This window comes from Paraburkholderia tropica, from assembly GCF_914484835.1.
GTDB classification, from domain to species: Bacteria; Pseudomonadota; Gammaproteobacteria; order Burkholderiales; family Burkholderiaceae; genus Paraburkholderia; species Paraburkholderia tropica_A.
Genome location: NZ_CAJZAR010000030.1, coordinates 57,672 through 115,342, shown reverse-complemented (window position 1 = coordinate 115,342; position 57,671 = coordinate 57,672). Strand labels below are relative to the sequence as shown.

Annotated in this window: 49 protein-coding genes (2 of these 49 cut by a window edge); 39 read left to right on the top strand and 10 right to left on the bottom strand. The window is 64.3% G+C overall.

Annotation, left to right across the window (positions count from 1 at the left end):
- A protein-coding gene (locus tag LDO54_RS04055) for a GTP-binding protein (protein ID WP_224006732.1) crosses the window boundary here: on the top strand, window positions 1–914 show its 3' portion. The gene continues 457 nt to the left of window position 1, outside the view; the window shows 914 of its 1,371 coding nt (coding positions 458–1,371); its start codon lies beyond the left edge, outside the window; the stop codon is at window positions 912–914.
- 162 nt (window positions 915–1,076) lie between these two features.
- Here LDO54_RS04055 and LDO54_RS04050 read toward each other — a convergent pair whose 3' ends face one another.
- Window positions 1,077–1,355 (bottom strand): HU family DNA-binding protein, encoded by a 279-nt coding sequence (locus tag LDO54_RS04050; RefSeq protein ID WP_027815965.1) that lies wholly within the window; start codon window positions 1,353–1,355, stop codon window positions 1,077–1,079.
- A gap of 468 nt (window positions 1,356–1,823) precedes the next feature.
- On the opposite strand from LDO54_RS04050, the gene mnmC reads away from it, so the two are divergent.
- The 7 genes from mnmC (at window position 1,824) to LDO54_RS04015 (ending at window position 11,828) form a co-directional block, all read left to right on the top strand.
- Entirely contained in the window at window positions 1,824–3,827 is a 2,004-nt protein-coding gene (gene mnmC, locus LDO54_RS04045; protein ID WP_224006729.1) for a bifunctional tRNA (5-methylaminomethyl-2-thiouridine)(34)-methyltransferase MnmD/FAD-dependent 5-carboxymethylaminomethyl-2-thiouridine(34) oxidoreductase MnmC, read from the top strand.
- A gap of 977 nt (window positions 3,828–4,804) precedes the next feature.
- Entirely contained in the window at window positions 4,805–6,010 is a 1,206-nt protein-coding gene (locus LDO54_RS04040; protein ID WP_224006780.1) for a cation:proton antiporter, read from the top strand.
- A gap of 160 nt (window positions 6,011–6,170) precedes the next feature.
- Complete coding sequence (locus LDO54_RS04035) at window positions 6,171–7,286, top strand: YbdK family carboxylate-amine ligase (RefSeq protein WP_224006726.1); 1,116 nt, start codon at window positions 6,171–6,173, stop codon at window positions 7,284–7,286.
- Between the two features lie 801 nt (window positions 7,287–8,087).
- Entirely contained in the window at window positions 8,088–8,726 is a 639-nt protein-coding gene (locus LDO54_RS04030; protein ID WP_224006723.1) for a MarR family winged helix-turn-helix transcriptional regulator, read from the top strand.
- A 285-nt stretch (window positions 8,727–9,011) separates the two neighbouring features.
- On the top strand, window positions 9,012–9,740 hold the full coding sequence (locus tag LDO54_RS04025) for a glutamine amidotransferase (RefSeq protein ID WP_224006720.1): 729 nt from the start codon (window positions 9,012–9,014) through the stop codon (window positions 9,738–9,740).
- 195 nt (window positions 9,741–9,935) lie between these two features.
- Window positions 9,936–11,048, top strand: coding sequence for an NADH:flavin oxidoreductase/NADH oxidase (locus LDO54_RS04020; RefSeq protein ID WP_224006718.1), 1,113 nt, complete (start codon window positions 9,936–9,938; stop codon window positions 11,046–11,048).
- 288 nt (window positions 11,049–11,336) lie between these two features.
- Complete coding sequence (locus LDO54_RS04015; RefSeq protein ID WP_224006715.1) at window positions 11,337–11,828, top strand: SET domain-containing protein; 492 nt, start codon at window positions 11,337–11,339, stop codon at window positions 11,826–11,828.
- Between the two features lie 116 nt (window positions 11,829–11,944).
- On the opposite strand, the gene LDO54_RS04010 is transcribed toward LDO54_RS04015, so the two are convergent.
- Window positions 11,945–13,546: a sensor histidine kinase gene (locus tag LDO54_RS04010; RefSeq protein WP_224006712.1), complete on the bottom strand. Its 1,602-nt coding sequence runs from the start codon at window positions 13,544–13,546 to the stop codon at window positions 11,945–11,947.
- Window positions 13,547–13,806: 260 nt separating this feature from the next.
- A complete protein-coding gene (locus LDO54_RS04005; protein WP_027815974.1) occupies window positions 13,807–14,493 on the bottom strand; it encodes a response regulator transcription factor in 687 nt (228 codons plus the stop codon).
- A gap of 119 nt (window positions 14,494–14,612) precedes the next feature.
- Between LDO54_RS04005 and LDO54_RS04000 the strand changes: the two genes are divergently transcribed.
- A complete protein-coding gene (locus LDO54_RS04000; RefSeq protein WP_224006709.1) occupies window positions 14,613–14,843 on the top strand; it encodes a DUF3717 domain-containing protein in 231 nt (76 codons plus the stop codon).
- A 209-nt stretch (window positions 14,844–15,052) separates the two neighbouring features.
- Here the strand turns inward: LDO54_RS04000 and LDO54_RS03995 are convergent, their stop codons facing one another.
- Entirely contained in the window at window positions 15,053–15,403 is a 351-nt protein-coding gene (locus tag LDO54_RS03995) for a 4a-hydroxytetrahydrobiopterin dehydratase (RefSeq protein ID WP_321787683.1), read from the bottom strand.
- A gap of 116 nt (window positions 15,404–15,519) precedes the next feature.
- Window positions 15,520–16,416, bottom strand: a complete 897-nt coding sequence (phhA, locus tag LDO54_RS03990; RefSeq protein WP_224006703.1) for a phenylalanine 4-monooxygenase — start codon at window positions 16,414–16,416, stop codon at window positions 15,520–15,522.
- 139 nt (window positions 16,417–16,555) lie between these two features.
- On the opposite strand from phhA, the gene LDO54_RS03985 reads away from it, so the two are divergent.
- Complete coding sequence (locus tag LDO54_RS03985; RefSeq protein WP_065062258.1) at window positions 16,556–17,047, top strand: Lrp/AsnC family transcriptional regulator; 492 nt, start codon at window positions 16,556–16,558, stop codon at window positions 17,045–17,047.
- Between the two features lie 78 nt (window positions 17,048–17,125).
- On the opposite strand, the gene LDO54_RS03980 is transcribed toward LDO54_RS03985, so the two are convergent.
- Both LDO54_RS03980 and LDO54_RS03975 read right to left on the bottom strand, forming a co-directional pair.
- Window positions 17,126–17,653, bottom strand: a complete 528-nt coding sequence (locus LDO54_RS03980) for a class IV adenylate cyclase (RefSeq protein WP_065061770.1) — start codon at window positions 17,651–17,653, stop codon at window positions 17,126–17,128.
- 236 nt (window positions 17,654–17,889) lie between these two features.
- The gene (locus LDO54_RS03975; protein ID WP_224006700.1) at window positions 17,890–18,801 is read right to left on the bottom strand and encodes a LysR family transcriptional regulator; all 912 of its coding nucleotides are present in this window, start codon (window positions 18,799–18,801) and stop codon (window positions 17,890–17,892) included.
- Window positions 18,802–18,954: 153 nt separating this feature from the next.
- Here LDO54_RS03975 and LDO54_RS03970 point away from each other — a divergent pair, with 153 nt between their 5' ends.
- The 26 genes from LDO54_RS03970 to LDO54_RS03845 all read left to right on the top strand — a co-directional run bounded on the left by LDO54_RS03970 (window position 18,955) and on the right by LDO54_RS03845 (window position 48,578).
- Window positions 18,955–20,487: a CoA-acylating methylmalonate-semialdehyde dehydrogenase gene (locus LDO54_RS03970; protein WP_224006697.1), complete on the top strand. Its 1,533-nt coding sequence runs from the start codon at window positions 18,955–18,957 to the stop codon at window positions 20,485–20,487.
- A 7-nt stretch (window positions 20,488–20,494) separates the two neighbouring features.
- Entirely contained in the window at window positions 20,495–22,210 is a 1,716-nt protein-coding gene (locus LDO54_RS03965) for a GMC family oxidoreductase (protein WP_224006693.1), read from the top strand.
- Between the two features lie 436 nt (window positions 22,211–22,646).
- Window positions 22,647–23,426, top strand: a complete 780-nt coding sequence (locus LDO54_RS03960) for an ABC transporter ATP-binding protein (protein ID WP_065061766.1) — start codon at window positions 22,647–22,649, stop codon at window positions 23,424–23,426.
- Entirely contained in the window at window positions 23,423–24,202 is a 780-nt protein-coding gene (locus tag LDO54_RS03955; RefSeq protein WP_224006690.1) for an ABC transporter ATP-binding protein, read from the top strand. The genes LDO54_RS03960 and LDO54_RS03955 overlap by 4 nt, the downstream gene beginning before the upstream one ends.
- Window positions 24,203–24,307: 105 nt before the next feature.
- Window positions 24,308–25,525, top strand: coding sequence for an ABC transporter substrate-binding protein (locus LDO54_RS03950; RefSeq protein ID WP_224006687.1), 1,218 nt, complete (start codon window positions 24,308–24,310; stop codon window positions 25,523–25,525).
- 108 nt (window positions 25,526–25,633) lie between these two features.
- Complete coding sequence (locus LDO54_RS03945) at window positions 25,634–26,518, top strand: branched-chain amino acid ABC transporter permease (protein WP_224006685.1); 885 nt, start codon at window positions 25,634–25,636, stop codon at window positions 26,516–26,518.
- A complete protein-coding gene (locus tag LDO54_RS03940) occupies window positions 26,518–27,489 on the top strand; it encodes a branched-chain amino acid ABC transporter permease (protein ID WP_224006777.1) in 972 nt (323 codons plus the stop codon). The genes LDO54_RS03945 and LDO54_RS03940 overlap by 1 nt, the downstream gene beginning before the upstream one ends.
- Before the next feature lie 798 nt (window positions 27,490–28,287).
- Window positions 28,288–29,454, top strand: coding sequence for an ABC transporter substrate-binding protein (locus LDO54_RS03935; protein ID WP_224006682.1), 1,167 nt, complete (start codon window positions 28,288–28,290; stop codon window positions 29,452–29,454).
- A 307-nt stretch (window positions 29,455–29,761) separates the two neighbouring features.
- Entirely contained in the window at window positions 29,762–30,925 is a 1,164-nt protein-coding gene (locus LDO54_RS03930) for an ABC transporter substrate-binding protein (RefSeq protein ID WP_405045055.1), read from the top strand.
- Window positions 30,926–31,187: 262 nt separating this feature from the next.
- Complete coding sequence (locus LDO54_RS03925; RefSeq protein WP_224006679.1) at window positions 31,188–32,243, top strand: branched-chain amino acid ABC transporter permease; 1,056 nt, start codon at window positions 31,188–31,190, stop codon at window positions 32,241–32,243.
- Window positions 32,244–32,247: 4 nt separating this feature from the next.
- Complete coding sequence (locus LDO54_RS03920) at window positions 32,248–34,035, top strand: branched-chain amino acid ABC transporter ATP-binding protein/permease (protein WP_224006664.1); 1,788 nt, start codon at window positions 32,248–32,250, stop codon at window positions 34,033–34,035.
- On the top strand, window positions 34,032–34,781 hold the full coding sequence (locus LDO54_RS03915; RefSeq protein WP_224006661.1) for an ABC transporter ATP-binding protein: 750 nt from the start codon (window positions 34,032–34,034) through the stop codon (window positions 34,779–34,781). The genes LDO54_RS03920 and LDO54_RS03915 overlap by 4 nt, the downstream gene beginning before the upstream one ends.
- Window positions 34,782–34,964: 183 nt before the next feature.
- Window positions 34,965–36,923, top strand: a complete 1,959-nt coding sequence (gene mnmG / locus LDO54_RS03910) for a tRNA uridine-5-carboxymethylaminomethyl(34) synthesis enzyme MnmG (RefSeq protein ID WP_224006658.1) — start codon at window positions 34,965–34,967, stop codon at window positions 36,921–36,923.
- On the top strand, window positions 36,920–37,618 hold the full coding sequence (rsmG, locus tag LDO54_RS03905) for a 16S rRNA (guanine(527)-N(7))-methyltransferase RsmG (RefSeq protein WP_224006655.1): 699 nt from the start codon (window positions 36,920–36,922) through the stop codon (window positions 37,616–37,618). Before mnmG ends, rsmG begins: the two co-directional genes overlap by 4 nt.
- Before the next feature lie 118 nt (window positions 37,619–37,736).
- A complete protein-coding gene (locus LDO54_RS03900) occupies window positions 37,737–38,507 on the top strand; it encodes a ParA family protein (RefSeq protein ID WP_205992020.1) in 771 nt (256 codons plus the stop codon).
- A 19-nt stretch (window positions 38,508–38,526) separates the two neighbouring features.
- Window positions 38,527–39,414 (top strand): ParB/RepB/Spo0J family partition protein, encoded by an 888-nt coding sequence (locus LDO54_RS03895; protein WP_224006652.1) that lies wholly within the window; start codon window positions 38,527–38,529, stop codon window positions 39,412–39,414.
- Between the two features lie 51 nt (window positions 39,415–39,465).
- Window positions 39,466–40,581 carry an SLC13 family permease gene (locus tag LDO54_RS03890; RefSeq protein WP_224006771.1) on the top strand — a complete coding sequence of 372 codons (1,116 nt, stop codon included), beginning with the start codon at window positions 39,466–39,468 and terminating at the stop codon, window positions 40,579–40,581.
- Window positions 40,582–40,877: 296 nt separating this feature from the next.
- On the top strand, window positions 40,878–41,486 hold the full coding sequence (locus LDO54_RS03885) for an ATP synthase subunit I (RefSeq protein WP_224006649.1): 609 nt from the start codon (window positions 40,878–40,880) through the stop codon (window positions 41,484–41,486).
- Window positions 41,487–41,652: 166 nt separating this feature from the next.
- A complete protein-coding gene (gene atpB / locus LDO54_RS03880) occupies window positions 41,653–42,504 on the top strand; it encodes a F0F1 ATP synthase subunit A (protein ID WP_224006768.1) in 852 nt (283 codons plus the stop codon).
- 72 nt (window positions 42,505–42,576) lie between these two features.
- Window positions 42,577–42,846 carry a F0F1 ATP synthase subunit C gene (atpE, locus tag LDO54_RS03875; protein WP_028203308.1) on the top strand — a complete coding sequence of 90 codons (270 nt, stop codon included), beginning with the start codon at window positions 42,577–42,579 and terminating at the stop codon, window positions 42,844–42,846.
- Window positions 42,847–42,985: 139 nt separating this feature from the next.
- The gene (locus LDO54_RS03870; RefSeq protein WP_224006632.1) at window positions 42,986–43,456 is read left to right on the top strand and encodes a F0F1 ATP synthase subunit B; all 471 of its coding nucleotides are present in this window, start codon (window positions 42,986–42,988) and stop codon (window positions 43,454–43,456) included.
- Window positions 43,457–43,458: 2 nt separating this feature from the next.
- On the top strand, window positions 43,459–43,998 hold the full coding sequence (locus LDO54_RS03865; RefSeq protein WP_224006629.1) for a F0F1 ATP synthase subunit delta: 540 nt from the start codon (window positions 43,459–43,461) through the stop codon (window positions 43,996–43,998).
- 66 nt (window positions 43,999–44,064) lie between these two features.
- Window positions 44,065–45,606, top strand: coding sequence for a F0F1 ATP synthase subunit alpha (atpA, locus tag LDO54_RS03860; RefSeq protein WP_224006625.1), 1,542 nt, complete (start codon window positions 44,065–44,067; stop codon window positions 45,604–45,606).
- 87 nt (window positions 45,607–45,693) lie between these two features.
- Complete coding sequence (atpG, locus tag LDO54_RS03855; protein ID WP_224006623.1) at window positions 45,694–46,575, top strand: F0F1 ATP synthase subunit gamma; 882 nt, start codon at window positions 45,694–45,696, stop codon at window positions 46,573–46,575.
- An 80-nt stretch (window positions 46,576–46,655) separates the two neighbouring features.
- Window positions 46,656–48,050 (top strand): F0F1 ATP synthase subunit beta, encoded by a 1,395-nt coding sequence (gene atpD / locus LDO54_RS03850; RefSeq protein WP_224006620.1) that lies wholly within the window; start codon window positions 46,656–46,658, stop codon window positions 48,048–48,050.
- A gap of 102 nt (window positions 48,051–48,152) precedes the next feature.
- A complete protein-coding gene (locus tag LDO54_RS03845) occupies window positions 48,153–48,578 on the top strand; it encodes a F0F1 ATP synthase subunit epsilon (protein ID WP_224006617.1) in 426 nt (141 codons plus the stop codon).
- 100 nt (window positions 48,579–48,678) lie between these two features.
- Here the strand turns inward: LDO54_RS03845 and LDO54_RS03840 are convergent, their stop codons facing one another.
- Complete coding sequence (locus LDO54_RS03840) at window positions 48,679–51,516, bottom strand: hypothetical protein (RefSeq protein ID WP_224006614.1); 2,838 nt, start codon at window positions 51,514–51,516, stop codon at window positions 48,679–48,681.
- Between the two features lie 501 nt (window positions 51,517–52,017).
- Here LDO54_RS03840 and LDO54_RS03835 point away from each other — a divergent pair.
- Window positions 52,018–53,769 carry an AMP-binding protein gene (locus tag LDO54_RS03835; RefSeq protein WP_224006612.1) on the top strand — a complete coding sequence of 584 codons (1,752 nt, stop codon included), beginning with the start codon at window positions 52,018–52,020 and terminating at the stop codon, window positions 53,767–53,769.
- A 438-nt stretch (window positions 53,770–54,207) separates the two neighbouring features.
- Here LDO54_RS03835 and LDO54_RS03830 read toward each other — a convergent pair whose 3' ends face one another.
- Both LDO54_RS03830 and LDO54_RS03825 read right to left on the bottom strand, forming a co-directional pair.
- The gene (locus tag LDO54_RS03830; protein WP_224006609.1) at window positions 54,208–54,468 is read right to left on the bottom strand and encodes a hypothetical protein; all 261 of its coding nucleotides are present in this window, start codon (window positions 54,466–54,468) and stop codon (window positions 54,208–54,210) included.
- A gap of 128 nt (window positions 54,469–54,596) precedes the next feature.
- Window positions 54,597–55,433 (bottom strand): transporter substrate-binding domain-containing protein, encoded by an 837-nt coding sequence (locus LDO54_RS03825; RefSeq protein WP_224006606.1) that lies wholly within the window; start codon window positions 55,431–55,433, stop codon window positions 54,597–54,599.
- 314 nt (window positions 55,434–55,747) lie between these two features.
- On the opposite strand from LDO54_RS03825, the gene hemE reads away from it, so the two are divergent.
- Both hemE and LDO54_RS03815 read left to right on the top strand, forming a co-directional pair.
- Window positions 55,748–56,839 (top strand): uroporphyrinogen decarboxylase, encoded by a 1,092-nt coding sequence (hemE, locus tag LDO54_RS03820; protein WP_224006603.1) that lies wholly within the window; start codon window positions 55,748–55,750, stop codon window positions 56,837–56,839.
- A 438-nt stretch (window positions 56,840–57,277) separates the two neighbouring features.
- Window positions 57,278–57,671, top strand: partial view of a primosomal protein N' gene (locus tag LDO54_RS03815; RefSeq protein WP_224006600.1) — the 5' portion only. It continues 1,940 nt past the right edge of the window; the window shows 394 of its 2,334 coding nt (coding positions 1–394); it begins with the start codon at window positions 57,278–57,280; its stop codon lies beyond the right edge, outside the window.

Below are 57,671 nucleotides of genomic sequence, written 5' to 3'. Positions count from 1 at the left end.
CCGACCCGCTGGCCGAACGCGGCGTGACGGTGGGCGAGGGCGACGACCGCACGATCGTCGAATTGCTGATCGAGCAGGTGGAATTCTGTGACGTATTGGTGCTGAACAAGGCCGATCTCGTGAGCGCCGAGGACCTGGCGCGCCTTCAGCAGATTCTCAAGCAGATCAATCCGCGCGCCGTGCAGGTGGTGAGCCGCTTCGGCGACGTGCCGCTCGATCTCGTGCTGAACACGGGCCGCTTCGATTTCGACGACGCGGCGAGCGCGCCGGGCTGGCAGGCGTCGCTGCGCGAACATCGGCACGAGCATAGTCACGATCATGATCACGGCCACGCGCATGACCACGCTCACGATCACGACCACAGCGCGTGCGGCGATCCCGCTTGCGGCCACGCGCACCACGATCAGACCGACGCCTACGGCATCGGCAGCTTCGTTTATCGTGCGCGCCGGCCGTTCCATCCCGCGCGTCTGTGGGCGCTGCTGAACCAGGAATGGCCGGGCGTGCTGCGCTCGAAGGGCTTCTTCTGGCTCGCCACGCGCAACGACATCACCGGCTCGCTGTCGCAGGCGGGCGGCGTGTGCCGTCACGGCCCGGCGGGCACCTGGTGGGCCGCGCTGCCGCGCGAGGAATGGCCGCAGGACGCCGGTATCGAAGCGGAAATCGCCGCCGACTGGCACGGCGATGCCAACGACACGAGCATCGGCGACCGTCGTCAGGAACTGGTGCTGATCGGCGTGGATCTCGACCGCGCCGCGTGGCAGGCGAAGCTCGACGCGTGCCTGCTGACCGACGCCGAATACGCCGCCGGGCCCGACGCCTGGCAAGGCTACGACGACCCGTTCCCCGACTGGGATTTCGACGACGACGAACACGATCACGACCACGAAGACGAGATCGTTCACCGCCATTGAGCACGTCGGAAAGCGCTTGAATGCGCTCAATCAGCGCTACGTCGACAATGAAAAACGGCGCCGCGTCGAACTCGATTCGACGCGGCGCCGTTGTCTTTTCAGCCGAAATTCAGGCGAAAAAAAACCCGCCAGGGGCGGGTGTCAACTTAAAGCGGTAATGCCTTAACGCTTGTTGACGGCGTCCTTGAACGCCTTGCCAGCCGTGAACTTGACGGTCTTGGCAGCCGGAATCTTGATGGTTTCGCCCGTCTTCGGGTTGCGGCCGGTGCGCGCAGCGCGCTTGCCCGAGCCGAAGCTGCCGAAGCCGATCAGCTGAACCGCGTCGCCTTTCGACACAGCCTTCTTGACCACTTCGAGGAGCGTGTCCAGCGTTTCGCCGGTTTGTGCCTTGCTAGCGCCCGTCTGTGCGGCGACGGCGTCGATCAGTTCCTGTTTATTCATTGAGATGTTCCTTTCTGTGTTTAGGTTGACACGAACAGCGCGAACGCGCCGATTATACGGTCGCGTGCCGCGCCGTCGAGCAGCGACGGACCCGGAGCACCCCGGGGATTTGCGTGCGGTGGCAAGCGTATGGCTCGACCCGCGACGTCCGTGCTGCCGCTTCCCTGGGCGGCGCTTGCTATGATAGCGCAGCGCAAACCCAATAACGACAAGGGTTTCGTAGATTTCGAGGGGTAAGCGCGGGTTTTTTCGCATCGCCGTGCGCTTTTGATGCGCGCAGCACGGCGAACACCCTGCACAGACGTGTTTTTGCTGCATGCCGCGTTGCGCCGAGCCAACGTTTTGCGCCCGCAAACCCAGAGCGGGCGGGCGTTTGCGGCCTCACCTCGCGCATTTTCCCGCATCGTCGCCGCGCCCGGCACCTCCCGATCTTCACGATTGCCCTCGCTGCCAGCCTTCGCGTAAGTCATGACCGCCACTCTGATTCCCGCCACGCTCGCTTTCCGCGACGACGGCACCCCGTTCTCGCCGCGTTACGGCGACGTCTATCACAGCCCGTCCGGCGCGCTCGAACAATCCGAATACGTGTTCCTGCGCGGCAATCATTTGCCCGGACGCTGGCAAAACCAGCGCGTCTTCACCGTGCTGGAAACGGGCTTCGGCATGGGCGTGAACTTCCTCGCGACGTGGGCCGCGTGGCGCGCCGATCCCGCGCGTTGCGAGCGGCTGCATTTCGTTTCGACGGAAATGCACCCGTTTTCGCGCGACGATCTGCGCGTCGCGCTGGCAGCGGTGGTCGAACGCACCGCGCGCGCGGATCTCGCAGATCTCGCGCATGCACTCGCCGACGCCTGGCCCATGCTCGTGCCCGGCACGCACCGGCTCGAATTCGAGGGCGGCCGCGTGACGCTCACGCTCGCGTTCGGCGACGCGCTGGAGATGCTGCCCAAACTCTGGTTACGCGCCGACGCGATCTATCTCGACGGTTTCGCGCCCGCGAAAAATCCCGAACTGTGGTCGCCGCCGATCTTCAAGGCGCTCGCGCGCGTCGCGGGCGAGGACTGCACGTTCGCGACCTGGAGCAGCGCGGGCGACGTCAAACGCGCGCTTCAGCAAAGCGGCTTCGAATACCACAAGGAAACCGGCTTCGGCGACAAATGGACGATGCTGACGGGACGCTTCGCGCCGCGCTGGCGCGTGCGCCGTCACGAGCCGCCATTGCCGGTCGCGCTCGACGAACGTCATGCGGTGGTGATCGGCGCGGGCCTCGCGGGCAGCGCGCTGGTCGAACGGCTCGCGGCGCGCGGCTGGCGCGTCACGCTGATCGAGCGTCATGCCGAGCCCGCGCGCGAGGCCTCGGGCAATCCCGCCGGCGTGTTCCATCCGCTGATTTCGCGCGACGACAGCAGCGCCTCGCGCATCACGCGCGCAGGCTTTTTCTACGCGCTGCAGCGCTGGGCCGCGCTCGATGCGGCCGGTCACGCGCCGTCGCGTTCGCACGCGGGCCTGTTGCATCTGGCCACCGACGACGAAGCGCAGGCCGTGGCCGCAGCGCTCGAATCGTTTGGTTATCCCGATGATTTCGTGCGCGGCGTGTCGCGTGAAGAAGCCGAAGCGATCGCGGGCACATCGCTCGCGCAGGGCGGCTGGTTCTATCCGCTCGGCGGCGCGATCGATCCGGCTTCGCTGTGCCGCGCGCAGATCGCCGCGGCGCGCGCGCTGCCCGGCGCGCAAATCGACGTGCGCTACGGCGTGGCCGTCGCTCGCATCGAACGCGACGAAGCCGGCGCGGAAAAAGCAGGAAGCTGGCGCGTCTATGACGATGCGGGCGCACTCGTCGCGCAGGCGGGCGTCGTGATCTTCGCCAACGCGCACGACGCCTCGCGCGCCGCCGCGCTCGACTTCGCGCCCACGCGCAACGTGCGCGGCCAGCTCACGCTGCTCGACGCGAGCCCGCTGGCGTCCTTGCGCGTGCCCGTGATCGGCGACGGCTACGCGGTGCCGCTACCCGGCGACGTCACGCTCGTGGGCGCCACCTACGAAGTCGACGATACCGATACGACGCTGCGCGCGGGCGGTCACACGGAAAACATCGAGCGCGTCGCGCAGATGCTGCCCGCGCTCGACGCCTTGCGCGACGCATCGTCGGACGATCAGGAACGGCGCGGTCGCGTGGCGCTGCGCTGCGTGACCAGCGACCGCCTGCCGATGATCGGCCAGCTCGGCGACGAACAGGCCGCCCGCCAGGACGCGCAACGTCTCTCGGGCGCCTGGCCGCTCGATCTGCCGCGCACGCCGGGACTGTACGGCGCGTTTGCATTCGGTTCGCGCGGACTCGTCTGGGCCGCGTTGGGCGCGGAGCTGATCGCGTCGCAACTCGAAGGCGAACCGTGGCCGATCGAGCGCGAGCTGGTCGAACATCTCGATCCGGCACGCTTTCTCCAGCGCGCCCTGCGTCTGCGCGCGGTCTGATCGCCGCCAACACAGCGGGCTGCCTACTGTTGAGGCGACCAATACAGTTATCCACGCCGGGCTGTGGATAAGCACGTGGATTGTGGGTAAGTTCGGCAGGGACACGATGTGGACGTAAACGGGGTAACTCGGCGGCTTTTTCGAGACCCAAAAAAGTTGTTCTTCGCTGCCCCATACCCCCGCACAAGCTTTGCATGCGGTTGTGCGAACGCCAAGCCGATGATTCACATAGGTATACAGGGGTTATCCACAGGAAATCGCCGCCTTTGTTAACTGTTACTACGTATACATACGGTAAACCGTAAACCCGAGGCTAACGCCATCGCTATCGGAGGAGCCCAACACCTGCGGCGCTCGCGCGCCGTCTGCACCCGTTCCGGCCGCGACGGTCATTTTTTCCTTATCATCGTGAAAGCTCGGCGATTACGGACGCAATTACCGGCTTCGTGGTCGTTTGCCGCCGGGCGGGGACAATTGCAAAAAAGCTATGGCACAATCGCCGTTCTTTTCCGCGTTGCACGCCGCGCAAGACGGCCGACGCTTTCCACGGAACGGATGTCGCCCGGCCTGAATCTGAGTTCAGACGTACTGGCAGCGTCCGGTCCATCCAACAGCGGGCGCTGACTTCCACACGAATGCGCCCGTACCGGCTGTTCGCCGCGCAAGCGGCACCGGTGCTGAGTTTCCCGTCGTCGTTCGTCGTCCCTGGCCGCTGCCTTGTCTGGCTGCGCGCCTGCGCGCCCCGTGCAGGAGTCGGTGCCGCCGGGCATGATGACGTGGGCGCGAAACTCGCCCGGGATGCGTCGCGCATGGCTGTCGCCGGGTCATGCGAGGGCGGCACGCGGCTTGCCTGTCTGCCTGGCCGCCCGTGCCACACGCTGGACCTGCGCGACGGGCGCAGGCAGCACCAGCGGATGCGTTGTGCATCTCGACGTCGGATAGCCGGTTTGTCTTCTGCCAAAGGAGAAACCACCACGATGAAGTCGGCGTTTTCGTTCTTTCCCGACTGGCCCTTGCAGCCAGACGGCATTTTCTGGGCAGGTCTCGCGCTGCTGGCCGCTGGTTTGTGCGGCGAACTCTGCTACCGCGCCTGGCGGCTGCCGCGCATTTCGGGCTATGCGGTCATTGGCCTGATCGCGGGCGCGGCGGGTTTCGGCGTGATCGACGTCGATACCGCCATGGCCGCGCGGCCGCTGCTCGACGTCGCGCTCGGCCTGCTGCTGTTCGAACTCGGCAGCCGCCTCGACCTGCGCTGGATCCGCCGTAATCCCTGGATCATTCTGTCGAGTCTCGCCGAAGCGTCGCTCACGTTCGTGCTCGTGCTCGTCGTGCTGCTGTTCCTTTCGGTGCCCGCGATGGTCGCGATCGTGGTGGCGTCGATCGCCATGGCGACGTCGCCCGCGATGGTGATCCAGCTGAAAACCGAACTGCGCGCCGAAGGCCAGGTCACGCAGCGCCTGCTCACGCTCACGGCGCTCAACAGCATGTACGCCGTGGTGATCGAGAAGCTCGCGTCGAGCTGGCTGCATCAGGAAATCTACGGCAACGTGTTCGCCACGATCATCCAGCCGCTCTATCTGCTGATCGGCTCGATCGTGGTCGCGTACGTGCTCGCGCGCGCCTGCACCTTGTTCTACCGGCGCCTGAGCCCGCAGGACGAGCATTCGTTCGTCGCGCTGTTCGGCCTCGTGCTGCTCGCGATCGCGGTCGCGCACCTGCTCAAGCTGTCGACGATCCTGAGCCTGCTGGCCGCCGGCATCATCGTGAAGAATCTCGAACTGCGCCCGCAACTGTGGCCGCAGCATTTCGGCACGGCCGGCTGGCTGCTCACCGTGATCCTGTTCGTGCTGACGATGACCACCTTCGAATGGCACGACGTTCTCGTGGGCGGCGCGGCCGCGGCGGGTCTGATCGTCGCGCGTTTCGTCGGCAAAATGATCGGTGTGCTGATCTTTGCGCGGCCGAGCGGGCTCGAATGGAAGCAGGGCGTGGCGCTCGGCGTGGCGCTCACGCCCATGTCGGCGCTCGCGCTGCTGCTTGTCGAGGACACCTACGATCTGTATCCGTCGTTCGATCCGCGCCTGCGCGCGATCATGATGTGCGCGATCGTCGCGTTGCAGCTGGTCGGGCCGTGGCTCGTCTACCGCGCGCTCGCGCTCGTCGGCGAACGCGGCGAACAATGACCCCGGCGCCGCCGCCGCCTCGCCCGAGGCGCGGACCGGCCGCCGCACCGTAACACTGCCCGCCGCCGCGCGCGCCTCGCCGGACGATTCGTTCAACGATTCGCTAATGATTCGTCGAACGAGAGGCGAGACGCGTGGCGTGGCTGAAAGAGAGGACGTCATGTCACTGGAAACTTTTGTCGATTCGAAGCCGTTCACCTTCGGCGTCGAGCTCGAAATGCAGATCGTCAACACGCATGATTACGATCTGACCAAAGCGGGCAGCGACCTCATGCGCCTCATCAAGGATCAGGAGATTCCGGGCAATATCACGCCCGAAATCACCGAAAGCATGATCGAGCTGTCGACCGGCATCTGCACGACGCACGAGCAGGCGGTCGCCGACCTGCGCCGCATCCGCGACGTGCTGGTCACGGCCGCCGACCGGCTGAACGTCGGCCTGTGCGGCGGTGGCACGCACGCGTTCCAGCAATGGAGCGACCGCCGCATCGTCGATACGCCGCGCTTTCAATACCTTTCGGAGCTCTACGGATATCTCGCGAAGCAGTTCACGGTGTTCGGCCAGCACGTGCACATCGGCTGCCCCGACGCGGACAGCGCGCTATTCCTGCTGCATTCGCTGTCGCGCTATATCCCGCATTTCATCGCGTTGTCGGCCTCGTCGCCGTATGTGCAGGGCGTCGATACCGGATTTCACTCGGCACGCCTGAATTCCGTGTTCGCGTTTCCGCTGTCGGGCCGCGCGCCGTTCGTGCTGAGCTGGGAGGAGTTCAAGGAGTACTTCTCGAAGATGGTCCACACGGGCGTCGTCAACAGCATGAAAGACTTCTACTGGGACATTCGCCCGAAGCCCGGTTTCGGCACGATCGAGGTCCGCGTGATGGATACGCCGCTGTCGGTCGAGCGCGCGGCGGCGATTGCCTGCTACATCCAGACGCTCGCGCGCCATCTGCTGACCGACCGGCCGATCCAGCCGCTCGAGGACGATTACCTCGTCTACACGTTCAACCGCTTCCAGGCGTGCCGGTTCGGGCTGGGCGGCACCTGCGTCGATCCGCAGACGGGCGAGCGCCGCACCATCTCCGAGGACATCCTCGCGACGCTGGAGACCATCGCGCCGCACGGCGAGGCGCTCGGCTCGATGCGCGCGCTGACCGAGATCGGCACCATCGCGCGGGCGCAGAGCAACGACGCGACCTGGCTGCGCAGCGTGGTCGCCGACGAAAAGTCCTTGCACGAGGCCGTGCGGCAGCAGTGTCTGCGCTGGCGCGCTTGATGCCGGGGCGCTGACGCCAGCGCCACCAGTCGCGTAATCGCGTAAAAAAGAGGGCAGCCCACGGGCTGCCCTCGTGCTTTCCGGCCGGACGTGGCGCGATTCGGGTATTCGCATGCCCTCGGAGGGCGCTTCGCATACCGCGTCACATGCCGCTTCACATGCGGCTTTACATGCCTTTTCGCATACCGATCGGCATTGCGTTAGACGTCGTAAAAAATTTTTTTGGCCGTTGCAAGATACCAGGGGGTTCTTACTTTTTTTTGATCTTTGCCGCTGAATGGCCGATAGTAGTTGACGTGCGCGGGCGAAGCCTGTGGGTAACGTGGAAAATGCCTGAAAACTCAACGGCCTGCACGATGGAAAACTCGGGGAAAAGTCAGGGAAAACCGGGGGTGGTCAGGCGAATGACGGTTCCTTACCGCCTCGAAATTCTGGCTAACGAAGCCTTCATTTCAGAGGTATTGCGCGTTATCAAGAATCCACTCACATAGTATTGGCGCAGTTACCAACGGGTTATCCACAATTCGCGTTGGATAAGTTAGCTGTGCGATTCGCCACTCTCGCATAGAATGTCGGTTTGCCGCGCAGGACCGGGGATACGAAGGATGCCTGGGAGAGCGATCGGTAAGAAAGAATGACTGTGTGCGATGTGGCGCGGTGTGATTCCGGCGCATGCGAAGCAGGAAATTTTTGAGATGGTGCGCTCGATTCCTCGGGATCGAACGCAAAGTTCCCACAAGGCCGTCGGCACGATCGACGGCTGACGATGCAGCGCAAGCTGCCTATAACCAGCGAAAGACTATGAGCGAAGGCGTATACGGAGAGCAGGCAGCCGGGCGGGTGGCCCATAGCCTGCTGCGACTTAGCACGGCAATGCGGAGCCAGGCGTGGGACTGGGCCGAAGGCGCAGGACTCACGCCGACCCAGGGCGAAATTCTCGTGCTGCTGATGCAGCGTAAGGGGCCGATGCGCCTCGGCGAGATCGCACGCGAGACGGCACTGACCGCCGCGACCACCAGCGATGCGGTGAGCACGCTCGAAACCAAGGGTCTCGTCGAAAAGCGCCGCGCGCTCGACGACGGCCGAGCACTCGCGGTGCGCTTGACCTCGCGTGGCCGCACGGCCGCGAAGAAGGCCGCGCAATGGCCGGACTTCCTCTCGAAGGCGGTCGGCGGCCTGAAGGCCGAAGAGCAGTCGGCGCTCTACCGCACGCTGCTGAAGACGGTCTACGTGCTCGAAGCCCAGGACACGATGCCGCAGCACCGCATGTGCCTCTCCTGCTCGCACTTCGAGCCGAGCAAGAACCCGAAGAAGACGCCGCATCACTGCACGGCACTGAACATCGACATGGCGGACACCGATCTGCGTCTCGATTGCTCGGTGTACGAACAGGCCGACGCGACGACCCAGAAGAAAAACTGGAAGATCTTCGCGGCTTGATGCCGGATGGCCGCCCGAGCGAGGGCGGCCCGTGGCGGGCGCGGATTCGACCGTGCCGGCCGCCTCGATCGCGCGGCGGCCGCCTGGCGCGTCCGCGATCGGCGCCTGGCTTCGGCCTTGCGCGTTTTCTGCCTGTCCCCGTTGACCTTGTTACGCCGCGTTTGTGCACTTGCGCGCTGCTGCGCTCATGCGCCAGGGCGTGGCGTCTGTGTGTCCCCGGCAGTCGCGCCACGGCAACGTGGTGCGCCGCGCGCCGGATTGTGTAGCTGACCCAGGGATTTGTCGATGAATCGCGAGGTTTTGGCCGTACGTCACGTCTATTTCGAAGACCTCGGCAGCTTCGAGCGCGTATTCGGCGACCGCGGGCGTCCCGTGCGCTACGTCGATGTCGGCTTCGCGCGCGTGGCCGCGCTCAATCCCGTTTCGCCGTCGCTGATGGTGATACTCGGCGGTCCGATCAATGCGTGCGACGACGCACGCTATCCCACGCTTACTCCCCTTGCCGCGCTGATCGAAAAGCGCATCGCCGCCGGTTTGCCGACGCTCGGCATCTGCCTCGGCGCGCAGCTGATCGCGCGCGTGCTCGGCGCGCGCGTCTACGCTTCGGGTCAGCAGGAAATCGGCTGGACGCCGCTCACGCTCACCGACGCCGGCCGCGCTTCGCCGCTGCGTCATCTCGATGGTGGCGCAACCTCGATGCTGCACTGGCACGGCGACACTTTCGACCTGCCGCAAGGCGCGACGCGTCTCGCGTCCACGCCGCTGTGCGAGAACCAGGCGTTCGCGTGGGGCGAGCATGTGCTCGGCCTGCAATGCCATCCCGAAGTGCGCGCCGACCGGTTCGAGCCCTGGCTGATCGGCCATGCCGCCGAAATCGCATCGGCGGGCGTCGACGTCAATGCGCTGCGCGCGCAGACGGCGCAGCACGCGCCGCGACTCGAAGCGCAAGCGAGCCGCATGCTGCACGAGTGGCTCGACGCCGTCGACAAGCTCGCCGCCGCGAAGCAGCCTTAAACCCGCGCGCAATCCTGCGCGCATTCCCTCGCGCATTCCCTCGATTCCTGCATCGAACCCCGCGCGTATTCGCGCAAGCCGCCGCGCGCGGGATGGCTTAAGCGCGCGTTCCGCCGTCGCCAGCACCGAAAAAAGCCGCGTGCTATTCTCGGACGCTTCTCATCTTCATCCGCGCGATCCCCCCGCGCCATCCCCATGAGCAAGCTCTTTACACCGTTCGCGCTGCGTGGCGTGACGCTCGCGAACCGCATCGTCGTGTCGCCGATGTGTCAGTACTCCGCCGAACGCGGCGAGGCAACCGACTGGCACATGATCCACCTCGGCCATCTCGCGCTCTCGGGCGCGGGCATGTTGTGCATCGAAGCCACCGCCGTCGAGCCGATCGGCCGCATCACGCCCGCCGATCTCGGTCTCTGGGACGACGCCACCGAAGCCGCGCTCGAACCGGTGATCGCCGCGATCCGCCGTCATTCGCCGATCCGCATCGCCATGCAGATCTCGCACGCGGGCCGCAAGGCATCGAGCCACGTGCCCTGGGACGGCGGCCAGCTGATCTCGGTCGCCGATGGTGGATGGCTGCCGCATGCGCCGTCGGCGCTGCCGCACAAGGCCGACGAAACGCCGCCGCTCGCGCTTGACGTCGCGGGCCTGATGCGCGTGAAGGAAGCGTTCGTGGCGACCGCGCGCCGCGCCGCGCGTCTGGGTATCGACGCGCTCGAAGTGCATGCGGCCCACGGCTATCTGCTGCATCAGTTCCTCTCGCCGATCGCGAATCAGCGCACCGACGAATACGGCGGCTCGCTCGAAAACCGCATGCGTTTTCCGCTCGAAGTTTTCGACGCGGTGCGCGCCGTGTTTCCCGACGATCGGCCGGTTGGCGTGCGCGTGTCGGCGACCGATTGGGTCGAAGGCGGCTGGACGCCGGAAGAGACCGTCGTGTTCGCGCAGGCGCTCAAGGCGCGCGGCTGCGACTGGATCGACGTGTCGACGGGCGGTGTTTCGCCGCTGCAGAAGATTCCACTCGAACCCGGTTATCAGGTGCCGTTCGCGCGCAAGGTGAAGCAGGAGACCGGCATCAACACGATGGCCGTGGGTCTCATCACCGACCCGTTGCAGGCGAACCAGATCGTCGAAGATGGCGAAGCCGACATGATCGCGATGGCGCGCGCGATGCTCTACGATCCGCGCTGGCCGTGGCACGCGGCGGCGCAACTCGGCGCGACGGTGAGCGCGCCGCCGCAGTACTGGCGCTCGCAGCCGCGCGACCAGAAACATCTGTTCGGCGAGACGACGCTCGGTCAACGTTGAGTCTCTATGCGGCGTACGGGTTGAACGAAGGCGCCGCGAACGTGTACGATTCCAGATGTGACGCGCTTCGCGCTTCGACTCGTGGTTCGAGACCGATGCCTGCGCGTTCACGAGCGCGGCGCCGACAAGGCGCCGCATTCACGTGGAAGCACGCAATGCATCGCCGGGGCAAGGCAACGTAACGCAGCGCCTCGCATTGCACGCGCGCTTTCACGCAGGACGCACGCACCGGGCAGCGAATGCCGCGAGCGGGAAACGTCTCCCCAGTACTTCACAAGGATTCATTCAATGAGTGTACGCAGGATCGTCGTGCGCCAGTCGGGCGTACACGGCAAGGGCGTATTTGCGGTTGGTCCGATCGCGGCTGGCGAACGTCTGATCGAATACAAGGGCGAGCGCATTTCGTGGAAAGAGGCGCTGCGCCGTCATCCGCACAATCCCGACGAACCGAATCACACCTTCTATTTCGCACTCGATGACGGCGACGTGATCGACGGCAAGGTGAAGGGCAACAGCGCGCGCTGGATCAATCATTCGTGCGCGCCGAACTGTGAAGCCGAAGAAATCGACGGCCACGTCTACATTCACGCGCTGCGTGAAATCGACGGCGGCGAAGAACTGTTCTACGACTACGGTCTCGTGATCGACGCGAAGCAGACGAAGAAGCTCAAGCGCGAATACGAATGCCGCTGCGGCGCGCGCAAGTGCCGCGGCACGATGCTCGCGCCGCCCGAGGAAGAGAAGGGCGGCAAGAAGTCGAAGGGCAAGAAAAAGAAGTGATCGCGAAGTCGCGACGCGTCGGACATGTCTTCCTGCGCGTTCGCTTCACGACTGACGACTGAAATGAACAAGGGCCGCGTTTGCGGCCCTTGTTGTTTGCGATGCGCGTGGACGGCTTAGAGATCGATCGGCGCGTCGTGCGCGGGTTTGTTCGTGGACGCCGGAGTGTCCGCGCTCGCGGCGGGGGCGCTCGTTGGCAGCGCAGTTTGCTCCGGCGTTTGCAGTGTCGTTTGCTCCGGCGTTTGCGCGGCGGCCGGACGCTGCGTGTGATCGCCGCTCGCGATCGCGATGCGACGGTTCACGAGCGGCACGCGCACGATGAAACGCGCGCCGCCTTCGGGTGCATCTTCGTAATGCACGCTGCCGCGATGCAGCGCCATGATGTCGTGGACGATCGCGAGACCGAGGCCCGCGCCGCTATCGACGCCGCTCTCGCTCTGACCGTCGCCGCGGAAGAAGCGCTTGAACAGATCGGCTTGCTGCGCGAGCGGCACGCCGCGGCCATTGTCCTCGACGATGATTTCGGCCATCGGCAAACCTTCGGCGAGCGTCTGCGACACGGTGACCGTGATGCGGCCGCCATCGGCGCGCGCGGGCGGCAGATACTTGAGCGCGTTGTCGAGCAGATTGGCGATCACTTCGTGCAGCAGCACGGGATTGCCGCGCACCATCAGCGGCGTGCCGTTCTCGGGATCGTCGAGACGCTGGAAGCCCAGATCGACGTGGCTCGCGAGCGCGCGCGGCACCCACTCGGCGCCCGTTTCGAACGCGAGCGCGGCCATGTCGATATCGACGAAACGCGCGGCCTGTTCACCCGGCTCCGCGCGTGCGAGCGAAAGCAGCTGATTCGAGAGGCGCACCGCGCGGTCGGCGGCGGCACGCAGTTCGCGCACGGCGTCGTTGACCTTTTGCGGCTCGCGCGCATTGACGGCCTGTTCGGCGTGCAGCTTCACGGCGGTGAGCGGCGTGCGCAACTGATGCGCGGCGTCGGCGATGAATTTGCGCTGGCCTTCGAGCGCGGTCTTCAGTCGGCCGAGCAGCGCGTTCAGCGCGCCCGTGAGCGGACGGATCTCGACGGGCACGAAGGTCTCGTCGACCGGTTCGAGCGAAGTGTGGGTCTGGCGGTTCAGCGAATCGGCGAGATCGGTCAGCGGGTTGAGCTGCTGATTCACCACGCGCCACACGATGACCCAGCCCGCGAGCAGCAGCAGCAACAGCGGCATCATGATCGCGACGAGAAACTCGGCGGCGATGCGGAAGCGATGATGCACGGGCTGGCCGACTTCGACCACGATCGGATTGCCGGTGGGCTGCTCGACACGCACCTGCGCCACGCGCACGCTCACGCCGTGATACAGGGTCTCGAACACGTAGGCGTAGTGCATGCGACGCACGTTCGTGCCTTGCAGCGGCAGATCGTGGTCGCCGGCGATTTCGGTTTCGCCGTTGCTGATGCGGTAGACGAGATGCTCGACCGGATCGGAGAACATCGCCTGCGCGAGCGGCGGCACCGTCACGGGCGCTTCGGGGCCGGCGATCTGGATCTGTTTGGAGATGGCCGTGGCGAGGTCGGCGAGCGAGCGGTCGACCACGTGCTGCGTGTACTGCCACGCCAGCCAATAGGCGATCAGGCCGCTCATCAACGCGAGCAGCGAAAGTGGGGCGGCGAGGCGCCGCAGCAGCGTACGCCGCAGGCTCGTTGCGGCCGGAAGGGACATGATCGATTCGGGCGAAAAGGGAGGGCTCACAGGCGCGGCGCGTGGGCGCGCCGGGCGGTCCCGGACCATTTTACGCGGGTGCGCAGACAAGCGGCAGAGTTGGACCGGTGCGCCCATTTTCTGGGCATGAGCCGGGCCATGCCGGGCGCGCGAACGAGGCGCGACGCACTGGCCGAAACAATCAGGAGACCTGCCGATTTTGCGGCGAAAAAAAACGCGGCGCATGCAGAGTGCGGCGCCGCGTTTTTCGTGGATCGGCCTCAGGCGGCCTGGCGGATTTCCTGCAGCAGATAGCCGAAACCGCGCACCGTGACGATCTCGACACGGCAGTTTTCGAGCTTCTTGCGCACGCGGTGCACGTAGACTTCGATCGCGGTGTCGCCGAGATCGCCGCCGAAATGCGTGAGGTGATCCTGCAGTTGCGCCTTGCTCACGACGCGGCCGTGACGCAGCAGCAGCATTTCGAGCACGGCGAATTCGCGCGGCGAGAGTTCGAGCGGCTTGTCGTCGTTGAAGATGCGGCGGTCGACGCCCGACAGGCGCACGCCGCCGAGCGACACTTCAGGACGCGGCACGTCGCCGTGCGGGCCGCTGCGGCGCATCACGGCGCGAATACGCGCTTCGAGTTCGGCAGGCTCGAACGGCTTGAGCATGTAGTCGTCGGCGCCCGAATTGAGGCCTTGCACGCGGTCGTTCAGCTCGTCGCGCGCGGTGAGGACGATCACCGGCGTGTGACGGTTGCTTTGACGGAAACGCGACAGCAGCGTCATGCCGTCGATGCCGGGCAAGCCCAGATCGAGGATCACGAGCTCATGGCGATTCTGCGTGAGTGCCTGTTCGGCGAAGATGCCGTCGTGGACCATGTCGACCGTGAAGCCGGCTTGTTCGAGGCTGGACTGGATACCGCGTGCGATGGGGCGGTCGTCTTCGATCAGAAGGAGTCGCATGGATTTCGCTCAAGTACAATGGGTTTAGCGTTCAGGCACGCAGTTCGCAAAGCGCCGCTTGGTTCGAAAGCACAGCGATTGAGCGGCACTGCGTGCGACGGTTGCACGGTCACGACCCCATGTCCGATATTTCGATCACCGAACTCGAAGCCGCGATTAACTTCTGGCGCAACCGTTCGCCATCGAGCGGCGACGAACTCGCGTTGTGCAAGGAGGCAAGCGCGCTCTCCAGGCCGTATGCGCTGCTGATTGTACAGCGTCAGAACGTCTTCTCACCGGAACGTTTAGACCCCGTTGCACGTGCTGCCTGGGAGTCTTACGTGTCCCTCAAGAATGGCCTTCAAAGCTGAAGGTTTGGACGCCTGATTCCCTGCATTATGCTTTCATTGCAGCGGTTTTGCCTGTTGCGCGCCATGCTCACCTCTACCTAACGCGCGATACACGCAATGCGTTTACCTGCGATTCGCGCATTCGTATCGAACGCGCTGCGCCACGCGCGGCGATCGCGTGCTTCAAGGCGTGCTTCAAGGCGTATTTCGCGCCGTAATTAAAGGCGCGTTTAAACAGCGAGCGGTCCCGGCGAAATCGAATCGATGAAACGAGCGAGCGCGACATCGCGTTCGGTGAGTCCGTCGGCTTCGTGCGTCGAGAGCGTGATTTCGACGCGGTTATAGACGTTGAACCATTCGGGATGGTGATTCATTTCCTGCGCCTTGATCGCCACGCGCGTCATGAAGCCGAAGGCCTCGTTGAAATCGGCGAAGCGGAATTGACGCTGGATCGCATCGCGGCCCGCGACGGCATGCCAGCCGTGCAGTTCGGCGAGTTGCGTGGCGCGCTCGTCGGATGTAAGTCGGTTGATCATCGTGGCACCTGTTGAGCTGGGTTGTGCGACTGGGTTGTGCGAGATTGCGCCGGTCCATTTTTTCACGGATGCGCGGCGCGTGCCTGCGAGCCCGGCAGCGCGCGGCGGGGCAGGCGGCGTTCGATGGCAGGGCGCGCCGCGCGTCATGCGGCGCTGCACACTCAGACGTCGCCGTCGGCGAGCCAGCCTTCGCGCGTGCCGCGCGTGTAGATCGTGTCGCTGTGCAGCACGTCGCCGGCCGCGTGCGGGTCGGTGGCGATCAGCGCGGCGGGATCGCCCAGACGTGCCGCAATGCCCGCGCCCAACGCGTCGAATAGCTGCGCGAACGAGTCGATCACGAAATACGTCTTCTGGAACGTGTCGATGCGATAGCGCGTGCGCAGCACGCGGTCGAGATCGAAGCCGAGCCGGTTGGGCGCGGCGCTTTCCACACTGTAGAGCGATTCGCCCTTGCTGGAGACGATGCCCGCGCCGTAGATCTTCACGCCGTGCGGCGCGCTCGCGTCGCGCATCAGGCCGAATTCGACCGTGTACCAGTAGAGGCGCGCGAGCAGCGGCAGCGCGCGGTCTTCGACGGTCAGCGCGACGCGTCCGTAGGCGTGGATCGCATCGGCGAAAACGGGGTCGGTCAGTAGCGGCACGTGGCCGAACAGATCGTGGAAGCAGTCGGGTTCCTGCAGATAATCGAGCTGATCGGGGCGGCGCATCCACCATGTGACGGGAAAGCGGCGATTCGCGAGATGCTCGAAGAAGGTGCGGTCGGGCACGAGGCCCGGCACGGCGACGATGCGCCAGCCCGTGGCGGCCATCAGGCGCTCGCTGACGGCCTCGAACGAGGGCACGTGCGCGACGTTCAGGCCGATGCGCCGCGCGCCTTCGATAAAGGCCTCGGAAGCGCGGCCCTCAAGGAGCGCCATTTGCCGCCGATAAAGCTGGTCCCACACCGCGTGATCGACCGCGCCGTAACGTTCGAGCGGCTGGTCGATGGTGAAATTGGGGCGGGTTTCCAGGCCCGCGTCGAACTGCTCCTGCAGTTTCGCGGTAGCGGCGGCGGCCATGCGTGATGCTCCTTTCAATGGGCTTGCTGAAGCACCAGTGTAGAGCGGAGCCCGCGCGGCGTGCGCGCAATATCGGTGTTGTTTCGTCTTGGTATGCAATAATCCTGCATCAATCAGTCAATTAATGCAGGATTCATTCATGCTGGAACTCGATCACTTCGATCTCGCGCTTCTCGACGTTTTGCAGCGCTTCGGCCGCGCCACGCATCAGCAACTGGGCGAGCAGGTGCCGCTGTCGCCGTCGCAGATCGGCCGGCGTTTGCAGCGGCTGGAGGCGTCGGGCGTGATCGACGGCTATCGCGTCGTGCTGCGGCCCGAGAAGCTCGGGCTCGGCGTGACGGCGTTCACGAGCCTGAAGCTCAAGCATCACGGGGATTCGATCATCGAGCAGTTCCAGCAGCAGATCGACGTGCTGCCGGAGGTGCTCGAATGCCACGCGGTGGTGGGCGACGCCGATTATCTGCTGCGGATCGTGGCGCCGGATCTGAACGCGCTGTCGTCGTTCGTGATGAAGAAGCTGATGCGCGTGCCAGGCGTGGACAGCGTGCGCTCGAACATCGTGCTCACCACGTTCAAGCGCAACGGGCCGCTGCCGCTCGGGCACCTGGAGCCGGGCGCGGCGGCGCCCTGAAGGGTGCCTTGAAGTGCGTCTTCAAGGGCGCGCGAGGCGCCGCTTTCAGGCGCGCTTGTGGGCGCGTTTGCAGGCGCTTCAGGCCGCCTGCGCGGGCGTATTGAGCAGATCGACGTAGGCCACGGCCACGAGGTCGCTCTCGTCCACGCCAAGCTGTTTGAACACGGCGTGCGCTTCGGCTTCGCCGCCTTGCTCGTCGTCGTCGGGGGCGAGCACCACTTCCAGCTCGACGAAATCGCCGAGACCGTCCACGCGGTCCAGATGAATGCGCGTGCGGCCCGCGAGATACACGTGGCGCTCCTTCGAGACGATGCCGCGCGTGGTCAGCGCCGTCGCCAGCAGCGAGTGCATGGCTTCGGCGTTCGTGACGGGGCTGCGCGTGTAATACGAGGCCTTGGGGCCGTCGCGGTCGTCGCGCTGGTAGAAGATCAGCTCGGGCGGCGTGCCGTCGTCGAACTGGCGCAGCTTCAGGCGGCCGCGCGGCACGTCGTAGAAGAAGTCCTGCTGGCGAAAGATCAGCGGCGCATCGGTGGCGAGCTGGGCGGCGCGCTCGCGCAGTGCGTCGAACTGACGGGCGCGGGCTTTGATTTCGATGTTGCGGGCCATGCAAGCTCCTGTGGAACGAGGGAACAATGGGCGAGGCTCGGAGCGCGCCGCGTCGCGTGCAAAAACGCGGAGCGAATGTCGAATCTAGCAAAACTTGCGTGACCGCGCTGTTACATCCGCTCAAGTCGGCGCGCGTCGATGCGTGTTCGATGCGCCTTCGATCGATTTATCCGATTCGTCTGACCAACGGGCGGCCGCAAAGCGCGTGCTCGTCATGAGCGCGGCTCATATCGCGCCTACAAACCCCACTGCGTTTCGATCGACTTGAGCGCGGCCGCGATCACCGGTTCGTCGCGCCGCGTGGCGAGTGTGATGAAGGTGAGTTCGGTCGGCACCGTCACGCCTTCGACGATGGTCAGCCCGTGCGCATGCGCTTCGGCGATGGCGGTCGCGTCGCGCGCGAGCGTGAGGCCCACGCCCGATTTCACGAGATCGAGCATCGACGGTTCCTGATCCACTTCCGCGACCTTGACCGGTTTCGCCTGCGCGGCTTCGAACAGGCCCGAGAGCAGCCGGTTATGCGCCGACGCGGGCGGCGTCCAGATCCAGGGCAACGCGGCGAGCGCACGCCAGTCGCGCGCGTCCTTCACGCGCTCCTTCCAGCCCGCGGGCGCGAGCACGCGGTACTGAAAGTGCGTGAGCGTGAGCGTGTGGAAGGTGTCGGTATCGGCAGCGGATTGCGAAGCGGGTTGTGAAGCGGGTTGGCCGATGTAATAGCCCACATCGAGTTCGCGCGCGCGCACCTGATCGAGCACCCAGCCCGACATGCCATGGCGCAGCGCCGTTTCGATCTGCGGCCAGGTTTCCACGAGTTGCCGCAGAAAGCCGCCGAGGCGCAGAAACGCGGGATCGAGAATGGTGCCGATACGCAGCCGCCCGCGCACCTCATGCCGCAATGCAGCAGCGGCGCGCTGCACGTCGCTGGCCGCGTTGAGCGCGCGTTCGGCATGCGGCAGCAGCGCCTGACCGTCGCGCGTCAAGGCGAGGCCGTGCGACGTGCGCGTGAACAGCGTTACGCCCAGCGTCTCCTGCAGATGCTTGATCTGCAGGCTCACCGCGGGCTGCGTGAGATGCAGATGCGTCGCCGCGCGCGTGAGGTTGCCCTCGCGCGCGACCGTCACGAATGCCCGCAACAAGGTCAGGTCCATCCACTGATATTAACTCGCCTTATATCGCTGTTGAGGATTAATCATTGGATCGGCGCGGCCTTGCACGATTACGCTGAATGTCTGAATCCAAAGCGGCCGTGGGCGGAGCGTATTCACGGTGCGCATACAACAACCTCCACCGAAGAGGCACACATGGGCGAGACACATCGAAGCGAGGCCGGCGTCAGCACGCCCGCCACCTTGACGCACTACGTGAATGGCAAGCCGCTCGACGCCACGAGCGGGCGTTACGCCGACGTCTTCAATCCGGCCACCGGCGCGGTCGCCGCGCGCGTGCCGCTCGCGAGCGTCGCCGAAGTCGACGCGGCCGTGGCCGCCGCGCACGCCGCGTTTCCTGCGTGGAGCGAAATGGCGCCCATCAAACGCGCGCGCATTCTCTTCAAGTTCAAGGATCTGCTCGACCAGCATCACGACGAACTGGCCGAACTCGTCACGCGCGAACACGGCAAGGTGTTCTCCGACGCGAAGGGCGAGGTGATGCGCGGCATCGAGATCGTCGAGTTCGCGTGCGGCATTCCCAATCTGCTGAAGACCGATTTCACCGACCAGATCGGCGGCGGCATCGACAACTGGAATCTGCGTCAGCCGCTCGGCGTGGTCGCGGGCGTCACGCCGTTCAACTTTCCGATGATGGTGCCGTGCTGGATGTTCCCGATCGCGCTCGCGTGCGGCAACACCTTCGTGCTCAAGCCCTCGGAACGCGATCCGTCGGCGTCGCTGCGGCTCGCCGAACTGCTGCACGAAGCGGGCTTGCCCGATGGCGTGTTCAACGTCGTGCACGGCGACAAGGTGGCCGTCGACGCGCTGCTCGCGCATCCCGACATCGCCGCGCTGTCGTTCGTCGGCTCCACGCCGATCGCGGAATACATCTACACGGAAGGCACGAAACACGGCAAGCGCGTGCAGGCGCTCGGCGGCGCGAAGAATCATCTCGTCGTGATGCCCGACGCCGATCTCGATCAGGCCGTCGATGCGCTGATTGGCGCGGCGTACGGTTCAGCGGGCGAGCGCTGCATGGCGATCTCGGTGGCGGTGGCCGTGGGCCATATCGCCGACGAACTGATCGAGCGTCTTACGCCGCGCGTGAAGTCGCTCAACATCGGCGACGGCATGAACGAAGCCACGGAAATGGGGCCGCTCGTCACCGCCGCGCATCGCGCGAAAGTGCAGGGCTATATCGATGCGGGCGTGGCTGCGGGCGCGAAGCTCGTGGTGGACGGACGCGGTCACGAAGTGCCCGGACGCGAGAGCGGTTTCTTCCTCGGCGGCACGCTGTTCGACGACGTGAAAACCGATATGTCGATCTATCGCGAGGAGATTTTCGGGCCGGTGTTGAGCGTGGTGCGCGTGCCCGATTTCGCGAGCGCGGTCGAGCTGATCAATGGGCATGAGTTCGCGAACGGCGTGTCGTGTTTCACGTCGGACGGCGGCGTGGCGCGCGCGTTCTCGCGGCAGATCAAGGTGGGCATGGTGGGCATCAACGTGCCGATTCCGGTGCCGATGGCCTGGCATTCGTTCGGCGGCTGGAAGCGTTCGCTGTTCGGCGATCATCACGCTTACGGCGAAGAGGGCGTGCGCTTCTACACGCGCTACAAGAGCATCATGCAGCGCTGGCCGGACAGCATCGCGAAGGGCGCGGAATTCACCATGCCCGTGGCGAAGTGAGGCGGTCATGGTGGCATTGAGCGAAACGCCAAGCGCAACGTCGACGGCGCGCCGGCAAGAAGGCGAGTTCGATTACGTGATCGTCGGCGCGGGCACGGCGGGCTGCGTGCTCGCCAACCGGCTCTCGCAGGACGCGGATGTTTCCGTGCTGCTGATCGAGGCGGGCGGCAAGGACGACTATCACTGGATTCACATTCCGGTCGGCTATCTGCACTGCATCGGCAATCCGCGCACGGACTGGCTCTATAAAACCGTCGAGGAAAAAGGGCTCAACGGGCGCGCGCTGTCGTATCCGCGCGGGCGTGTGCTCGGCGGCTCGTCGTCGATCAACGGCATGATCTATATGCGCGGCCAGCGCGAGGATTACGACGGCTGGGCGCGCGAGACCGGCGACTCGGGCTGGTCGTGGGACGCCGTGCTGCCCGTGTTCAAACGCAGCGAGGATTACCACGGCGGCGCGGGCGAATTTCACGGCGCGGGTGGCGAATGGCGCGTCGAAAAGCAGCGCCTCAAATGGAAGATTCTCGAAACCTTTTCGCAGGCCGCGCAGGAGCAGGGCATTCCGGCGACGAGCGATTTCAATCGCGGCAACAACGAAGGCGTCGGTTACTTCGACGTGAACCAGAAGCGCGGCGTGCGCTGGAATGCGTCGAAGGCTTTCCTGCGTGCGGCGATGAAGCGGCCCAATCTCACGGTGGTCACGGGCGCGCTCACCGAACGCGTGATCTTCGAGGGCAAGCGTTGCGTGGGCGTGGAATATCGCGGTGATATGCCGTACTTCGCGCGGGCGCGCTGCGAAGTGATTCTGTGCTCGGGCGCGGTGAATTCGCCGCAACTGCTCGAACGCTCGGGCGTCGGCCAGGCGGCGCGGCTCGCGCAACTGGGCGTGGGCGTCGTGCAGGATCTGCGCGGCGTCGGTGAGAATCTCCAGGACCATCTGCAACTGCGCATGGCGTATCGCGTGAACGGCGTGCGTACACTCAACACGGCGTCGGCGCATTGGTGGGGCAAGCTGATGATCGGCATGGAGTACGCGCTGATGCAAAGCGGGCCGATGTCGATGGCGCCCTCGCAACTCGGCGTGTTCGCGAAGTCGGACGTCAGCGATCCGGGACTCACGCGCCCCGATTTGCAGTATCACGTGCAGCCTTTGTCGCTCGATCGCTTCGGCGAGCCGCTGCATCGCTTCAATGCGTTCACGGCTTCGGTGTGCAATCTGCGGCCCACGTCGCGCGGCAGCATACACGCGGCGTCGGCGGACCCGTCGATTGCGCCCGTGATCGCGCCGAACTATCTCTCGACGGAACACGACTTGCGCGTGGCCGCGAACGCGTTGCGGCTCACGCGGCGCATCGCGGCGTCGTCGGCGCTCGCGCACTATCAGCCGCACGAGATTCTGCCGGGGCTCGCGTTTCAGAGCGAGGCCGAATTGCGCGAGGCGGCGGGCAACATCGGCACGACGATTTTTCATCCGGTGGGCACCTGCCGCATGGGCCGCGCCGACGATGACGACGCCGTGGTCGACGCGCGTTTGCGCGTGCGCGGCGTAGAGGGTTTGCGTGTGGCCGATGCGTCGGTGATGCCTTTCATCACGTCGGGCAACACGAATTCGCCGACGCTGATGATCGCCGAGCGCGCCGCGGACATGGTGCGCGAAGACCGTCGCGCGGGCGCGAGTTCAACGGTGCGAACCGATGCGCGCGCGCCGGTTGCGGCTGGGTGAAAAAGGCGTTGTAACGGGGTTTAAAGCAGGGCTCGAAGCAAGGTTCGAAACACCGACTTCAGCGTGTGCTTAACTGCCGCGCGCGAGGTCGGAAAAAACGTTTCGGATCACTATCCAGGACGTGCGCCGCTCACGCGGCGTGCGTGTTTTTGCACGTCCGGCGTCAAAGCGTGATGCGTCTAACGTGCGCGCATCACGCTGCCAACGCGCGCCTATTTGACGCGAAATCGCGTGCGTTCGATTGGTGTGCATCGCCATTCTCCAGTAAGTGCAAATCCCAATGATTGCGGTGCATCATTGGCGAGACAATGGCGCTCACAGACAACAGTGGATAACGACAGCGGGCAGCGCGCGCCGCAACATGGCGCGCGAAACACGAGCCGTACACAGGCCCCGCAATCTGAAGTGTTACGCCTTACTTCACGTGGAAGGGGACATGATTCTCGGCGACACGATTCTGGAAACGCGCGGCCTCACGAAACAGTTCAAGGGCTTCACGGCCGTGAACGGCGTGAACCTGCGCGTGTGCCGCGGCTCCATCCATGCGCTGATCGGACCGAACGGCGCGGGCAAGACCACCTGCTTCAATCTGCTCACCAAATTTCTCGTGCCGAGCGCGGGGCGCATCGTCTTCAACGGCATCGACATCACGCATGAGCGGCCCGCGCAGATCGCGCGGCGCGGCATCATCCGCTCGTTCCAGATTTCGGCGGTGTTTCCGCATTTGACGGCTTTGCAGAACGTGCGCATCGGCTTGCAGCGTTCGCTCGGCAGCGCGTATCACTTCTGGAAAAGCGAGCGCACGCTCGCCGAACTCAACGACCGCGCGATGGATCTGCTCACGCAAGTGGGCCTCACCGATTTCGCCGATGTGCCCACGGTCGAACTCGCCTACGGCCGCAAACGCGCGCTCGAAATCGCGACCACGCTCGCGATGGAACCCGAGTTGATGCTGCTCGACGAACCCACGCAAGGCATGGGTCACGAAGATGTGGACCGCGTGACCGCGCTCATCAAGAAGGTCTCGGCCGGTCGCACGATCCTGATGGTCGAGCACAACATGAACGTGATCGCGGGCATCTCCGACACCATCACCGTGCTTCAGCGCGGCGAGGTGCTGGCCGAGGGCAGCTACGCGGAAGTGTCGAAGAATCCGCTCGTCGCCGAAGCCTATATGGGCAGCGCCGACGCCGCGCTCGCGGGGGCGCACGCATGAGCACCGTAACCGAACAACGCGGCCAGGACGAGAGCCTCGCCGCGCCGCCGGGCGAGAGCGCGCTCGACATCACGGGCTTGCAGACGTGGTACGGCGAATCGCACATCCTGCATGGCGTCGATCTGAACGTCGCACGCGGCGAGGTCGTCACGCTGCTCGGCCGCAACGGCGCGGGGCGCACGACCACGCTGCGCGCCATCATGGGCCTCACGGGGCGGCGCACGGGCTCGATCCGCATCGGCGGGCGCGAGACCATCAGCATGCCGACCTATCGCATCGCGCACTGCGGCGTCGGCTATTGCCCCGAGGAGCGTGGCATCTTCGCGAGCCTGTCGTGCGAGGAGAACCTGCTGCTGCCGCCCGCCATCGGCGTGAAAAACGGTACGAACAGCGGCGCGCAGGGCATGTCGCTCGACGAGATCTACTCGATGTTCCCCAATCTCGCGGAGCGCCGTCACAGCCAGGGCACGCGGCTCTCGGGCGGCGAGCAGCAGATGCTCGCGGTCGCGCGCATCCTGCGCACGGGCGCGAACCTGCTGTTGCTCGACGAGATTTCCGAAGGCCTCGCGCCGGTGATCGTGCAGACGCTCGCGCGCATGATCGTCACGCTGAAATCGCGCGGCTACACCATCGTGATGGTGGAGCAGAACTTCCGTTTCGCGGCGCCGCTCGCGGACCGCTTCTATGTGATGGAGCACGGGCGCATCGTCGAGCGTTTCGGCGTCGCCGAACTCGAGGGCAAGATGCCCGTGCTGCACGACCTGTTGGGAGTCTGACCGTTTCGATCCGCCTCGCGCGCGCTCGTCGAACGCGCCGCGCGATGCGTTTGTCTTGTCTGATCCGCAGCGCTGAATAACACGTAACCAACGAAGGAGACTGCAATGAAGAAGACCCCGTTCGCGCGGCTCGCGGCGCTCTTTACCGCCACGGTGGCCGCAGCGGCGCTCGGCGCAGGCAGCGCGCACGCTGCCGACGACGCGGTGAAGATCGGCTTCATCACCGACATGTCGGGCCTCTATGCAGACGACGACGGCCAGGGCGGCCTCACGGCGATCAAGATGGCGATCGCCGACTTCGGCGGCAAGGTGAACGGCAAGCCGATCCAGATCATGTACGCGGATCACCAGAACAAGGCCGATATCGCGGCGTCGAAGGCGCGCGAATGGATGGACCGCGACGGGCTCGACATGCTGCTCGGCGGCACGAACTCGGCCACCGCGCTCGCGATGAATCAGGTCGCGCAGGAGAAGAAGCGCGTCTACTTCAACACGGGCGCGGGCACCGATGCACTGACCAACGAGCAGTGCACGCCGTACACGGTCCACTACGGCTACGACACGGTCGCGCTCGCGAAGGGCACGGGCCTCGCGGTGCTCAAGCAGGGCGGCAAGACGTGGTTCTTCCTGACCGCCGACTACGCGTTCGGCAAGTCGCTGGAGAAGAACACCGCCGACGTCGTGAAGGCGAACGGCGGCCAGGTGCTCGGCGAAGTGCGGCATCCGCTCTCGGCCTCGGACTTCTCGTCGTTCCTGTTGCAGGCGCAGTCGTCGAAGGCGCAGATCCTCGGTCTCGCGAACGCGGGCGGCGATACGGTCAATGCGATCAAGGCGTCGAAGGAATTCGGCATCACCAAGACGATGAAAATCGCGGCGCTGCTGATGTTCCTGCCCGACGTGCACAGCCTCGGACTCGAAACCACGCAGGGCCTCGTGCTGACGACCGGCTGGTACTGGGATCAGAACGACGCGACGCGCAAATGGGCGCAGCGTTATTTCGACCAGACGAAGAAGATGCCGTCCGAGCTTCAGGCCGCCGATTACTCGGCCGTGACGAACTACCTGAAGGCGGTGCAGGCCGTCGGCTCGACCGACGCCGACAAGGTCATGGCGCAGCTGAAGAAGACCAAGATCGACGACTTCTATACGAAGGGCGGCTATATCCGCCAGGACGGCGTGCTGATCCACGACATGTATCTGGTCGAAGTGAAGAAACCGTCCGAATCGAAGAAGCCGTGGGACTACTACAAGATCGTGCAGACGATTCCAGGCGAGCAGGCCTACACGACGAAGCAGGAAAGCCGCTGCGCGCTCTGGAAGTAAGTGCGGCGACGCTGGAGCTTGAGCGGTACGCGGCGCGGCGGTCCCGATGGATGAGGACCGGCGCGCCGCGCGCCGCATGAATGCGATCTTGAGGAGATGGCGGCTTTCATGACGATCTTTGGCATTCCGCTGCCGGCCATGCTGAGCCAGTTGCTGCTCGGGCTCGTGAACGGATCGTTCTACGCGATCCTGAGCCTGGGCCTCGCGGTGATCTTCGGCATGCTCAACGTGATCAACTTCGCGCACGGCGCGTTGTTCATGTTGGGCGCGATGCTCACGTGGATGGGGCTCGCGTATTTCAACCTGCCGTACTGGGCGATGATCGTGATCGCGCCCATCGTGGTGGGCCTGTTCGGCATGGTGATCGAGCGCTCGATGCTGCGCTGGCTGTATCGGCTCGATCATTTGTACGGACTCCTGCTGACTTTCGGCTTGACGCTGGTGGTCGAAGGCGTGTTCCGCTCGATCTATGGCGCGTCGGGTCAGCCTTACGACGTGCCCAATCTGCTCGCGGGCGCGACCAATCTCGGCTTCATGTATCTGCCGAACTATCGCGCGTGGGTCGTGGTGGCGTCGCTCGCCGTGTGCTTCGCGACGTGGTTCGTCATCGAGAAAACGCGGCTGGGCGCGTATCTGCGCGCGGGCACCGAAAACCCGAAACTCGTCGAGGCGTTCGGCATCAACGTGCCGCTGATGATCACGCTGACCTATGGCTTCGGCGTGGCGCTCGCGGCCTTTGCGGGCGTGCTCGCCGCGCCCGTCATTCAGGTGTCGCCGCTGATGGGGCAGCCGATGATCATCACCGTGTTCGCCGTGGTCGTGATCGGCGGCATGGGCTCGATCATGGGTTCGATCCTCACGGGCCTGCTGCTCGGCGTGATCGAGGGCTTCACGCGCGTGTTCTGGCCCGAGGCCTCCGCGACCGTGGTGTTCGTGATCATGGCGATCGTGCTGCTGATCCGCCCCGCAGGCCTCTTCGGCAAGGAACGATGATGCAAAGAAAAGCGCTTTATGGGCTGTTGCTGATCGGGTTGATCGTCGCGCCGTTCGCGGGCGCGTATCCGCTGTTCGTGATGAAGGTGCTCTGCTTCGCGCTGTTCGCCGCCGCGTTCAATCTGCTGATCGGCTATACGGGGCTGCTGTCGTTCGGCCACGCGATGTTCCTCGCGAGCGCGGGCTACACCACGGGCTACGCGATCCAGTCGCTCGGCTTCACGCCTGAACTGGGGGTGGCGGCGGGCACGGCGGTGGCGACGCTGCTCGGCGTGATCGTCGGCATTTTCGCGATCCGCCGCCAGGGCATTTACTTCGCGATGGTCACGCTCGCGCTCGCGCAGATGGTCTACTTCGTGTTCCTGCAGGCGCCGTTCACGCATGGCGAGGACGGCTTGCAGGGCGTGCCGCGCGGCAAGCTGTTCGGCGTGCTGCCGCTCGATTCCGATCTCACGCTCTACTACGTCGTGCTCGTGGTGATGGTGCTGGCGTTCGCGCTGATCGTGCGCATCGTGCATTCGCCGTTCGGGCAGGTGCTGGTGGCGATCAAGGAGAACGAGCCGCGCGCCATTTCGCTTGGCTACGACACCGACCGCTTCAAGCTGCTCGCGTTCGTGCTCTCGGCGGGGCTCGCGGGGCTGGCCGGTTCGCTCAAGGTGCTCGTGCTGGGCTTCGAAACGCTCGGCGACGCCTACTGGACCATGTCCGGCCTCGTGGTCCTGATGACGCTCGTGGGCGGCATGGGGACGCTGTTCGGGCCGCTGCTGGGTGCGGCGCTGATTGTCGCGCTGGAGGATCGGCTGGGCGATATCGGCACGGCGCTCGCACAGGTGACCGGCGTCGAGTGGTTCCGCTCGTTGGGTGAGTCCGCAACGATCGTCACGGGGCTCATTTTCATCGCCTGCGTGCTGGCCTTCCGACGCGGCATCGTCGGTGAGATCGTGGCGCGCGTGCGGCCGCTGAGAGCCTGAATGCGGCGTGAATTACTGCGTGAATGGTGGCCTGTACGACGGCATCGAATGCAGTAGGCGAGGGGACGCCGCAGTGGTATGCTCCAAGCCTCGCTCAGACGCTGAAACGCAGGCTGCTCAAGCCTTGCAAACCGCGCCTCCCGTGCGACAAAGCTGTGACGGTGCGCCCCAATTCGGTGCCGCACTGCACCACTAGGGTAAATGCTAGTTGGCAGCCAGGGGGCCGAAGTTTAAAGTTTCACCTAGTTCTGATGCACCGAATTTGCAGGTGGAGAACGAGGAGACAACTGAGGCACAAAGTGCCCGGACAAGGAAGCGCTGTTGGATGGGAATCCAACAGCGCTTTTTATATTCTCTTTCGGTTTTCACCGTCCTCACGCAATGCGTTCGCATTGCTGTTTTTATCCCCACCTTGTTGTTTTTCTTCGCGCCTTTCTTCGTGCTTTATTCAGCGTGCGCGCCTCTGCTTTTCCCCCAATCTGATTTACGCAAATAGCGCGAGAAAAGCGTCGAATGCCCGCTGCACAAGGCCGCGCGCGTTACGCATTTCGGCGCCTTTTTCAGGGGTGTTGCGTTGGCGTTGTAAGCCGATGGAAAGCGCTTGCCGCGCCAAACGGCACTCCGTTACACTCGCCATTCGCTGACCATGCGGTCAGCATTAATCGCCGAAGCGGCCTGCGTGGGACCGCGGCGATTAATCCCGCCATGCTGGTTCTGGCGGCAGCACTGCCTGATTCGAACCCGGAAATCGCCTGAAAATCCGGGGCAATAAAGAAAACGATGATCGAAGGAGTGGAGATGCAGTCGGTTTGGCGTTGGATGAACGCGGCATGCGTCGCGACCGGAATGCTGGCCGCCACGGCGGGCGCCGCGCACGCAGAGGTGAAAATTGGCGTGACCTTGTCGGCCACGGGCCCGGCGGCCTCGCTGGGCATTCCCGAGAAGAACACCGTCGCGCTGCTGCCCAGGGAGATTGGGGGCCAGAAAATCGATTACCTCGTACTCGACGACGCGACCGATTCCACCCAGGCCGTGAAGAACGCGCGCAAGCTCACGAGCGAGGATCACGTCGACGCGCTGATCGGCTCCACGGTTGTGCCCAACTCGCTCGCCATGATCGACGTCGCCGCCGAAACCGCCACGCCGATGATCTCGATGGCCGCCGCCGCCTCGATCGTCGAGCCGATGGATGCGAAGCGCGCGTGGGTCTTCAAGACGCCGCAGAACGATCAGCTGATGGCCGGCGCGATCGCGCAGCACATGGCCGCGCATGGCGTGAAGTCCGTGGCCTTCATCGGCTTCTCGGATGCGTATGGCGAGAGCTGGTACAAGGAGTTCGGCGCGGCGGCGGCGAAGCAGGGCATCAAGATCGTCGCGAACGAGCGCTTCGCGCGCAACGATGCCTCGGTCACGGGGCAGGTGCTCAAGATGATTGCGCAGCATCCCGACGCCGTGCTGATCGCGGGCGCGGGCACGCCGGCCGCGCTGCCGCAGAAGGCGCTCAAGGAGCGCGGCTACGCGGGCAAGTACTACCAGACGCACGGCGTCGCCAACAACGACTTCCTGCGCGTGTGCGGCAAGGATTGCGAGGGCACCTGGCTGCCCGCCGGTCCGCTGCTGGTCGCCGATCAGTTGCCCGATTCGAATCCCGTCAAGCAGTCGGCGCTGGCCTACAAGAGCGCCTACGAAAAGGCCTACGGCGCGGGCTCGATCTCGACCTTCGGCGGTCACGCGTGGGACGCGGGCCTGCTCCTGCAGCACGCGATTCCTGTCGCGCTGAAGGCCGGGCAACCGGGCACGAAGGCGTTCCGCGAGGCGTTGCGCAAAGCGCTCGAGGACTCGCGCGACGTGGCGGGCGCGCACGGCATCTTCAACATGAGCGCAACCGATCACGCGGGCCTCGATCAGCGGGCGCGCGTGATGGTGCAGATCGTCGGCGGCAAGTGGAAGCTGGCCGGCGATTGAGTTTCACGGGAAACCACGCGACATCGGTCATCGACAAAAAAGGCACGCTCAATCGACGTGCCTTTTTTGTTGCCGCTGCAACGGCTTTCGGGCGCAGTTGCATCGATGTGAAACGTGGCAAGGAGCAGGGCAGGGAGCAGTCGATAAAGCGGACGCGCGGGCAGGGAAAACCATGCATCACACGCGCGATCCCGATTACTACACTCGAAGGCCGGCGTTAGCCAACCGAACACGCGGCGCGGCGCCGGAATATAAATCGACACGCAGACAAAGCGTTTGGAGACGCGCAATGAAAACGAAGTTGGCGATGAAGAAGTGGTCCACGAGAGCCCTCCATGCCGGACTCGCAGCGGCATGGATGAGCGTGGCCGGTGTGGCCGTCGCGCAAGTGAAGATCGGCGTGACGCTGTCGGCGACGGGGCCGGCGGCGTCGCTCGGCATTCCCGAGAAGAACACGATTGCGCTGCTGCCCAAGGAGATCGGCGGCAAGAGCGTGCAGTACATCGTGCTCGACGACGCCTCGGACACGAGCAAGGCCGTGCAGAACACGCACAAGCTGATCGACGAGGATCATGTGGACGCGATCATCGGTTCGTCGGTGACGCCGAACTCGCTCGCGATGCTCGATGTCGTCGCGCAGGGCAAGACGCCGATGATCTCGCTCGCGGCGTCGGCGGCGATCGTGCAGCCGGTGGACGACAAGCGCAAATGGGCCTTCAAGCCGCCGCAGAACGACAGCCTGATGGCCGACGCGATCGCGGGCTATATGGAGAAGCACGGCGTGAAGACGGTGGGCTTCATCGGTTTCACGGATGCCTACGGCGACAGCTGGTTCAAGGAGTTCAGCGCGGCGGCGGCGAAGCACAACGTCAAGATCGTCGCGAGCGAGCGCTATAACCGCACGGATTCGTCGGTGACGGGGCAGGCGCTCAAGCTGATGTCGGCGAACCCCGACGCGGTGCTGATCGCGGGCTCGGGCACGCCGTCGGCGCTGCCGGCGACCACGCTGAAGGATCGCGGCTATAAGGGCAAGATTTATCAGACACACGGCGTCGCCAATAACGACTTCCTGCGCGTCTGCGGCAAGGACTGCGAGGGCGAGTTGCTGCCCGCCGGTCCGATTCTCGTCGCCGATCAACTGCCCGATTCGAATCCGGTCAAGAAGTCGGCGCTCGCCTATAAGGCCGCCTACGAGAAGGCCTATGGCGCGGGTTCGGTCGCGACCTTCGGCGGCCACGCCTGGGACGCGGGCCAGATGCTCCAGCGCGCGATTCCGGTCGCGCTCAAGTCGGCGCAGCCGGGCACCGAGGCGTTCCGTGTCTCGCTGCGCGACGCGCTCGAAAACATCAAGGATCTGCCGGTCTCGCACGGCATCATGAACACCACGGCCACCGATCACAACGGTCTCGACGACCGCGCACGCGTGATCGTGGAGGTCGTCAACGGCAAGTGGAAGCTGCAGGGCGAGTAAGCGCGCTCGACGCGTGACGCCGCGCCGCGCGCGCGGTGTCACGTGAAACGCGCGCGCATTTCACGTTGCGCGCTGCCGTTGCCGCTTCATTTCGGCCACCGACAATGGCTGCGTCGCGCTCGCCGGAATCCAGCCGGTGGCGCACACCGATCCAGCGCGGCCGCGCCGCGTGCTTTCCCCACACTGTCCCGCATCGCCGTTTCCCGACGCTACCGCCGACGGTCCGAGTTTCACGCGTTCCAGAAAGAGAGGTTGGAAGGGTATGGATTTATCGATTGCCGCAATCCTCGCGCAGGACGGCATCACCACCGGGGCGATTTACGCGCTGCTCGCGCTCGCGCTGGTGCTGGTGTTTTCCGTCACGCGGGTCATCTTCATTCCGCAGGGCGAATTCGTTTCCTACGGCGCTCTGACGCTCGCCGCACTGCAATCGCAGAAATTTCCGGCGACGTGCTGGCTGCTGGTCGCGCTGGGCGCCGCCTGTTTCGTCGTCGAGACGGCGGGGCTCGTGCGCCACGCCGAGCGCCGCAAGCATGCGCCGCGCACGCTGGTCACGCTCGCGGGCAAGTATCTGCTGTTTCCCATCGCGCTCTACGCGCTGACGCGCGGCGTGGCGGGGCAGTCCTTGCCGATGCTCGCGCAGATCGCGCTGACGCTCGCCATCGTGGTGCCGATGGGGCCGTTCGTCTATCGGCTTGCCTATGAGCCGATCGCCGAAGCCACCACGCTGCTGCTGCTGATCGTGGCCGTGGCCGTGCACTTCGCGATGGTCGGCCTCGGCCTCGTGATGTTCGGCGCCGAAGGCTCGCGCACGAGCGCGTTCTCGGACGCCACGTTCAACCTCGGCGCGCTGTCGATCTCGGGGCAGAGCCTCTGGGTGGTCGGCACGGCGGCCGTGCTGATCGTCGCGCTGTACTTCTATTTCGACCGCACGATCTCCGGCAAGGCGCTGCGCGCAACCTCGGTGAACCGGCTGGGCGCGCGCCTCGTCGGCATCGGCACGACCCAGGCCGGGCGGCTCGCGTTCACGCTGGCTGCGGGGCTCGGCGCGCTCTGCGGCGTGCTCGTCGCGCCGCTGACGACGATCTACTACGACTCAGGTTTCCTGATCGGCCTCAAGGGCTTCGTGGGCGCGATCATCGGCGGTCTGGTGAGCTATCCGCTGGCTGCGGCCGGCTCCGTGCTCGTGGGCCTGCTGGAGTCGTATTCGTCGTTCTGGGCGAGCGCGTACAAGGAAGTGATCGTGTTCACGCTGATCATCCCGGTGCTGCTGTGGCGCAGTCTGTCCACGCCGCACGCCGAAGAGGAAGAGGAGTGACGCGATGAAACGACTCGTTTTGCATAACCGCTTCTTCTGGCTGTTCCTCGTGGTGATGTTCGCGCTGCCGGTGCTGCCGGGCGGGGTGCGCGTGCCCGAATACTGGATCACGCTGCTCAACTACATCGGCCTCTATTCGATCGTGGCGATCGGGCTTGTGCTGCTCACCGGTATCGGCGGCATGACGAGCTTCGGGCAGGCCGCGTTCGTCGGGCTCGGCGCCTACGCGACCGCGTATCTGACGACGCAGTACGGCGTCTCGCCGTGGCTCGCGCTGATCGTCGGTGTGCTGATCACGGCGCTCGTCGCGCTCGTGCTGGGCCTCGTGACGATGCGTCTGTCGGGCCACTTCCTGCCGCTCGGCACGATCGCCTGGGGGCTCGCGCTGTTCTTCCTGTTCGGCAATCTCGACATGCTCGGCAAGTACGACGGCATCAACGGCATTCCCGTGCTCAACGTGTTCGGCGTCGAGCTGGAGTCCGGGCGGCATATCTACTACCTGATCTGGGTGGTGGTGCTGGCGTCGGTCGTGTCGGTGCAGAACCTGCTCAACAGCCGCACTGGCCGGGCGATTCGCGCGCTGCGCGGCGGCGGCCTGATGGCTGAGGCGATGGGCGTGAACACGGCCTGGATGCGCGTGGTGATCTTCGTCTACGCGGCGGTTCTGGCGGCCGTCTCGGGCTTCCTGTACGCACATTTGCAGCGCGCCGTGAACCCGACGCCGTTCGGCCTGAATCACGGCATCGAGTATCTGTTCATGGCCGTCGTGGGCGGCGTCGCGCACGTTTGGGGCGCGGTGCTGGGCGCGGCGATCCTGACGGTGCTGCAAGACTGGTTGCAGACGCTGTTGCCCAAGCTGCTCGGTGAGAACGGCAACTTCGAGATCATCGTGTTCGGCATTCTGATGGTGCTGCTGCTGCAATATGCGCGGCGCGGGGTCTGGCCGTTCGTGGCGCGCTTCTTCCCGCGCGGACCGCAGGCGCACGTGCCCGCGAATGCCGAGCCTTTGCCGCAACGCAGCAAGCCCGAGGCGGGCGAGATGCTGCTCACCGTCGACAAGGCGCGCAAGCAGTTCGGCGGGCTGGTCGCCGTCAACGACGTGAGTTTCGAGGTGAAAGCGGGGCAGATCATCGGTTTGATCGGCCCGAACGGCGCCGGGAAATCGACCACCTTCAACCTTGTCACCGGCGTGCTGCAGCCGACGAGCGGCGCCATCATGTTCCGCGGCGAGCGCATCGACCGGCTGACTTCACGTGAAATCGTCGCGCGCGGCATCGGCCGCACGTTCCAGCACGTCAAGCTGCTGCCGACGATGACGGTGCTGGAGAACGTCGCGATCGGTGCGCATCTGCGCGGCCACTCGGGCGTGCTGCGCAGCGTGGTGAAGCTCAACGCGGTGGAGGAGGGGCGGCTGATGAGCGAGGCGGCGAAGCAATTGCGCCGCGTGGGCCTGGAGCAGCATATGTACGACGAGGCCGGCAGTCTCGCGCTCGGTCAACAGCGGATTCTGGAAATCGCGCGCGCGCTGTGTTGCGATCCGACCTTGCTGCTGCTCGACGAGCCAGCGGCGGGGCTGCGTTATCAGGAGAAACAGCAGTTGGCCGCGTTGCTGCGCAAGTTGAGGGAAGAGGGGATGAGCGTGCTGCTGGTTGAACACGACATGGATTTCGTGATGAATCTCACCGACCGGCTGGTCGTGATGGAGTTCGGCACACGCATTGCCGAAGGCTTGCCGGAAGACGTGCAGAAGGATCCGGCCGTGCTCGAAGCTTATCTGGGCGGGGTGGAATGATGGCAACGCCCGTACTCGAAGTCTCCAACCTCGCGGTGCGCTACGGCAAGATCGAGGCGCTGCATCAGGCCGCCATCAAGGTGGGCGCGGGGCAGATCGTCTCGGTGATCGGCCCGAACGGCGCGGGCAAGTCGACGCTCTTGAACGCCATCATGGGCGCGTTGCCCCAGACCGGACATGCGAGCGGCCGGATTGCCTACCTCGGCGAGGAAATCGGCGCGCTGCCGATCGAGCGTCGTGTCGCGCGCGGCATGTGCCTCGTGCCCGAAAAGCGCGAGCTATTCGCCTCGATGACGGTCGAGGACAACCTCGTGCTTGGCGCGTATCGGCGCAAGCGGGCAGGGGAGCGCAACTTCCTCGATCAGCTCGATCACGTTTTTCAGCTGTTTCCGCGCTTGAAGGAGCGACGCGCGCAGGCGGCGGGCACGTTGTCGGGTGGCGAGCGGCAGATGTTGGCCGTCGGCCGCGCGCTGATGGGTAAGCCAGATCTGCTGATGCTCGACGAACCCAGCCTTGGACTCGCGCCGCTCATCGTGAAGGAGATCTTCCATATCATCAGCGCGCTGCGGCAGACGGGCGTCGCCACGCTGCTGATCGAGCAGAATGCACGCGCGGCTCTGCAGATCTCTGACTATGGCTATGTGCTGGAGACCGGTGATTTGGCGCTCGAAGGGCCGGCGAGCGAATTGGCGCAGAACCCGCGAGTGATCGAAACGTATCTGGGCTTGGCCAAGAAACCCGTCTGATCTCGTCAGTTTCTGCAGAACTGAGCGGCGTGTTTCACGTGAAACACGCCGCTTTTTTTTCGCGAAAGCGTGGAACGAAATTCGGGCGTGAACGGCCCAAAACCTGAAACCGTTATAATTCGCGCATACCACTTTTTCTGAGAAGGCTCACGCGGTCAATTTGTCCGTGCGTGAGGTCCCGCCATGCTTTTTCCAACAGAATTTGACGTAATTGTCGTCGGCGGCGGTCACGCCGGCACCGAGGCCGCGCTTGCCGCTGCCCGCATGGGCGTAAAGACGCTCCTGCTCACGCACAACATCGAGACGCTCGGTCAGATGAGCTGCAATCCGTCGATCGGCGGCATTGGCAAAGGCCATCTGGTCAAGGAAGTCGATGCACTCGGCGGCGCGATGGCCGCTGCGACGGACGAGGGCGGCATTCAGTTCCGTATCCTCAACTCGTCGAAGGGTCCCGCCGTGCGTGCGACGCGTGCCCAGGCTGACCGCATTCTGTACAAGGCCGCGATCCGCCATCGCCTGGAGAATCAGCCGAATCTGTGGCTGTTCCAGCAGGCCGTGGAAGACCTGATGGTCGAAGGCGACCGGGTAGTTGGCGCCGTGACGCAGGTTGGCCTGCGCTTCCGCGCGCGCGCTGTGGTGCTGACGGCCGGTACGTTCCTCGACGGCAAGATTCACGTGGGCCTCAACAACTACACGGGCGGCCGCGCTGGCGATCCCGCTGCGGTGACGTTGTCGGCGCGCCTGAAGGAATTGAAGCTGCCGCAGGGCCGCCTCAAGACCGGCACGCCGCCGCGTATCGACGGCCGCACGATCGACTTTTCGGTGCTCGAGGAGCAGCCGGGCGATCTCGATCCGGTGCCGGTGTTCTCGTTCCTTGGCCGCGCGGAGCAGCATCCGAAGCAGATCCCGTGCTGGGTCACGCATACCAATGAGCGCACGCACGACATCATTCGCGGCGGTCTCGACCGTTCGCCGATGTACACGGGCGTGATCGAGGGGGTGGGGCCGCGCTATTGCCCGTCGATTGAGGACAAGATCCATCGCTTTGCGTCGAAGGAGTCGCACCAGATCTATCTGGAGCCGGAAGGCCTGACGACGAACGAGTTCTACCCGAACGGAATCTCGACGAGCCTGCCGTTCGACGTTCAGTTGGAACTGGTGCACTCGATGCGCGGCCTTGAGCACGCGCACATCCTGCGCCCCGGCTATGCGATCGAGTACGACTATTTCGACCCGCGCGGCCTGAAGGCATCGCTGGAAACGAAGGTCATCAACGGTCTGTTTTTTGCGGGTCAGATCAACGGCACGACCGGCTACGAAGAAGCTGCGGCGCAAGGCTTGCTCGCGGGTATCAACGCCGGTCTGCAGGTGCAAGGCAAGGACTCATGGTGCCCGCGCCGTGATCAGGCTTACCTCGGCGTGCTGGTCGACGATCTGGTGACGCGTGGCGTCTCGGAGCCGTATCGCATGTTCACGAGCCGCGCGGAGTATCGCCTGAGCCTGCGCGAAGACAACGCCGATATGCGCCTGACCGAAATCGGCCGCGAACTCGGTGTCGTTGATGACGCGCGCTGGGACGCATTCAGCCGCAAGCGCGACGCTGTTTCACGTGAAACCGAACGCCTGAAGTCGACGTGGGTGAACCCCAAGACGCTGGGCGCGGAAGAGGCGACCGCTTTGCTCGGCAAGCCCATTGACCACGAATACAATCTCGCAGACTTGCTGCGCCGTCCGGGCGTGAGCTACGACGGCGTGTGCGGCCTGCGCGGCGGCGCATGCGGCCCCGAAGTGCCGCTTGCCGACGACGAGGTCCTGCTCGCGCAGATCAAGGAACAGATCGAGATCGGCGTCAAATATCAGGGCTATATCGATCGTCAGGCCGACGAGATCGAGCGCAACGGCACGCACGAGAACACGCGTCTGCCCGAAGGCATCGATTACGCGGAAGTGCGCGGTCTCTCGTTCGAAGCACGCCAGAAGCTCGATCAGTTCCGCCCGGAAACCATCGGTCAGGCCTCGCGTATCTCGGGCATCACGCCCGCCGCGATTTCGCTGCTGATGGTGCATCTCAAGCGTGGCCTCGGCCGTCGCCGCCAGAAGCCCGCCGATTCGGGTAACGACACGACGCCGGTGGCTCAATGAGCGGCCGCGCACGTCAACCCGGTATCGCCGATCGCGGCGCACTCGCGCAGATGCTGAAAGAGGGCGCTCAAGCGCTCTCCATCGAATTGAGCGAGCGGCAGCACGAACAACTGCTGGACTACGTCGCCTTGCTCGTGAAATGGAACGCCGTCTACAACCTGACGGCGATTCGCGACCCGCGCCAGATGCTGATCCAGCACATCCTCGATTCGCTTTCGATCGTGCCGCATCTACCTTCACGTGAAAACGCCGCCGTGCTCGATGTAGGTTCGGGCGGCGGCTTGCCGGGCATCGTGCTCGCGATCGTGCGCCCCGACTGGCAGGTCACGCTGAACGACATCGTGCAGAAGAAGTCGGCGTTTCAGTCGCAGGCGAAGGCTGAACTCGGCCTCGCGAATCTCTCGGTGGTGACCGGACGAGTCGAATCGCTGCGACCTGGTGTCGAAGTTCCGAAAAAATTCGATCTGATCGTCTCGCGGGCATTCGCGGAACTGGCCGATTTCGTTACACTGGCCCGTCACCTCGTTGCGGACGGCGGCGCGATCTGGGCGATGAAGGGTGTGCGTCCCGAAGGCGAGATTGAACGCTTGCCGGAAGGCGCGACGGCAGTCCAGACGATTCGCCTCGCCGTGCCGATGCTCGACGCCGAACGGCACCTGACGGAAGTCACCGTCGAACCGGTTGCGGCAGCCTGAGTGCGGCTTGAGATATCGCGTAGGCAAGTTCGTTGGCCGATCGGCCGAGTAGTGCGGCAGGGTTGTGCGCGCTATAACGTAAGCAAACTTTTTAAGGCAGTAAAGGGACACCCAAAAGATGGCAAAAATCTTCTGCGTTGCGAACCAGAAGGGCGGCGTCGGCAAGACGACGACAACGGTCAATCTCGCCGCGAGCCTCGCATCGCAGGGACAACGTGTCCTTCTCATCGACCTCGACCCGCAAGGCAATGCCACGATGGGCAGCGGCATCGACAAGGCGGCGTGCGAGTACACCGTCTATGAAGTGCTGGTCGACGGCATTACCGTGCCGCAGGCGCGTACGAGCCCGGAGCAGGTGGGCTACGACGTGCTGCCGGCCAACCGCGAGCTCGCCGGCGCCGAAGTGGAGCTGGTCTCCGTGGAACAGCGCGAGCGACGCCTGAAGAACGCGCTCGCGCAGGTGGACGATCAATACGACTTCGTGCTGATCGACTGCCCGCCCGCGCTCTCGCTGCTCACGCTTAATGGCTTGTGCGCGGCGCATGGCGTCGTGATCCCGATGCAGTGCGAGTACTTCGCGCTCGAAGGTCTGTCGGATCTCGTGAACACCATCAAGCAGGTGCACGCGAACATGAATCGCGACCTGAAGGTGATCGGGCTTTTGCGCGTGATGTTCGATCCGCGCATCACGCTGCAGCAGCAGGTTTCCGAGCAACTCAAGGAGCACTTTGGCGACAAGGTGTTCGACGCCGTGATCCCGCGCAATGTGCGGCTTGCGGAGGCGCCCAGCTACGGTTTGCCGGGCGTGGTGTTCGATCGCGCGTCGCGCGGCGCGCAGGCCTATGTGCAATTCGGCGCGGAAATGATCGAGCGCGTACGCGCACTCTGACGCAGACTGGAGAAGCACGATGAACGCAGTAGCACGGAAGAAGGGGCTGGGTCGAGGACTGGAAGCGCTGCTCGGCGGCAGCGCGGACATCACCGAGGCGGTGAAGATCGAGGGCGCGCCCAACACGCTGCCGCTCACGCAGATGCAGGCGGGCAAGTATCAGCCGCGTACGCGCATGGACGAGGGCGCGCTGCAGGAGCTGGCCGCGAGCATTCGCGCGCAGGGTTTGATGCAGCCGATTCTCGTGCGTCCGGTTAGCGCGGATCGCTACGAGATCATCGCGGGTGAGCGACGTTTTCGCGCGGCGCACATCGCCGGGCTGACCGAGGTGCCGGTGCTCGTGAAGGACGTGCCCGATCAGGCCGCCGCCGCGATGGCGCTGATCGAGAACATCCAGCGCGAAGACCTGAATCCGCTCGAAGAGGCGCAGGGTATCCAGCGTCTGCTCGACGAGTTCAGTTTCACGCACGAACAGGCGGCGGAGTCGGTGGGGCGCTCGCGCAGCGCCGTGTCGAATCTGCTGCGTCTGCTGAACCTGGCTGCACCGGTGCAGACCATGTTGCTCGCGGGCGACCTGGACATGGGACATGCGCGCGCGCTGCTCGCGGTCGATGCCGCGACGCAGATCACGCTTGCGAACCAGGTGGTCAACAAGCGCATGTCGGTGCGTGAAACCGAGAAGCTCGTTTCGGCGACGACCAAGGCCGCACCCGCGGTGAAGGCGAAGGCTGCGCACGACGGCGGCCGCGACACGCGCCGCCTCGAAGAAGAACTGTCGGACTTGTTGTCCGCCACGGTGAAGATCAAGCTCGGCCGGCGCGGTCGCGGTCAGCTTAGCGTTGACTTCGGCGATCTCGATGCACTTGACGGCATTTTGCTGCGTTTGCGCGGCGAAGCCGCCGTTTGACGCACGTTCGCGCCCAAGGTGCAGGAGCCTGACGCCGCGCAACGCGGCCCCCTGAGTCTGCTGCGCCGGGTCGGCGCGTTCGCGGCGGCAGAGCCGGTGCTGACGATACTCGTCGCCGCGCTCGTGCTGCTGCAGGTTTTCGCGCCGCGCGCGTGGAGCACGCTGCCCGCGCTCGTCGACTGGCAAACAGTGATGACGCTCGCGGGCCTGCTCATTCTCACGAAGGCCATCGAATATTCAGGATTCCTGACCTGGGTTGCGCACAAACTCGTGCATCGCATCCGCTCCGAGCGCGCGCTGGCGTTTCTGCTGATCGGTCTGGCGGCGGCCCTGTCGACGGTCGTGACCAACGACGTCGCGCTGTTCGTCGTCGTGCCGCTGGTGTTGTCGCTGCACAAATTGACGCCATTGCCCCTGAAGCGGCTCGTGATCGTCATCGCGCTCGCTGTGAACGCGGGCTCCATCCTGACGCCGCTCGGCAATCCGCAAAACCTGTTTCTCTGGCAATTGAGTGGTGCGGCATTTGGTCGCTTCGTCGCCGCACTGGCGCCGCTGTGCGCGGTGCTGATGGCGATGTTGTTCGCGCTGGCCGCGTTTCTTTTCAGGCCAAAAACGCTCGATCTGAGCCGCGACGCCGAGGCGCATGGCGTCGATCGCGCGCTGGCCGGTGTCGCGGCCGTCCTCTTCGTGGCGTTCGTGCTGCTCGCCGACGCGCATCGCGCCGGCATCGCCCTCGCGGGCGTCGCCGCCGGTTTCCTGATCTGGCGCGCGCGCATCGTGCTGAAGATCGACTGGCTGCTGCTGCTGATCTTCGTGCTGATGTTCATCGTCCTGCGCAGCGCGGCGGCGCTGCCGTGGATCCATCACGCGCTGGAAGGCCTCGCGCTGCAGACGCCGCTACGCGCCTATCTGGCCGGCGCCGTGCTCTCTCAGGCCATCAGCAACGTGCCGGCGGCCATCGTGCTCGCGGGCTTCACGCACGACTGGCGCGCGCTGGCATTCGGCGTGAGCGTCGGCGGCTTCGGTCTCGCGATCGGCTCGCTCGCGAACCTGATCGCCGTGCGTCTGTCGGGCGAGCGCGGCGTCTGGCTGCCGTTCCACCTCATCGCGATCCCGTTCTGGTTCGCTGCGACAATTTGCGGCGGCCTGCTGTTGTATTTTTTCTGACAGAAATGAAACAGATCAGCGACATGAGCGTCGTTACAAGGTAAAATCGCGCCCCGTTTTGCCTGGCTCTCCTGAGTGCAAACCGTGTGTCGAACGCTCCCTTACATTTTCCGTTACCCCGCGGGTAATGGCGCGTTTTCCGCATGATGAAGTAGCATTTCACGGGTGTTATTGAGCGGGCTAAAGTCTTGAATTGGCTGCAACTATCGCTTACAATCGCCCGGATTTATTTGGTTGGCGATGCTGTAAGCACGTTGTAATAAAACGCGCGAAAGGCAAATATCCGGAATAACGCGATGGTGGGTCAGAGGCCAGACGAAGCGCCGCAGGCGCATGAAGGGCCCGATGGTCCGCGTAGCGCGAGCGAAGCATCCCGCCGGGGGCAGGATGCAGGGACGGATAAGGCAGGAGCCGCAGGTTCGCGTGGCGATCACAACGAACGCTGGGACCAGTTGGACGCCGATCAGCAAGATAACAACGACATCGTTCCGCTCACCCGGATTGAGGCCGAGCAGCTGTTCGGCGCACAGGTGAGTCGCCCATCGCGCGTCACGCCGTTTCGCGTCGTGGCGGCGCAAGTGGTTTTGTCCCTGGTTGCTACGTTGTTGTGGTGGCTGTTTTATAAGCCACCGGTTGCGGCTGCGCCGAGCAGTGTGCCGCTCTCCGCGTTGCTGGGTGGAGCGATCTGCTGGGTGCCCGGAGCGTTGTTCGCGGCCCGCCTCAAGCAGTTGAGCGGCGCCGGCACCGTAATGAACTGGATGCTCGGTGAAGCATTCAAGATGGGGGCGACGATTGCGATGTTCGTCGCCATCGCGTTCTGGTATCGCGACGTGCAGTGGATTCCGCTGCTCATCACGTACCTGATCGCACTGAAGACATACTGGATCGCGCTCGCGTGGCGCTGAATCCCGCCAACATCGCGCCGCCTGCGGGCGTAGAGGCGATGGAGGCGAAGATCAGCTGGCCCATGCGGAGCAGATAAGACACGATCCGCGGCGGTGCGTTCCCGCAAACTGGTAGGTGCGGGAACGGCCGGAAACGATTTTCGACAATTTGGGTGGTTTTAACGATATGGCAGCCAGCGAAGGAACGCGCGCTCTGGATCCGTCCGAGTACATTGCGCACCACTTGCAGAATTTTTCCACCTCGCATCAGACGTCGATCGTCGATTTCCACGTCTGGAACATCGACACGCTGTTCTGGTCGATCCTGTGCGGCCTCGCCACCATCCTGCTGCTGTTTGTCGCCGCGCGTAAGGCTACGTCCGGCGTGCCGGGCCGCTTCCAGTGCGCCATCGAAATGCTGGTCGAAATGGTCGAAGACCAGTCGAAGTCCATCATTCACGGCAACCGCAAATTCATCGCTCCGCTGGCCCTGACGGTCTTCGTCTGGGTGGCGCTGATGAACTGCCTCGACTTCATCCCCGTCGACCTGCCGGGCCGCGTGATCGGCTGGCTGGGTCTGTCCGAAGCACTCCCGCACCAGCGCATCGTCCCGACCGCCGACCTCAACGGCACGTTCGGCATCGCGCTCGGCGTGTTCGTGCTGATGATCTATTACAACCTCAAGATCAAGGGCCCCGGCGGCTTCGTTCACGAGCTGCTGTCGGCTCCGTTCGGCTCGCATCCGCTGCTGTGGATCCCGAACCTTGCACTCAACATCATCGAATTCGTCGCCAAGACGGTTTCGCTCGCCCTGCGGTTGTTCGGCAACATGTATGCAGGCGAACTGCTGTTCCTGCTGATCGCCCTGCTGGGCAGTCTGTGGACCTTCGGCGCGGATTCGACGGTGCTTGGCTTCATCGGCCACGTGATTGCGGGCAGCGTCTGGGCGATCTTCCACATTCTGATCGTTCTGCTGCAGGCGTTCATTTTCATGATGCTGACGCTGGTGTACATCGGCCAGGCACACGACAGCCACTAAACGGCGGTCGTACCAGATTTGCAGTTTAAGTTTTAAATCCCCAGTTCCAGAAAATCTCACAAAGGAGTGATCATGCAAGCTTTCATCGCCAACATCCAGGGTTTCACGGCCATCGGTATCGGCATCATCATCGGCCTGGGTGCAATCGGCGCCTGTATCGGTATCGGCCTGATGGGCGGCAAGTACATCGAAGCGTGCGCACGTCAGCCTGAACTGATGAACCCGCTGCAAACGAAGATGTTCCTGCTGGCTGGTCTGATCGATGCAGCGTTCCTGATTGGCGTGGGTGTTGCAATGCTGTTCGCGTTCGCTAACCCGCTGCTCTCGAAGCTCGCGGGCTAAGTTCCCTGGAAGGTTGCGCCTGATCTATAACGGTTAAGGGCGCATGGCGGAACGGGAGACGAGGCGCTGATCGAGTTTCACAACCGATGAGCGCCTTGCCGTTTCAATTCCCCGGAATAGCAACGTTTAAGGAAACACCGTGAATCTCAACGCAACCCTGTTTGCGCAAATGGTCGTGTTCCTGATCCTCGCGTGGTTCACGATGAAGTTCGTGTGGCCGCCGTTGATCAACGCCCTCGACGAGCGCTCGAAGAAGATCGCGGACGGCCTCGCCGCTGCGGAAAAGGGCAAGGCGGAACTCGAAGCCGCGCATAAGCGCGTGGGCGAGGAACTCGCTACGGCCCGTAACGAGGGCCAAAACCGCATTGCCGACGCGGAAAAGCGCGCTCTCGCAGTCGCTGAAGAAATCAAGGCCCAGGCCCACGCCGAAGCAGCGCGCATCATCGCGCAAGCGAAGGCCGACGCGGACCAGCAAGTCGTCAAGGCACGCGAAGTTCTGCGCGCTGAAGTCGCCGCGCTCGCCGTGCAAGGCGCCGAGCAGATCCTGAAGCGCGAAGTCGATCAGTCGGCACATGCCGAACTGCTGAATCAACTGAAAGCCGAGCTCTGATCATGGCCGAACTTGCAACCATCGCCCGCCCGTACGCAGAAGCCCTGTTTGGCGTGGCCGAAGCTGGTGACACCGCCGCCTGGTCCACGCTCGTTACGGAGCTGGCACAGGTTGCGGCCATGTCCGACGTGCTGTCGGTCGCGACGAGCCCGAAAGTAAGCCATGCCCAGGTCGTCGAGCTGCTGCTCGCGGCGGTGAAGTCCCCGCTCAAGGATTCGGCCGAGGCCAGGAACCTCGTCCAGATGCTGGTCGCGAATCACCGCCTGGAACTGCTGCCGGAAATCCACGCACAGTTCGAAGCGCTCAAGAATGCGAAGGCCGGTGCGGCCGACGCGCTGATCGTCAGCGCGTTCCCGCTCGAAGGCACCCAGTTGAACGACCTCGTGGCCAGCCTCGAACGCAAGTTCAAATGCAAGCTGAAGCCCACCGTTGAAATCGACAAGTCGCTGATTGGCGGCGTGCGCGTCACGGTCGGCGACGAAGTGCTCGATACCTCGGTCCGCGCGCGGCTCGCCAGCATGCAGGTGGCTCTGACCGCTTGAGCGTCCCGGTGAACACACCGAACGCAGCGGCTGGCACGCAACAGAATTGAACATCAGGAGCGAATAATGCAACTCAATCCCTCTGAGATCAGCGAGCTGATCAAGAGCCGGATCCAGGGCCTTGAAGCGAGCGCAGACGTTCGCAACCAGGGCACCGTGATCTCCGTGACCGACGGCATCGTGCGCATCCACGGCCTGTCGGACGTGATGCAAGGCGAAATGCTCGAATTCCCGGGCAACACCTTCGGTCTCGCGCTGAACCTCGAGCGTGACTCGGTCGGCGCCGTGATTCTCGGTGAATACGAACACATTTCGGAAGGCGACATCGTCAAGACGACGGGCCGCATTCTGGAAGTCCCGGTTGGCCCGGAACTGATCGGCCGCGTGGTCGATCCGCTCGGCAACCCGATCGACGGCAAGGGCCCGATCAACGCCAAGGCGACCGACGCGATCGAAAAGATCGCTCCGGGCGTGATCTGGCGTGAAGGCGTGTCGCAGCCGGTGCAAACCGGTCTGAAGTCGATCGACGCAATGGTGCCGATCGGCCGTGGCCAGCGTGAGCTGATTATCGGCGACCGTCAGTGCGGCAAGACCGCAGTGGCCGTCGACACGATCATCAACCAGAAGGGCAAGGACCTGATCTGTATCTACGTCGCCATCGGCCAGAAGGCGTCGTCGATCCAGAACGTGCTGCGCAAGCTCGAAGAAACCGGCGCGATCGAGTACACGATCGTCGTGGCGGCTTCGGCTTCGGAATCGGCTGCGCTGCAGTACCTCGCACCGTACGCCGGCTGCACGATGGGCGAATACTTCCGCGATCGCGGTCAAGACGCCCTGATCATTTATGACGATCTGACCAAGCAAGCCTGGGCCTATCGCCAGATCTCGCTGCTGCTGCGCCGCCCGCCGGGCCGCGAAGCTTACCCCGGCGACGTGTTCTATCTCCACTCGCGTCTGCTCGAGCGCGCTGCACGCGTGTCGGCCGACTACGTCGAGAAGTTCACGAACGGCGAAGTCAAGGGCAAGACGGGTTCGCTGACGGCACTGCCGATCATCGAAACGCAGGCAGGCGACGTCACGGCATTCGTTCCGACGAACGTGATCTCGATTACCGACGGCCAGATCTTCCTGGAAACCGACCTGTTCAACGCAGGCATCCGCCCGGCAATCAACGCCGGCGTGTCGGTGTCGCGTGTTGGCGGTGCGGCTCAGACCAAGGTCGTGAAGAAGCTGTCGGGCGGTATCCGTACCGACCTCGCGCAGTACCGTGAACTGGCGGCATTCGCCCAGTTCGCCTCGGACCTCGACGAAGCGACCCGCAAGCAGCTCGAGCGCGGCCGCCGCGTGACGGAACTGCTCAAGCAGCCGCAGTATCAGCCGCTGCAGGTCTGGGAACTGGCGGTTGCGCTGTTCTCGGCCAACAACGGCTACCTCGACGACATCGACGTCAAGGACGTCCTGCCGTTCGAAAAGGGCCTGCGCGAATACCTGAAGTCGAAGCACGCCGACCTCGTCGCGCGCATCGAGGACAAGAAGGACCTGTCGAAGGACGACGAGAACGCGCTGCACGCGGTTCTCAAGGACTTCAAGAAGTCCGGCGCATATTGATCCGTCCGGGAATCAATCTAGATAAACGGACATTGGGGCGGCGCGGCGTTCGGTGAATCCCGCTCCGCTTCGATCAAGGAGCAAGCAATGGCTGGAATGAAGGAAATTCGCGGCAAGATCAAGAGCGTGCAAAACACGCGCAAGATCACCAAGGCGATGGAAATGGTCGCGGCGTCGAAAATGCGCCGTGCCCAGGAGCGCATGCGCGCCGCCCGCCCGTATGCCGACAAGGTCCGCGACATCGCTGCGCACATGAGCCGTGCGAACCCCGAGTATCGCCACCCGTTCATGGTGGAAAACAACGATGCGAAGGTCGCCGGCGTGATTCTCGTCACCACGGACAAGGGTCTGTGCGGCGGGATGAACACCAACGTGCTGCGCGCGACGCTGCAGAAGTTCAAGGATCTGGAAGCATCCGGCACGTCGATCGAAGCTACGGCGATCGGCAGCAAGGGCCTCGGTTTCCTGAACCGTCTGCGCGCGAAAGTCGTCTCGAATGTCGTGCAACTCGGCGACACGCCGCATCTGGAAAAGCTGATCGGCGCCATCAAGGTGCAGCTCGACCAGTACTCGGAAGGCAAGCTTTCGGCGGTGTACCTCGCGTACACGCGCTTCGTCAACACGATGAAGCAGGAGCCGGTGATCGAGCAGCTGCTGCCGCTGTCGGCCGAGCGCCTGGAAAGCAACGACGACGGCACGACGCCGAAGTCGGCGTGGGACTACATCTACGAGCCGGACGCGCAAACCGTCGTGGACGAACTGCTGGTCCGCTATGTCGAAGCTTTGGTCTATCAGGCCGTGGCGGAAAACATGGCGTCGGAGCAGTCGGCCCGTATGGTCGCGATGAAGGCGGCGTCGGACAACGCGAAGACGGTCATCAACGAACTGCAGCTCTCGTACAACAAGAGCCGCCAGGCCGCGATTACGAAGGAACTTTCGGAAATCGTCGGCGGCGCAGCAGCCGTCTGATAGTCGCGAACCGATTGCGAAACCGCGCCGGTGTTGAACCGGTGGGCGAGTGAAGAATTCAGGTATCTAAAGGAAAATCGATGAGTACAACTGCTTTGGTAGAAGGCAAGATCGTACAGTGCATCGGCGCGGTGATCGACGTGGAATTCCCGCGCGAGACCATGCCGAAGATCTACGACGCGCTGATTCTCGACGGGTCGGAACTGACCCTGGAAGTGCAGCAGCAGCTGGGCGACGGCGTTGTCCGCACCATCTGTCTGGGTGCGTCGGACGGCCTGCGTCGCGGCACCGTGGTGAAGAACACGGGCAAGCCCATCAGCGTGCCGGTCGGCAAGCCGACCCTCGGCCGCATCATGGACGTGCTCGGCCGTCCGATCGACGAAGCCGGCCCGATCGTCAGCGAAACGACGCGCGCGATCCACCAGAAGGCTCCGGCGTTCGAAGATCTGTCGCCGTCGGCTGAACTGCTCGAAACCGGCATCAAGGTTATCGACCTGATCTGCCCGTTCGCAAAGGGCGGCAAGGTTGGCCTGTTCGGTGGTGCTGGCGTGGGCAAGACCGTCAACATGATGGAGCTCATCAACAACATCGCGAAGGAGCACGGCGGTTTCTCCGTGTTCGCGGGCGTGGGCGAGCGTACCCGTGAGGGCAACGACTTCTACCACGAAATGAAGGACTCGAACGTTCTCGACAAGGTCGCGCTGGTCTACGGCCAGATGAACGAGCCGCCGGGCAACCGTCTGCGCGTCGCGCTGACCGGTCTGACGATGGCCGAGCACTTCCGTGACGAAGGCCTCGACGTGCTGTTCTTCGTCGACAACATCTACCGTTTCACGCTGGCTGGCACGGAAGTGTCGGCGCTGCTCGGCCGTATGCCGTCGGCAGTGGGCTATCAGCCGACGCTGGCTGAAGAAATGGGCAAGCTGCAAGAGCGCATCACGTCGACCAAGAAGGGCTCGATTACGTCGGTTCAGGCCGTGTACGTCCCTGCGGATGACTTGACCGACCCGTCGCCGGCTACGACCTTCGGCCACCTGGACGCAACCGTCGTGCTGTCGCGTGACATCGCCTCGCTGGGTATCTACCCGGCAGTCGACCCGCTCGATTCGACCTCGCGCCAGATCGACCCGAACGTGATCGGTGAAGAGCACTACTCGATCACGCGCCGCGTGCAACAGACGCTCCAGCGCTACAAGGAACTGCGTGACATCATCGCAATTCTGGGCATGGACGAACTGTCGCCGGAAGACAAGCTGACCGTCGCCCGCGCACGTAAGATCCAGCGTTTCCTGTCGCAGCCGTTCCACGTCGCGGAAGTCTTCACGGGCTCGCCGGGCAAGTACGTGCCGCTGAAGGAAACCATCCGCGGCTTCAAGATGATCGTCGAAGGCGAGTGCGATCACCTGCCGGAGCAGGCGTTCTACATGGTCGGCACGATCGACGAAGCCTTCGAAAAGGCCAAGAAGATCCAGTAAGGGTCGCGTTGCAGGCAAAGAGGCGAGATTTGTCGCGCGGGTTTCCATCAGCGTTGATCGGTCTCGCCGCCGCAACCCCTTGACCCCAGGAGTTCGACACATATGGCAGCAACCATCAAGGTAGACGTCGTCAGCGCCGAAGAGAGCATCTATGACGGCCAGGCGAAGTTCGTCGCGCTTCCGGGTGAAGCCGGCGAGCTGGGCATTCTGCCTGGCCACACGCCGCTCATCACGCGGATTCGTCCGGGTGCGGTGCGCATCGTCGGTGAAAGTGGCGACGAAGAGTTCGTGTTCGTTGCAGGCGGCATTCTCGAAGTGCAGCCGGGCGCCGTGACGGTGCTCGCCGACACCGCGATCCGCGGCAAGGATCTCGACGAAGCGAAGGCCGCCGAAGCGCGCAAGCGCGCTGAAGAGGCGCTGCAGAACGCCGGCTCGAACCTCGAGTACGCCACCGCGCAGGCCGAACTGGCCTACGCCGTTGCGCAACTCGCGGCGATCCAGCGTCTGCGCAAGCAACACCAGCATTGATTCCCGCACGCGCCTTCGCGGCGCGTGCGACCGAATCGAAAAGGCTCCCCGGCCGTTGCGCCGGGGAGCCTTTTTTTCATGCGCGCACGCTGGCTGACGCTTAGCCGCGTCCGCTGTCGTTGAGCACCTCGACGCGCATCACGCCCTGGCGCTCCGCCAACGAGCGCGGATTGGAGAACAGGTAGTCGCCGACCTGCACGTGCTTGAGGATCAGCGCGCGGCCTGCGGGCGTGAGCTTGGGTTCGGCGAGCAGGGCGTCGAGATCGGCTTCGGTGATGCGGCGCTGATGCTCGTTGTCGCGCCAGTCCTCGCCCTGACGCAGCGCACCCTGAAGCTTGAATTCCGAGGTGAACATCAGCGCGCCGTTGAGGCCGTAGACGCTCATGCTGATCGGCATGATGCCGTTGTCGTAGACGTCCTGCGACACGATCTCGTGGATAAACACGTTATTGCCCGACGTGAAGCCATCGAACCGCACCGTGCCGCCCGGACCCGTCACGCCGAGACGCACGATCGCGCGGTCATTGCCGTTGCCGCTATTGCGGACGTCGGAGAGCGGCAGCACGCCCCGATACGAGCTCGTGGCGATAAACAGGATGCCTTCCTTTTCCTTCGCTTGAGCGCCGGGCGTGAAGCGTTTCTCGATCTGCACGCTCAACGACTTGTTGATGCCCACGACCTCGACCAGCGAGGTTTGCGCGCCGATCTCGAAGGCCACCGCGCCATCGATGTCGTCGACGGGCGCGCGGCGCTCGCCATCGATCAGCGCCGTGAAGTCCCAGCCGGTGCGCTGGAAGTAGTGCAGCGAGACGCCGTCGTCGTCGCGCGCGATCACGAATTCGTAGAGCCAGTACTGGCCGGGTTCGAGCTGCAATTCCACGGCGTTCGCGCCCACCACCGTGAGCACGCCGCCGATGAGTTTGCTCGTGTCGACCGCGCCGTCGGCCAGCGCGATGTCGCCGTAATGCGTGCCCGCTGGCACGACGCCGAACGCATACTGAATCGTGTCGTCGGGATTCGAATAGCCGTTGGCATCGGCGCCCGGCACGCCGGCCCAGATCTTCTTCGTGAGCCGCAGCTTGCCCTTCTTGCCGTTGTTGTTCGTCACCTCGACGCGCATCACGCCCTGGCGCTGATAGAAGTAATTCTGGTTCGTGAACAGCCAGTCGCCGACGTGCATATTCGCGCGGATCAACGCGCGCCCGGCTTCGGTGAACTTCGGGCTGCTCAGTAACGCGTTCAGTTCCTCCGCGGTAATTTCGTGCGCATCGGGGAACCCGGCGCTGAACCAGAACGAGCCGTCGAGCTGATGCACGTCCATTTTCTCGGGCCGCACGCCCGCGTCGTAGCTCGCCTTGGGCACGACTTCGTGAATGAACACGTTGTTGCCCGAGACGAAGCCGTCGAGCCGCACCTTGCCGTCTGCGCCCGTGACGCCGAGACGCACAACCGCGTTGCCGTCGAAATTCTCGGATCCCAGTTGCGTCAGACCGCGGTAGGAACTCGTGGCGAAGAACAGCACGCCGCTCGTGCGGCCGGTGCCCGCGCTCATGCGCTTGTCGATCTCGACGCACAGTGATTTGTTGATGCCGACGATGTTCACGTCCACCACATTCGCGCCGATCTCGAACGCGACGGCGCCGTCGATATCGTCGACCGGCGCGTGTCGCACGCCATCGAGCAGCGCCGTGTAATCCCAGCCGCCACGCTGCGAATAGCGCGGCGAAACGCCGTCGGGATCGCGGCCGATCACAAACTCGTAGAGCCAGTATTGGCCGGGTTCGAGCATCAGCTCGACCGTGTTCGCGCCGACCACCGTCAACACGCCGCCGATCAGCTTGCTGGTGTCGACCGCGCCGTCGACCAGCGCGATCTCGCTGTAGTGCGTGCCCGCCGGCACGACGCCGAACGCGTACTGGATCGTATCGGCGGGATCGGAATAGCCGTTGGCGTCGGAGCCCGGCACGCCCGCCCAGATTTTCTTCGACAGCCGCAGCTTGCCCTTCTTGCCGGTGTTGTTCGTCACCTCGACGCGCACCAGCCCCTGACGCTCGGCAAAGTAGTTCTGGTTCGTGAACAGCCAGTCGCCCACGTGCAGGTTCGCGCGGATCAGCGCGCGCCCGGCAGTCGTGAACTTGGGATTGGCGAGCAGCGCGTCGAGTTCAACCTGGGTGACTTCGTGCGCATCCGGGAATCCCGCGCTGTACCAGAACGAGCCGTCGAGCCGGTGCACGTCCATTTTCTCGGGCCGCACGCCCGCGTCGTAACTCGCCTTGGGCACGACTTCGTGGATGAACACGTTGTTGCCCGAGGTGAAGCCGTCGAGCCGCACCTTGCCGTCCACGCCCGTCACGCCGAGACGCACCACGGCTTTGTCGTCGAAAAACGGCGAGCCCAGCTGCGTGAGGCCAAGATACGAACTCGTGCCGAAGAACAGCACGCCGTTCGTGCGCCCCGTGCCGCTGCTCAAGCGCTTGTCGATCTGCACGCACACCGATTTGTTGATGCCGACGATGCTCAATTCGCGCGTTTGCGCACCGACCTCGAACAGCACGGCGCCGTCGATGTCGTCGACCGGCGCGCGTCGTTCGCCGTCGACGAGCGCCGTGAAGTCCCAGCCGCCGCGCTGCGAATAGCGCGGCGAGACGCCGTCGGCATCGCGGCCGATCACGAATTCGTAGAGCCAGTAGCGCCCGGGTGCGAGTTCCAGAGAGGTCTTGTTGTCGCCTGTCACGATCAGGACGCCGCCGGTCAGTTTGCGCGCGTCGACCGAGCCGTCCGCGTTCGCGAAGTCGCGGAAATGCGTGCCTTCCGGCACGACGCCGAACGCGTACTGGATCGTGTCGGCGGGATCGGAATAGCCGTTGGCGTCGGAGCCGGGCACAGCGGCCCAGATTTTCTTCGTGAGGATGAGGCGGCAATAAGCGGTGGTGTTCATCGAGACTCCAGGTGGCGAAATTTCCTACGCATCAAGTTGATAAGAACTACGAACTAATAGGCCGAAGTCAAAACTTCGTTAGACGTCTGAAAAGCAGCGGCGATTGCATTACGAAACGTCGTTAAAGTCCATCAGACGTTTGAGAGAGCGTGACGCGATGTCGCAATGCGGCGGGGGAAAAGCGCCAAAACTTGCGCGGGAATAAGCCAGAGAGGCGACCCGCAGCGCGCAGATCACCAGCGGAAAACGAGTCGAAGCGCGCCGGAGCGCACCGAAGCGCCGGTCGCCGCGTGCCGGTCGGCAAGCCGGGAACAAACTACTTGACGTTTACGGAAAGGTAATGCGAAATCATGCCTTCGAGCGTGCCGCCGCGCGGCGCTGCGCCCGGGCCTGGCAGCCTGCGCTGCGGGTAAAACTTGATGCCGCCGCCGCCCGTCGCGGTGGAGAATAGATTTCAAAATCATTTCAACGGGAGCGCGACTCCCGCAGGAGACAGCCACCATGGCAATCGACGCAGCACGCGCGGCGGCCGCGCGCGAAGCGCTCATCGCGCCGCAGGACGGTCTTTCCTACGTGCGCGGCACGACCGCCACGCCGCTCTCCGACGCCACCATCGGTGATTTCCTGCGCGAAACCGTCAGCCGGTTCCCCGAGCGGCCCGCCGTGGTGTTTCGCGAGCAGGGCATTCGCTGGAGTTGGCGTGAGTTCGCGACCGAAGTCGACGTGATGGCGGCAGGTCTCGCGGAGTTGGGCATCGAGAAGGGCGATCGCGTGGGCATCTGGTCGCCCAATCGCTGCGAATGGCTGCTCACGCAGTTCGCGACCGCGCGCCTCGGCGCGGTGCTCGTCAACATCAATCCGGCTTACCGGCTCGCGGAGCTCGAATACGCGCTGAACAAGGTCGGCTGCAAGGCCATCGTGGCGGCGGAAAGCTTCAAGACCTCGAAGTATCTGGAGATGCTGCAGACGCTCGCGCCGGAACTCGCGAGCGCGCAGCCCGGCGATCTGCACGCGGCGCGGCTGCCCGCGCTGCGCACGGTGATCCGCATGTGCGACACCGCCTCGCCCGGCATGCTCAACTTCAGCGAGCTGATCGAACTGGGCCGCGAGCGGCTCGCGCGCGACGGCACGGCCTGGCTCGACGCGCTGGGCGCCACGCTCTCGCCCGACGATCCGATCAACATCCAGTTCACGAGCGGCACGACCGGCAACCCGAAGGGCGCGACGCTCACGCACCGCAACGTCGTCAACAATGGCCGCTTCATTGCGATGGCCATGCGTTTGAGCGAGGACGATTCGCTCTGTATCCCGGTGCCGCTTTATCACTGTTTCGGCATGGTGCTCGCGGTGCTCGCGTGCGTGTCGGTCGGCGCGAACATGGTGTTTCCCGGCGAGGCTTTCGATCCGCGCGCGACGCTCGAAGCCGTGTCCGAGGAAGGCTGCACGGCGCTGCATGGCGTGCCGACGATGTTCATCGCCGAGCTCGATCACCCGGACTTCGCGAAGTTCGATCTGTCGCGCCTGCGCACGGGCATCATGGCCGGTTCGCCGTGTCCGATCGAAACGATGAAGCGCGTGGTCTCGAAGATGCATCTGGCCGAGATCACCATCGCCTACGGCATGACGGAGACGAGCCCGGTCTCGTTCCAGAGCGCGACCACCGATCCGCTCGACAAGCGCACGACCACGGTGGGCCGCATCCAGCCGCATCTCGAAGTGAAGATCGTCGATCCGCTCGGCAACGTCGTGCCGGTGGGCGAGACGGGCGAGTTGTGCACGCGCGGCTATTCGGTGATGTGCGGCTACTGGGGCGATGAGGCCCGGACGGCGGAATCGATCATCGACGGCTGGATGCACACGGGCGACCTCGCGACGCTCGACACCGAAGGCTACTGCAACATCGTGGGCCGCCTGAAGGACATGCTGATTCGCGGCGGCGAGAACATCTATCCGCGCGAGATCGAGGAGTTCCTGTTCCGGCATCCGAAGGTGCAGACCGTGCAGGTGTTCGGCGTGCCGGACGCGAAGTACGGCGAGGAAGTCTGCGCGTGGATCGTGCTGCGTCCGGGCGAGGCCGCGACGGCCGAGGAGATCCAGACGTTCTGCCAGGGGCAGATTGCGCACTACAAGATCCCGAAGTACATCCGTTTCGTCGACGAACTGCCGATGACGGTGACGGGCAAGGTGCAGAAGTTCGTGATGCGCGCACAGATGATCGACGAACTGAAGATCAGCGAGCCGAAGACGGCGTGAGCGGGCAAGAAGGGGCGGCGAGGCCGCCGCTCCTTTTGGGCTTCACGGCGCGTCTGTGCGGACAAAAGATAATCGGGATGCCGAATCAATCGCGCGGATATGCGAGTGCGCAAACCGTCAAAAGATCGGAAAAACGTGGGAAAAACCGAGGGAAAACGAGAGGGAAGGGAAAACGCGGACGAAAAAAAAGCGGGCCTGGAGCCCGCTAAAAACCACACGCTACGGGGTTAGCGCGAGGAGACCAAAGGAGGAGCCGGCTGATGAAACGTACGAGACGCCGGTCACGGCTCCAGCAAGGATGCCCCTAAGGAGGGCTTCGGCATAAAGCCGACCGGCTGGTGTATCGTGTCCGCTCACACTTGCACCAAGCCACATCCGTGTTGAAACCGTTGAAGGCATTGTGGGCGAATTAATGAACCTTCGCGGTAACAAAGTGTTTCAGGTTGTAACGCCCGCCAGATAAGGCTCCGCGGGATTTTTTGCCGTCCTGAGCGTTTTCGAGCCGTCATTTTTACCGGCATTTTCGGGCGCTGTCAGACCGCGCGCAAACGTTAGCGTCGAGCGAAATTCCTTTCGCATGAAGAAAGTCCCGCCATGCGGGCGATACGCCGTTTCTGTCACCTGAGCGCCGCGCGTATCGCGGCGGATGCATGCGGCATCCGCACATCGTCGCGCGCGCATCGTTTGCGCGACGATCATGTGGCGGTGCAACGAGTCGTTGCAACTCGTCATATCGTTTAACGAATGAGCGAGCGGTGCGAGCCGCGTCAGTGACGCAAGCCGCATCGATGCTTCATGAGTCTACGCCTCGGCAAGATCCTTGGCGCTCACTTCAGCCACTTGTCCGAGATCGACTGATACTCGCCGCTCGCGCGCGCGAGATGCAGCCATTGATCGACGTACTGCTGGAACACGACGTCGCCGCGCGGCACCATCCACGCTTTCTCGCCGTACTGGAACGGCTTGTCGGGATGCACCGAGCACAGGCCCGGATTGAGCTTCTGCTGCAGGAGCGTTTCGGAGGCGTCGGTCACCATGACATCGGCCTTACCCGCGAGGATCTGCTTGAAGATCGTCACGTTGTCGGGATACACGGTGAGGTTCGCGTGCGGAAAGAACTGCTTCGCGAAGCGCTCGTTCGTGCCGCCCGGATTCACGATCACGCGCGTGCCGGGCTGATCGATCTGCGCGACGCTCTGATACTTGTTCACGTCGTCGCAGCGCACGATGGGCGTCTTGCCGTCGACCTGATACGCCTCGGTGAAGAACGCGCGCTTCTGACGTTCGAGCGTGGTCGAGACGCCGCCCACCGCGACGTCGCACTTCGCGAGGAAGTCGGTCATGAGGTTGGACCACGTGGTCTTCACGAACTCGGCCTTCACGCCCAGCGACTTCGCGAGCGACTCCGCCATGTCGATGTCGATGCCTTCGAACGTGCCATCCGGCTTGTAGAACGAGTAGGGCTTGTAGTCGCCGGTCGTGCAGGCGCGCAGCGTGCCGCGCGCGAGCACATCGTCGAGGCGCGAGGGCGCGGCGGCGTTTGGATTCGGACTCGGGGCCGCACCGGGATTCGACTGCGCGAATGCGCTCGGTGTGCCCGCGAGCGCGGCCAGCAAGGCGGCGACGAGCGCGCCAGTGGCGGCGAGCGCCTTGTTCTTCTTCATGCTGCGTGTCTCCTCGTCCTTTGTTGGACGCGATGTATTGATTCGGAAAGGTAGTCGATCATAGTCCGCGCGTCCTCACGCGTTAAGCATGGACAGACCTGGTAGCGCGCGGGCGCGGCGGCGGCATCCCGGTGGTGCGGCGAGTGGTCGCCGTTCCACGGTCGCAGGCGCGACGCAGCGCCTGATCGAGACCTCGTGGAGCCTTCGTGGTGTCCGTGTCTTGCGCTTATGCCGTCCATCAACGCCATGCCGTACGCGCCGGTCCGGTAAAATAGCGGTCTGCTTCCGAATCTCGCGCGCAAGCGCCTCCGCACGTGGCCCACACCCTTCTGAACGACACCTTCCTGCGCGCATTGCTGCGTCAGCCGACCGAGTACACGCCGATCTGGCTGATGCGCCAGGCAGGCCGTTATCTGCCGGAATACAACGCCACGCGCAGCCGCGCGGGCAGTTTCCTCGGCCTCGCGAAGAATCCCGATTACGCGACCGAAGTCACGCTGCAGCCGCTCGAACGCTATCCGCTCGACGCCGCCATCCTGTTCTCGGACATCCTCACGATTCCCGACGCGATGGGTCTCGGCCTGTCGTTCCAGGCGGGCGAGGGTCCGAAGTTCGCGCATCCGGTGCGCACCGAGGAAGACGTGGCGAAGCTCGCCGTGCCCGACATCGGCGAGACGCTCGGCTATGTGACCGACGCCGTGCGCGAAATTCGCCGCGCGCTCACCGACGGCCAGGGCCGTCAGCGCGTGCCGCTGATCGGTTTCTCGGGCAGCCCGTGGACGCTCGCGTGCTATATGGTCGAAGGCGGCGGCTCGGACGATTTCCGCACCGTGAAGTCGATGCTGTACGCGCGCCCCGACCTCATGGAGCGCATTCTCGAAGTCAACGCGCAGGCCGTGGCCGCGTATCTGAACGCGCAGATCGAAGCGGGCGCGCAGGCCGTGATGATCTTCGACACGTGGGGCGGCGCGCTCGCGGACGGCATCTATCAGCGCTTCTCGCTTGCTTACATCCAGCGCGTGGTCGCGCAGCTCAAGCGCGAGCACGACGGCGAACGCGTGCCGGTGATCACCTTCACGAAGGGCGGCGGGCTGTGGCTCGACGAGATCGCCAATACGGGCGTCGACGCAGTCGGCCTCGACTGGACCGTGAACCTCGGCCGCGCGCGCGAGCGCGTGGGCGACCGCGTGGCGCTGCAAGGCAATCTGGACCCGAACGTGCTGTTCGCGTCGCCGGCCGCGATCCGCGAACAGGCGCGCGCGGTGCTCGACAGCTTCGGCGCGCATCCGGGTCACGTCTTCAATCTCGGCCACGGCATTTCGCAGTTCACGCCGCCCGAAAGCGTCGCTGAACTCGTCGACGAAGTGCATCGCCATAGCCGCGCGCTGCACGCTGCGTCTGCGTGAAGTTTTTGTTGCAACGCAGCGCGTAGGGCAGGGGCTGGGCTCCGGGCACCAGGGTAACACCGGGCTCAAGAGGCCAGCCAGACGCCCTCCGGGCTCTGTCAAGCATTGACTTATGCACACTTGTCTCGTTGCGGCGCGCAAGAGGGAAAAATTGCCGCAGCGAGCGAGGACGGGCTCGAAAGAATCAATCAGACCCTTGACAGATAAGGCTTTCGCCGCTCCATGGCGTTTTGTGCGGTTTCCCACATAGGCGCGTCAAAATGGCTGGCGCGGCGGGCCGACATCAAGTTCTCAACAAAGTTATCCACAGGCGCGACGACGGGGAGCGCGATTGTTCTGCGGAATCCAAAACTTAGCGCGCAAAGTGAAGGTTTACTTTAAGTTCGGGCGTCGGTGCGCCAGCGCACATAGCGCAGCCGCTGCGCGCGGGGGCGCTGCATGAGCACGCGTTTCGCGCGTGTCGCGCTCGACCATCCGCTGGATGCGCTTTACGACTATCGCTACCCCGACGGCTGGCCCGAGCCCCGGCCGGGCATGCTCGTGCGCGTGCCGTTCGGACGGCGAGAGTCCGTGGGCCTCATCGTGGAAGTGAGCACTCACAGCGAGGTGCCCGCGAACAAGCTGCGCGACGTGATCGAGGTCTGCGCGTCGTGCCCGCCACTGTCGCAGCAATGGCTCGCGCTCGTGGAATTCGCCGCCGACTATTACCAGCGCGGTCTGGGCGAAGTCGCGTTGCCGGCGCTGCCGCAGGCGTTGCGCGATCCGCCGCGCTGGCGGCGTCTGCTGGCGCCCGAGGAGCGTTACCGGATGCTGCCTGCGGGCCGCGAAGCGT

What these genes read in the sequence shown, in the direction of transcription:
- LDO54_RS04050 (WP_027815965.1), bottom strand. Translation starts at nt 1,355, where the DNA reads ATGAATAAACAGGAACTGATCGACGCCGTCGCCGCACAGACGGGCGCT.
- mnmC (WP_224006729.1), top strand. Translation starts at nt 1,824, where the DNA reads ATGACCGCCACTCTGATTCCCGCCACGCTCGCTTTCCGCGACGACGGC.
- LDO54_RS04040 (WP_224006780.1), top strand. Translation starts at nt 4,805, where the DNA reads ATGAAGTCGGCGTTTTCGTTCTTTCCCGACTGGCCCTTGCAGCCAGAC.
- LDO54_RS04035 (WP_224006726.1), top strand. Translation starts at nt 6,171, where the DNA reads ATGTCACTGGAAACTTTTGTCGATTCGAAGCCGTTCACCTTCGGCGTC.
- LDO54_RS04030 (WP_224006723.1), top strand. Translation starts at nt 8,088, where the DNA reads ATGAGCGAAGGCGTATACGGAGAGCAGGCAGCCGGGCGGGTGGCCCAT.
- LDO54_RS04025 (WP_224006720.1), top strand. Translation starts at nt 9,012, where the DNA reads ATGAATCGCGAGGTTTTGGCCGTACGTCACGTCTATTTCGAAGACCTC.
- LDO54_RS04020 (WP_224006718.1), top strand. Translation starts at nt 9,936, where the DNA reads ATGAGCAAGCTCTTTACACCGTTCGCGCTGCGTGGCGTGACGCTCGCG.
- LDO54_RS04015 (WP_224006715.1), top strand. Translation starts at nt 11,337, where the DNA reads ATGAGTGTACGCAGGATCGTCGTGCGCCAGTCGGGCGTACACGGCAAG.
- LDO54_RS04010 (WP_224006712.1), bottom strand. Translation starts at nt 13,546, where the DNA reads ATGTCCCTTCCGGCCGCAACGAGCCTGCGGCGTACGCTGCTGCGGCGC.
- LDO54_RS04005 (WP_027815974.1), bottom strand. Translation starts at nt 14,493, where the DNA reads ATGCGACTCCTTCTGATCGAAGACGACCGCCCCATCGCACGCGGTATC.
- LDO54_RS04000 (WP_224006709.1), top strand. Translation starts at nt 14,613, where the DNA reads ATGTCCGATATTTCGATCACCGAACTCGAAGCCGCGATTAACTTCTGG.
- phhA (WP_224006703.1), bottom strand. Translation starts at nt 16,416, where the DNA reads ATGGCCGCCGCCGCTACCGCGAAACTGCAGGAGCAGTTCGACGCGGGC.
- LDO54_RS03985 (WP_065062258.1), top strand. Translation starts at nt 16,556, where the DNA reads ATGCTGGAACTCGATCACTTCGATCTCGCGCTTCTCGACGTTTTGCAG.
- LDO54_RS03980 (WP_065061770.1), bottom strand. Translation starts at nt 17,653, where the DNA reads ATGGCCCGCAACATCGAAATCAAAGCCCGCGCCCGTCAGTTCGACGCA.
- LDO54_RS03975 (WP_224006700.1), bottom strand. Translation starts at nt 18,801, where the DNA reads ATGGACCTGACCTTGTTGCGGGCATTCGTGACGGTCGCGCGCGAGGGC.
- LDO54_RS03970 (WP_224006697.1), top strand. Translation starts at nt 18,955, where the DNA reads ATGGGCGAGACACATCGAAGCGAGGCCGGCGTCAGCACGCCCGCCACC.
- LDO54_RS03965 (WP_224006693.1), top strand. Translation starts at nt 20,495, where the DNA reads ATGGTGGCATTGAGCGAAACGCCAAGCGCAACGTCGACGGCGCGCCGG.
- LDO54_RS03960 (WP_065061766.1), top strand. Translation starts at nt 22,647, where the DNA reads ATGATTCTCGGCGACACGATTCTGGAAACGCGCGGCCTCACGAAACAG.
- LDO54_RS03955 (WP_224006690.1), top strand. Translation starts at nt 23,423, where the DNA reads ATGAGCACCGTAACCGAACAACGCGGCCAGGACGAGAGCCTCGCCGCG.
- LDO54_RS03950 (WP_224006687.1), top strand. Translation starts at nt 24,308, where the DNA reads ATGAAGAAGACCCCGTTCGCGCGGCTCGCGGCGCTCTTTACCGCCACG.
- LDO54_RS03945 (WP_224006685.1), top strand. Translation starts at nt 25,634, where the DNA reads ATGACGATCTTTGGCATTCCGCTGCCGGCCATGCTGAGCCAGTTGCTG.
- LDO54_RS03940 (WP_224006777.1), top strand. Translation starts at nt 26,518, where the DNA reads ATGCAAAGAAAAGCGCTTTATGGGCTGTTGCTGATCGGGTTGATCGTC.
- LDO54_RS03935 (WP_224006682.1), top strand. Translation starts at nt 28,288, where the DNA reads ATGCAGTCGGTTTGGCGTTGGATGAACGCGGCATGCGTCGCGACCGGA.
- LDO54_RS03930 (WP_405045055.1), top strand. Translation starts at nt 29,762, where the DNA reads ATGAAGAAGTGGTCCACGAGAGCCCTCCATGCCGGACTCGCAGCGGCA.
- LDO54_RS03925 (WP_224006679.1), top strand. Translation starts at nt 31,188, where the DNA reads ATGGATTTATCGATTGCCGCAATCCTCGCGCAGGACGGCATCACCACC.
- LDO54_RS03920 (WP_224006664.1), top strand. Translation starts at nt 32,248, where the DNA reads ATGAAACGACTCGTTTTGCATAACCGCTTCTTCTGGCTGTTCCTCGTG.
- LDO54_RS03915 (WP_224006661.1), top strand. Translation starts at nt 34,032, where the DNA reads ATGATGGCAACGCCCGTACTCGAAGTCTCCAACCTCGCGGTGCGCTAC.
- mnmG (WP_224006658.1), top strand. Translation starts at nt 34,965, where the DNA reads ATGCTTTTTCCAACAGAATTTGACGTAATTGTCGTCGGCGGCGGTCAC.
- rsmG (WP_224006655.1), top strand. Translation starts at nt 36,920, where the DNA reads ATGAGCGGCCGCGCACGTCAACCCGGTATCGCCGATCGCGGCGCACTC.
- LDO54_RS03900 (WP_205992020.1), top strand. Translation starts at nt 37,737, where the DNA reads ATGGCAAAAATCTTCTGCGTTGCGAACCAGAAGGGCGGCGTCGGCAAG.
- LDO54_RS03895 (WP_224006652.1), top strand. Translation starts at nt 38,527, where the DNA reads ATGAACGCAGTAGCACGGAAGAAGGGGCTGGGTCGAGGACTGGAAGCG.
- LDO54_RS03885 (WP_224006649.1), top strand. Translation starts at nt 40,878, where the DNA reads ATGGTGGGTCAGAGGCCAGACGAAGCGCCGCAGGCGCATGAAGGGCCC.
- atpB (WP_224006768.1), top strand. Translation starts at nt 41,653, where the DNA reads ATGGCAGCCAGCGAAGGAACGCGCGCTCTGGATCCGTCCGAGTACATT.
- atpE (WP_028203308.1), top strand. Translation starts at nt 42,577, where the DNA reads ATGCAAGCTTTCATCGCCAACATCCAGGGTTTCACGGCCATCGGTATC.
- LDO54_RS03865 (WP_224006629.1), top strand. Translation starts at nt 43,459, where the DNA reads ATGGCCGAACTTGCAACCATCGCCCGCCCGTACGCAGAAGCCCTGTTT.
- atpA (WP_224006625.1), top strand. Translation starts at nt 44,065, where the DNA reads ATGCAACTCAATCCCTCTGAGATCAGCGAGCTGATCAAGAGCCGGATC.
- atpG (WP_224006623.1), top strand. Translation starts at nt 45,694, where the DNA reads ATGGCTGGAATGAAGGAAATTCGCGGCAAGATCAAGAGCGTGCAAAAC.
- atpD (WP_224006620.1), top strand. Translation starts at nt 46,656, where the DNA reads ATGAGTACAACTGCTTTGGTAGAAGGCAAGATCGTACAGTGCATCGGC.
- LDO54_RS03845 (WP_224006617.1), top strand. Translation starts at nt 48,153, where the DNA reads ATGGCAGCAACCATCAAGGTAGACGTCGTCAGCGCCGAAGAGAGCATC.
- LDO54_RS03840 (WP_224006614.1), bottom strand. Translation starts at nt 51,516, where the DNA reads ATGAACACCACCGCTTATTGCCGCCTCATCCTCACGAAGAAAATCTGG.
- LDO54_RS03835 (WP_224006612.1), top strand. Translation starts at nt 52,018, where the DNA reads ATGGCAATCGACGCAGCACGCGCGGCGGCCGCGCGCGAAGCGCTCATC.
- LDO54_RS03830 (WP_224006609.1), bottom strand. Translation starts at nt 54,468, where the DNA reads ATGATCGTCGCGCAAACGATGCGCGCGCGACGATGTGCGGATGCCGCA.
- LDO54_RS03825 (WP_224006606.1), bottom strand. Translation starts at nt 55,433, where the DNA reads ATGAAGAAGAACAAGGCGCTCGCCGCCACTGGCGCGCTCGTCGCCGCC.